General features: G+C 68.8%; 58 protein-coding genes and 1 riboswitch (1 of these 59 only partly in view). Of the genes, 41 read left to right on the plus strand and 17 right to left on the minus strand.

Annotation, left to right across the window (positions count from 1 at the left end):
• Positions 1 to 25: 25 nt before the first annotated feature.
• The 6 genes from FFS08_RS02530 (at position 26) to FFS08_RS02555 (ending at position 5414) form a co-directional block, all read left to right on the plus strand.
• Positions 26 to 775 (plus strand): sterol desaturase family protein, encoded by a 750-nt coding sequence (locus FFS08_RS02530; RefSeq protein ID WP_137861955.1) that lies wholly within the window; start codon positions 26 to 28, stop codon positions 773 to 775.
• A 72-nt stretch (positions 776 to 847) separates the two neighbouring features.
• A complete protein-coding gene (locus FFS08_RS02535) occupies positions 848 to 1705 on the plus strand; it encodes a MipA/OmpV family protein (protein ID WP_137861923.1) in 858 nt (285 codons plus the stop codon).
• A gap of 37 nt (positions 1706 to 1742) precedes the next feature.
• A riboswitch (TPP riboswitch) is annotated at positions 1743 to 1851 on the plus strand.
• A gap of 33 nt (positions 1852 to 1884) precedes the next feature.
• Positions 1885 to 3744 (plus strand): phosphomethylpyrimidine synthase ThiC, encoded by a 1860-nt coding sequence (thiC, locus tag FFS08_RS02540; RefSeq protein ID WP_137861922.1) that lies wholly within the window; start codon positions 1885 to 1887, stop codon positions 3742 to 3744.
• Positions 3745 to 3811: 67 nt separating this feature from the next.
• Entirely contained in the window at positions 3812 to 4288 is a 477-nt protein-coding gene (locus FFS08_RS02545; protein WP_137861921.1) for a DUF1579 domain-containing protein, read from the plus strand.
• A gap of 103 nt (positions 4289 to 4391) precedes the next feature.
• Positions 4392 to 4793, plus strand: coding sequence for a hypothetical protein (locus FFS08_RS02550; protein ID WP_137861920.1), 402 nt, complete (start codon positions 4392 to 4394; stop codon positions 4791 to 4793).
• Between the two features lie 111 nt (positions 4794 to 4904).
• Positions 4905 to 5414 (plus strand): Rid family hydrolase, encoded by a 510-nt coding sequence (locus tag FFS08_RS02555; RefSeq protein ID WP_137861919.1) that lies wholly within the window; start codon positions 4905 to 4907, stop codon positions 5412 to 5414.
• Between the two features lie 22 nt (positions 5415 to 5436).
• Here the strand turns inward: FFS08_RS02555 and FFS08_RS02560 are convergent, their stop codons facing one another.
• Together FFS08_RS02560 and FFS08_RS02565 are read right to left on the minus strand one after the other, a co-directional pair.
• Positions 5437 to 5760 carry a hypothetical protein gene (locus tag FFS08_RS02560; protein ID WP_137861918.1) on the minus strand — a complete coding sequence of 108 codons (324 nt, stop codon included), beginning with the start codon at positions 5758 to 5760 and terminating at the stop codon, positions 5437 to 5439.
• An 8-nt stretch (positions 5761 to 5768) separates the two neighbouring features.
• Positions 5769 to 6695 carry a hypothetical protein gene (locus tag FFS08_RS02565; protein WP_137861917.1) on the minus strand — a complete coding sequence of 309 codons (927 nt, stop codon included), beginning with the start codon at positions 6693 to 6695 and terminating at the stop codon, positions 5769 to 5771.
• A gap of 262 nt (positions 6696 to 6957) precedes the next feature.
• Here FFS08_RS02565 and FFS08_RS02570 point away from each other — a divergent pair, with 262 nt between their 5' ends.
• Positions 6958 to 7362 (plus strand): VOC family protein, encoded by a 405-nt coding sequence (locus FFS08_RS02570; RefSeq protein ID WP_137861916.1) that lies wholly within the window; start codon positions 6958 to 6960, stop codon positions 7360 to 7362.
• A 362-nt stretch (positions 7363 to 7724) separates the two neighbouring features.
• Here the strand turns inward: FFS08_RS02570 and FFS08_RS02575 are convergent, their stop codons facing one another.
• The 4 genes from FFS08_RS02575 to FFS08_RS02590 form a co-directional block, all read right to left on the minus strand.
• Entirely contained in the window at positions 7725 to 8375 is a 651-nt protein-coding gene (locus FFS08_RS02575) for a DUF6891 domain-containing protein (protein WP_137861915.1), read from the minus strand.
• A gap of 75 nt (positions 8376 to 8450) precedes the next feature.
• Positions 8451 to 9905, minus strand: a complete 1455-nt coding sequence (locus tag FFS08_RS02580) for a S41 family peptidase (protein WP_137861914.1) — start codon at positions 9903 to 9905, stop codon at positions 8451 to 8453.
• Positions 9906 to 9972: 67 nt separating this feature from the next.
• Positions 9973 to 10674 (minus strand): uracil-DNA glycosylase, encoded by a 702-nt coding sequence (gene ung / locus FFS08_RS02585; RefSeq protein ID WP_137861913.1) that lies wholly within the window; start codon positions 10672 to 10674, stop codon positions 9973 to 9975.
• A 30-nt stretch (positions 10675 to 10704) separates the two neighbouring features.
• Positions 10705 to 11409 (minus strand): endonuclease III domain-containing protein, encoded by a 705-nt coding sequence (locus FFS08_RS02590; protein WP_212741942.1) that lies wholly within the window; start codon positions 11407 to 11409, stop codon positions 10705 to 10707.
• A gap of 61 nt (positions 11410 to 11470) precedes the next feature.
• On the opposite strand from FFS08_RS02590, the gene FFS08_RS02595 reads away from it, so the two are divergent.
• The 4 genes from FFS08_RS02595 to FFS08_RS02610 all read left to right on the plus strand — a co-directional run bounded on the left by FFS08_RS02595 (position 11471) and on the right by FFS08_RS02610 (position 13158).
• Positions 11471 to 11818 carry a GFA family protein gene (locus FFS08_RS02595; protein WP_137861912.1) on the plus strand — a complete coding sequence of 116 codons (348 nt, stop codon included), beginning with the start codon at positions 11471 to 11473 and terminating at the stop codon, positions 11816 to 11818.
• Positions 11819 to 11857: 39 nt separating this feature from the next.
• Positions 11858 to 12229: a tRNA-binding protein gene (locus tag FFS08_RS02600; protein WP_137861911.1), complete on the plus strand. Its 372-nt coding sequence runs from the start codon at positions 11858 to 11860 to the stop codon at positions 12227 to 12229.
• Between the two features lie 79 nt (positions 12230 to 12308).
• Positions 12309 to 12878: a hypothetical protein gene (locus FFS08_RS02605; protein ID WP_137861910.1), complete on the plus strand. Its 570-nt coding sequence runs from the start codon at positions 12309 to 12311 to the stop codon at positions 12876 to 12878.
• A 67-nt stretch (positions 12879 to 12945) separates the two neighbouring features.
• A complete protein-coding gene (locus tag FFS08_RS02610) occupies positions 12946 to 13158 on the plus strand; it encodes a DUF4287 domain-containing protein (RefSeq protein ID WP_137861909.1) in 213 nt (70 codons plus the stop codon).
• Here the strand turns inward: FFS08_RS02610 and ubiG are convergent.
• Positions 13155 to 13886: a bifunctional 2-polyprenyl-6-hydroxyphenol methylase/3-demethylubiquinol 3-O-methyltransferase UbiG gene (gene ubiG / locus FFS08_RS02615; RefSeq protein ID WP_137861908.1), complete on the minus strand. Its 732-nt coding sequence runs from the start codon at positions 13884 to 13886 to the stop codon at positions 13155 to 13157. The genes FFS08_RS02610 and ubiG overlap by 4 nt on opposite strands.
• An 85-nt stretch (positions 13887 to 13971) precedes the next feature.
• On the opposite strand from ubiG, the gene FFS08_RS02620 reads away from it, so the two are divergent.
• The 3 genes from FFS08_RS02620 to FFS08_RS02630 all read left to right on the plus strand — a co-directional run bounded on the left by FFS08_RS02620 (position 13972) and on the right by FFS08_RS02630 (position 17226).
• Entirely contained in the window at positions 13972 to 15252 is a 1281-nt protein-coding gene (locus tag FFS08_RS02620; RefSeq protein WP_137861907.1) for an aspartate kinase, read from the plus strand.
• A gap of 115 nt (positions 15253 to 15367) precedes the next feature.
• Positions 15368 to 16156, plus strand: a complete 789-nt coding sequence (locus FFS08_RS02625) for a hypothetical protein (RefSeq protein WP_137861906.1) — start codon at positions 15368 to 15370, stop codon at positions 16154 to 16156.
• Between the two features lie 38 nt (positions 16157 to 16194).
• The gene (locus tag FFS08_RS02630) at positions 16195 to 17226 is read left to right on the plus strand and encodes an NAD(P)H-dependent flavin oxidoreductase (RefSeq protein ID WP_171012434.1); all 1032 of its coding nucleotides are present in this window, start codon (positions 16195 to 16197) and stop codon (positions 17224 to 17226) included.
• 3 nt (positions 17227 to 17229) lie between these two features.
• Here the strand turns inward: FFS08_RS02630 and FFS08_RS02635 are convergent, their stop codons facing one another.
• Entirely contained in the window at positions 17230 to 18189 is a 960-nt protein-coding gene (locus tag FFS08_RS02635; protein ID WP_137861905.1) for a hypothetical protein, read from the minus strand.
• Positions 18189 to 18530 (minus strand): PadR family transcriptional regulator, encoded by a 342-nt coding sequence (locus FFS08_RS02640; RefSeq protein ID WP_137861904.1) that lies wholly within the window; start codon positions 18528 to 18530, stop codon positions 18189 to 18191. The genes FFS08_RS02635 and FFS08_RS02640 overlap by 1 nt, the downstream gene beginning before the upstream one ends.
• 148 nt (positions 18531 to 18678) lie before the next feature.
• Between FFS08_RS02640 and ptsP the strand changes: the two genes are divergently transcribed.
• The 6 genes from ptsP to FFS08_RS02670 all read left to right on the plus strand — a co-directional run bounded on the left by ptsP (position 18679) and on the right by FFS08_RS02670 (position 26471).
• Entirely contained in the window at positions 18679 to 20958 is a 2280-nt protein-coding gene (gene ptsP / locus FFS08_RS02645) for a phosphoenolpyruvate--protein phosphotransferase (RefSeq protein ID WP_137861903.1), read from the plus strand.
• 109 nt (positions 20959 to 21067) lie between these two features.
• The gene (locus FFS08_RS02650; protein ID WP_137861902.1) at positions 21068 to 21997 is read left to right on the plus strand and encodes a helix-turn-helix domain-containing protein; all 930 of its coding nucleotides are present in this window, start codon (positions 21068 to 21070) and stop codon (positions 21995 to 21997) included.
• 77 nt (positions 21998 to 22074) lie between these two features.
• Positions 22075 to 23043 carry a tetratricopeptide repeat protein gene (locus FFS08_RS02655; RefSeq protein WP_137861901.1) on the plus strand — a complete coding sequence of 323 codons (969 nt, stop codon included), beginning with the start codon at positions 22075 to 22077 and terminating at the stop codon, positions 23041 to 23043.
• Positions 23021 to 24022, plus strand: coding sequence for a tRNA lysidine(34) synthetase TilS (gene tilS, locus FFS08_RS02660; RefSeq protein ID WP_137861900.1), 1002 nt, complete (start codon positions 23021 to 23023; stop codon positions 24020 to 24022). The genes FFS08_RS02655 and tilS overlap by 23 nt, the downstream gene beginning before the upstream one ends.
• Positions 24023 to 24089: 67 nt before the next feature.
• Complete coding sequence (gene ftsH / locus FFS08_RS02665) at positions 24090 to 26051, plus strand: ATP-dependent zinc metalloprotease FtsH (RefSeq protein WP_137861899.1); 1962 nt, start codon at positions 24090 to 24092, stop codon at positions 26049 to 26051.
• Positions 26052 to 26111: 60 nt separating this feature from the next.
• On the plus strand, positions 26112 to 26471 hold the full coding sequence (locus FFS08_RS02670) for a hypothetical protein (RefSeq protein WP_249341016.1): 360 nt from the start codon (positions 26112 to 26114) through the stop codon (positions 26469 to 26471).
• Positions 26472 to 26475: 4 nt separating this feature from the next.
• On the opposite strand, the gene FFS08_RS02675 is transcribed toward FFS08_RS02670, so the two are convergent.
• Positions 26476 to 27540, minus strand: a complete 1065-nt coding sequence (locus FFS08_RS02675) for a DUF3667 domain-containing protein (RefSeq protein WP_137861898.1) — start codon at positions 27538 to 27540, stop codon at positions 26476 to 26478.
• A 50-nt stretch (positions 27541 to 27590) separates the two neighbouring features.
• Here FFS08_RS02675 and FFS08_RS02680 point away from each other — a divergent pair, with 50 nt between their 5' ends.
• The 9 genes from FFS08_RS02680 (at position 27591) to FFS08_RS02725 (ending at position 34419) form a co-directional block, all read left to right on the plus strand.
• Positions 27591 to 28844 carry a glutamate-5-semialdehyde dehydrogenase gene (locus FFS08_RS02680; protein ID WP_137861897.1) on the plus strand — a complete coding sequence of 418 codons (1254 nt, stop codon included), beginning with the start codon at positions 27591 to 27593 and terminating at the stop codon, positions 28842 to 28844.
• On the plus strand, positions 28808 to 29509 hold the full coding sequence (locus tag FFS08_RS02685; protein WP_137861896.1) for a nicotinate-nucleotide adenylyltransferase: 702 nt from the start codon (positions 28808 to 28810) through the stop codon (positions 29507 to 29509). The genes FFS08_RS02680 and FFS08_RS02685 overlap by 37 nt, the downstream gene beginning before the upstream one ends.
• Positions 29510 to 29517: 8 nt before the next feature.
• Positions 29518 to 29898 carry a ribosome silencing factor gene (gene rsfS, locus FFS08_RS02690; RefSeq protein ID WP_502701994.1) on the plus strand — a complete coding sequence of 127 codons (381 nt, stop codon included), beginning with the start codon at positions 29518 to 29520 and terminating at the stop codon, positions 29896 to 29898.
• Positions 29899 to 29924: 26 nt separating this feature from the next.
• The gene (locus FFS08_RS02695) at positions 29925 to 30347 is read left to right on the plus strand and encodes a 23S rRNA (pseudouridine(1915)-N(3))-methyltransferase RlmH (RefSeq protein ID WP_137861895.1); all 423 of its coding nucleotides are present in this window, start codon (positions 29925 to 29927) and stop codon (positions 30345 to 30347) included.
• 4 nt (positions 30348 to 30351) lie between these two features.
• Entirely contained in the window at positions 30352 to 31524 is a 1173-nt protein-coding gene (locus tag FFS08_RS02700; RefSeq protein ID WP_137861894.1) for a murein hydrolase activator EnvC family protein, read from the plus strand.
• Between the two features lie 66 nt (positions 31525 to 31590).
• Complete coding sequence (locus FFS08_RS02705) at positions 31591 to 32943, plus strand: S41 family peptidase (protein WP_137861893.1); 1353 nt, start codon at positions 31591 to 31593, stop codon at positions 32941 to 32943.
• Between the two features lie 3 nt (positions 32944 to 32946).
• Complete coding sequence (locus FFS08_RS02710) at positions 32947 to 33429, plus strand: disulfide bond formation protein B (RefSeq protein ID WP_137861892.1); 483 nt, start codon at positions 32947 to 32949, stop codon at positions 33427 to 33429.
• The gene (locus FFS08_RS02715; protein WP_137861891.1) at positions 33426 to 33959 is read left to right on the plus strand and encodes a demethoxyubiquinone hydroxylase family protein; all 534 of its coding nucleotides are present in this window, start codon (positions 33426 to 33428) and stop codon (positions 33957 to 33959) included. The genes FFS08_RS02710 and FFS08_RS02715 overlap by 4 nt, the downstream gene beginning before the upstream one ends.
• 52 nt (positions 33960 to 34011) lie before the next feature.
• Positions 34012 to 34419, plus strand: a complete 408-nt coding sequence (locus tag FFS08_RS02725) for a hypothetical protein (RefSeq protein ID WP_137861889.1) — start codon at positions 34012 to 34014, stop codon at positions 34417 to 34419.
• Between the two features lie 5 nt (positions 34420 to 34424).
• On the opposite strand, the gene FFS08_RS02730 is transcribed toward FFS08_RS02725, so the two are convergent.
• Complete coding sequence (locus tag FFS08_RS02730) at positions 34425 to 35636, minus strand: glycosyltransferase family protein (protein WP_137861888.1); 1212 nt, start codon at positions 35634 to 35636, stop codon at positions 34425 to 34427.
• A gap of 113 nt (positions 35637 to 35749) precedes the next feature.
• On the opposite strand from FFS08_RS02730, the gene FFS08_RS02735 reads away from it, so the two are divergent.
• Positions 35750 to 36997 carry a putative DNA modification/repair radical SAM protein gene (locus FFS08_RS02735; RefSeq protein WP_137861887.1) on the plus strand — a complete coding sequence of 416 codons (1248 nt, stop codon included), beginning with the start codon at positions 35750 to 35752 and terminating at the stop codon, positions 36995 to 36997.
• Positions 36998 to 37048: 51 nt separating this feature from the next.
• Here the strand turns inward: FFS08_RS02735 and FFS08_RS02740 are convergent, their stop codons facing one another.
• Positions 37049 to 37522 carry an Lrp/AsnC family transcriptional regulator gene (locus FFS08_RS02740; RefSeq protein WP_137861886.1) on the minus strand — a complete coding sequence of 158 codons (474 nt, stop codon included), beginning with the start codon at positions 37520 to 37522 and terminating at the stop codon, positions 37049 to 37051.
• A 108-nt stretch (positions 37523 to 37630) separates the two neighbouring features.
• Between FFS08_RS02740 and FFS08_RS02745 the strand changes: the two genes are divergently transcribed.
• The 7 genes from FFS08_RS02745 (at position 37631) to FFS08_RS02775 (ending at position 45257) form a co-directional block, all read left to right on the plus strand.
• Complete coding sequence (locus FFS08_RS02745; protein WP_137861885.1) at positions 37631 to 37990, plus strand: VOC family protein; 360 nt, start codon at positions 37631 to 37633, stop codon at positions 37988 to 37990.
• A 63-nt stretch (positions 37991 to 38053) separates the two neighbouring features.
• Complete coding sequence (locus FFS08_RS02750; protein WP_137861884.1) at positions 38054 to 39247, plus strand: parallel beta-helix domain-containing protein; 1194 nt, start codon at positions 38054 to 38056, stop codon at positions 39245 to 39247.
• The gene (locus FFS08_RS02755) at positions 39244 to 40263 is read left to right on the plus strand and encodes an SO2930 family diheme c-type cytochrome (RefSeq protein ID WP_137861883.1); all 1020 of its coding nucleotides are present in this window, start codon (positions 39244 to 39246) and stop codon (positions 40261 to 40263) included. The genes FFS08_RS02750 and FFS08_RS02755 overlap by 4 nt, the downstream gene beginning before the upstream one ends.
• A 56-nt stretch (positions 40264 to 40319) precedes the next feature.
• Positions 40320 to 41723, plus strand: coding sequence for a UdgX family uracil-DNA binding protein (locus FFS08_RS02760; protein WP_137861950.1), 1404 nt, complete (start codon positions 40320 to 40322; stop codon positions 41721 to 41723).
• A gap of 42 nt (positions 41724 to 41765) precedes the next feature.
• The gene (locus tag FFS08_RS02765) at positions 41766 to 42389 is read left to right on the plus strand and encodes a CerR family C-terminal domain-containing protein (protein WP_137861882.1); all 624 of its coding nucleotides are present in this window, start codon (positions 41766 to 41768) and stop codon (positions 42387 to 42389) included.
• Positions 42386 to 43393, plus strand: a complete 1008-nt coding sequence (locus tag FFS08_RS02770) for an HlyD family secretion protein (protein ID WP_137861881.1) — start codon at positions 42386 to 42388, stop codon at positions 43391 to 43393. Before FFS08_RS02765 ends, FFS08_RS02770 begins: the two co-directional genes overlap by 4 nt.
• Before the next feature lie 136 nt (positions 43394 to 43529).
• Positions 43530 to 45257 (plus strand): ATP-binding cassette domain-containing protein, encoded by a 1728-nt coding sequence (locus FFS08_RS02775; protein WP_137861880.1) that lies wholly within the window; start codon positions 43530 to 43532, stop codon positions 45255 to 45257.
• A 5-nt stretch (positions 45258 to 45262) separates the two neighbouring features.
• Here FFS08_RS02775 and FFS08_RS02780 read toward each other — a convergent pair whose 3' ends face one another.
• Entirely contained in the window at positions 45263 to 45649 is a 387-nt protein-coding gene (locus FFS08_RS02780; protein ID WP_137861879.1) for a helix-turn-helix domain-containing protein, read from the minus strand.
• A gap of 18 nt (positions 45650 to 45667) precedes the next feature.
• The gene (locus tag FFS08_RS02785) at positions 45668 to 45922 is read right to left on the minus strand and encodes a type II toxin-antitoxin system RelE family toxin (protein ID WP_137861878.1); all 255 of its coding nucleotides are present in this window, start codon (positions 45920 to 45922) and stop codon (positions 45668 to 45670) included.
• Between the two features lie 41 nt (positions 45923 to 45963).
• Here FFS08_RS02785 and FFS08_RS02790 point away from each other — a divergent pair, with 41 nt between their 5' ends.
• The 3 genes from FFS08_RS02790 to FFS08_RS02800 are packed head-to-tail and all read left to right on the plus strand — an operon-like array spanning position 45964 to position 49657.
• Positions 45964 to 47118, plus strand: coding sequence for an ABC transporter permease (locus FFS08_RS02790; protein ID WP_212741943.1), 1155 nt, complete (start codon positions 45964 to 45966; stop codon positions 47116 to 47118).
• Positions 47118 to 48248: an ABC transporter permease gene (locus FFS08_RS02795; RefSeq protein WP_137861877.1), complete on the plus strand. Its 1131-nt coding sequence runs from the start codon at positions 47118 to 47120 to the stop codon at positions 48246 to 48248. Before FFS08_RS02790 ends, FFS08_RS02795 begins: the two co-directional genes overlap by 1 nt.
• A 5-nt stretch (positions 48249 to 48253) precedes the next feature.
• Positions 48254 to 49657 carry an efflux transporter outer membrane subunit gene (locus FFS08_RS02800; RefSeq protein WP_171012435.1) on the plus strand — a complete coding sequence of 468 codons (1404 nt, stop codon included), beginning with the start codon at positions 48254 to 48256 and terminating at the stop codon, positions 49655 to 49657.
• A 172-nt stretch (positions 49658 to 49829) separates the two neighbouring features.
• Here the strand turns inward: FFS08_RS02800 and FFS08_RS02805 are convergent, their stop codons facing one another.
• The 3 genes from FFS08_RS02805 to FFS08_RS02815 are packed head-to-tail and all read right to left on the minus strand — an operon-like array spanning position 49830 to position 53727.
• On the minus strand, positions 49830 to 51422 hold the full coding sequence (locus FFS08_RS02805; protein ID WP_249341015.1) for a sensor histidine kinase: 1593 nt from the start codon (positions 51420 to 51422) through the stop codon (positions 49830 to 49832).
• Positions 51407 to 52108, minus strand: coding sequence for a response regulator transcription factor (locus tag FFS08_RS02810; RefSeq protein ID WP_137861876.1), 702 nt, complete (start codon positions 52106 to 52108; stop codon positions 51407 to 51409). The genes FFS08_RS02805 and FFS08_RS02810 overlap by 16 nt, the downstream gene beginning before the upstream one ends.
• Before the next feature lie 11 nt (positions 52109 to 52119).
• On the minus strand, positions 52120 to 53727 hold the full coding sequence (locus tag FFS08_RS02815; protein WP_137861875.1) for a DUF4153 domain-containing protein: 1608 nt from the start codon (positions 53725 to 53727) through the stop codon (positions 52120 to 52122).
• A gap of 111 nt (positions 53728 to 53838) precedes the next feature.
• Here FFS08_RS02815 and FFS08_RS02820 point away from each other — a divergent pair, with 111 nt between their 5' ends.
• Positions 53839 to 54307, plus strand: the start of a protein-coding gene (locus FFS08_RS02820) for an Hsp70 family protein (RefSeq protein WP_137861874.1). It continues 821 nt past the right edge of the window; 469 of the gene's 1290 nt are visible here — the first part of the coding sequence; its start codon is at positions 53839 to 53841; the stop codon falls past the right edge of the window.

Genomic DNA, 54307 nt, shown 5'->3' on the forward strand with positions numbered 1-54307 from the left:
GTGCGAGATCGGCTATGGCGGCGCGGTGACGCTCGCCATCCTCCTCTCCGCGCTCGCGATGACGGCGATCGTCGGCGTCCGCTATCTGCTGGCGAGCGGGGGCTTCGCGCTGGCGACGCGGCTGCGGCATCCCGGCCTGTATCGCGGGCTTGACCGCCAGATCCGCCGCGAGATCGGCTGGAGCCTCGCCTCCGCGGCGATCTACGGCGTGCCGGCCGGCATTGTCGCCTGGGGCTGGGCCAATCGCGGCTGGACGCGGATCTACACCGATGTCCATGCCTTCCCGCTCTGGTATCTTCCCCTCTCGGTGCTGCTCTATCTGCTCGCGCATGACGCCTGGTTCTACTGGACGCATCGCTGGATGCACCGGCCCGTGCCGTTCCGCCGCATGCATGCCGTCCATCATGCCAGCCGGCCGCCCACCGCCTGGGCGGCGATGAGTTTCCACCCGCTCGAGGCAGTCACCGGCGCGGTGGTGATCCCCGGCCTCGTCTTTCTGATCCCCATTCATGCCGGCGCGCTGGCACTGGTGCTGGCGATCATGACGGTGATGGGCGTCACCAACCATATGGGCTGGGAGATCTGGCCGCGCTGGGTCTGGCGGGGACCGCTCGGCGCCTGGCTGATCACCGCCAGCCACCACCAGCGCCACCATGAACGCTATGCCAGCAATTTCGGCCTGTATTTCCGCCATTGGGACCGGCTGTGCGGCACCGATGCGGGGCTTGGCGGGTTCGCGCGGCCCGCGACGTCCAGGGGCCGCGACCGGGCCTGAGTGGCGACCGAGCGCAGGAACCGGCCTTGCACAGGCCGCGTTTCGCACCTGCAACATCGGGAAACCCAGTTCATGCGTACCCCCTGTATCGCGCTCTTCGCGGCGCTCTGTATCGTCGCCGTGCCTGCCTTCGCACAGGATGAGATCGCTCCCGTCGCGCGCGACAATCGCGACAATCGCGATTTCGCGATGATCGGCGTCGGTGCGGCGGTGCTGCCCGACTATGAAGGCTCGAACGACTATCGCTTCGCCCCCGTGCCGTTCGCCGTCGGCAAGCTTTCCGGGTTCGGCTTCGAGCTCGCGGGCACGCGGCTGAGCGTCGACCTGGTTCCCGATCGCTCGGCCAGTGGCCTCGATTTCCAGGCCGGCCCCACGGTCAACGTCAACTTCAACCGCACCAGCATCGGGGCCATCGAGGATCCGCGGATCCGGGCGCTGGGCAAGCTCGATGCGGCGATCGAAGTCGGCGGCTTCGTCGGCGTCGCCAAGACCGGCGTGTTCACCAGCGACTATGACCGGATCGCCTTTCGCGCTTCCTATCGCCACGACGTGGCCGGCGTGTCCAAGGCGGGGGTGTTCAACCCGTCGATCACCTACATGACTCCGCTCAGCCGCAAGGCGATGATGGGGCTGTTCCTTTCGGCGACGCGTGTCGAGAAAGGCTATGCCACCACTTATTTCGGCGTGACTGCCGCCGGTTCGGTCGCCAGCGGCCTGCCCGTATGGAACCCGAAGGGCGGCTGGAAGGACTGGACCGCGGGCCTGGGCGGTGCGGTCTCGCTCAACGGCGACCTCACGCACGGCCTCCAGCTCTTCGCCGGCGGCACCTATCGTCGGCTGCTCGGCGATTTCGGCGATTCGCCGATCGTGCGTACCGCCGGCGCGCGCGGTCAGTGGCTGGGCGCGGCCGGTCTTGCCTACAGCTTCTGAGCCGCTGGACCTTGCGCGCCCGAGCGCCTAAGAGTCCGGTCATCCCCGGGGGAGCGCTGATGCGCGCTTGAGAGGAAGGCAGCAGCCTTCGACCCGCTGAACCTGATCCGGTTGAGACCGGCGTAGGGAGGGAGCGGCCTTTACCCGAAGACCGTCCTCTCCCGTCATGGAGAAGACGAATGGCCGACATTCCCGCCAAGACCGAACTTGCCGTCACCACCGGCGCGATCCGTGGCTCGAAGAAGATCCATGTCGGCCCGCTCGGGGTCGCGATGCGCGAGATCCATCTCGAGCCCGGCTCGGGGGAGCCGCCGGTCCGCGTCTACGACACTTCGGGCCCCTATACCGATCCCGATGCCCGCATTGACATCATGGCCGGCCTGCCCGAGCTCCGCCGCGAATGGATCCGCGCCCGCGGCGATGTCGAGGAAGTGCCGCAGCGCGAAGTCCGTCCCGAGGACAACGGCCAGCTCGGCCCCGATCGCTCGGGCGGCGTCCAGCCTTTCCCGAACGTCCGCAAGAAGGTGCTGCGCGCGAAGCCCGGCGCCAACGTCTCGCAGATGCACTATGCCCGGCGCGGCATCGTCACGCCCGAGATGGAATATGTCGCCGAGCGCGAGAATCTCGGCCGCGCCCGCCTCGCCGAATATCAGCGCGACGGCCAGAGCTGGGGCGCCGCCATCCCCGACTATGTGACGCCCGAATTCGTCCGCGACGAAATCGCCCGTGGCCGCGCGATCATCCCCAACAACATCAACCACCCGGAATCGGAGCCGATGGCGATCGGCCGCAACTTCCTGGTCAAGATCAACGCCAATATCGGCAATTCCGCCGTCGCCTCGAACGTCGCGCAGGAAGTCGACAAGATGGTCTGGGCGATCCGCTGGGGCGCCGACACGATCATGGACCTGTCGACCGGGCGCAACATCCACGACACCCGCGAATGGATCCTGCGCAACGCGCCGGTGCCGGTGGGCACCGTGCCGATCTATCAGGCACTGGAAAAGGTCGGCGGCATTGCCGAGGATCTCACCTGGGAGATTTTCCGCGATACGCTGATCGAGCAGGCCGAGCAGGGCGTCGACTATTTCACCATCCATGCCGGCGTACGCCTGCCCTATGTGCCGCTCACCGCGAAGCGCGTCACCGGCATCGTCAGCCGTGGCGGCTCGATCATGGCGAAATGGTGCCTGGCGCACCACAAGGAGAGCTTCCTCTACGAGAAGTTCGACGAGATCACCGAGATCATGAAGGCCTATGACATCGCCTATTCGCTCGGCGACGGCCTGCGCCCCGGCTCGATCGCCGACGCCAATGACGAAGCCCAGTTCGCCGAACTCTACACTTTGGGCGAACTGACCAAGCGCGCCTGGGCGCAGGACGTGCAGGTGATGATCGAGGGCCCCGGCCATGTGCCGATGCACAAGATCAAGGAGAATATGGACAAGCAGCTGGAAGCGTGCGGCGAGGCGCCCTTCTACACGCTCGGGCCGCTGACCACCGACATCGCGCCGGGCTATGACCATATCACCAGCGGCATCGGCGCCGCGATGATCGGCTGGTACGGCACCGCGATGCTCTGCTACGTCACGCCCAAGGAGCATCTGGGCCTGCCCGACCGCGACGACGTCAAGGTCGGCGTGGTCACCTACAAGCTCGCCGCGCATGCCGCGGACCTTGCCAAGGGCCATCCGGCCGCCAAGGTCCGCGACGACGCGCTGTCCCGCGCCCGCTTCGAGTTCCGCTGGCGCGACCAGTTCAACTTGTCGCTCGATCCCGACACCGCCGAACAGTATCACGACCAGACACTGCCGGCCGAAGGCGCCAAGACTGCGCATTTCTGCTCGATGTGCGGCCCGAAATTCTGCTCGATGAAGATCACCCAGGAAGTGCGCGACTTCGCCGCGAAGCAGAACGCGCCGGTCGAGGGCTTCCTCGCGGCGGAAGATGCCGAGGCCGGCATGGCGGCGATGAGCCAGGTGTTCAAGGAAACCGGCAGCGAGCTCTACATGGGCGCGGGCGGCCGCGAGCACGACTGACCTGTTCCGCATCTGTTCCGACCTGCGGGAAAATGCTAGTCGGCATGTTCCCGCAGGAGGAGCGCCCGTGAACCGCAACGATCACTGCCCCGATTTCGATTTCCAGCAGGGGCGCTGGAACGTCCGGCATCGCCGGCTCAAGGCCCGGCTGGCGGGCTGCGCCGATTGGGAGGAATTCGCCGGCACCAGCGAGCAGCGCCCGCTGCTCGGCGGCAACGGCAATATCGAGGACAATCTCCTCCATTTGCCCGGCGGCGACTATCGCGCCGTGGCGCTGCGCTCCTTCGATCCGGCCACGGCCAGCTGGGCGATCTGGTGGCTCGACGGCCGCGCGCCTCATATGCTCGACGTGCCCGTGATCGGCCGGCTCGAGGGCGGTGTGGGCAGCTTCTACGCGGACGACCTGCTGGACGGCCGCTCGGTCCGCCTGCGGTTCCTCTGGCTCGGGGCCGACGGCGATGCCCCGCGCTGGGAACAAGCCCTGTCGCCGGACGGCGGGGCGAACTGGGAGACCAACTGGACGATGGACTTCACCCGGGCCTGATCCGGCTCCCGCCCGGGCGGAATCATCTCCGGAACGGACGAGCCTGTGTCCATTCCCGACGCGTTGCGCGCTATTTTCCCGCCATTCGCATCGAGGAGGGGGCATGACGCGCAGCGGGAAACGATGGGCGGGAGCATTGCTCCTCTTTGGCGGACTCGTCCCTGCCGCCGCCGCAGCGCAGGGGCGGATGGCGAGCGCTCCCGATTTCTCCGCGGTCACCAGCGATGCGGCGGCGCACCGGCTCGTGCGCGAGGGGAGGCTGGTGGCGATCCGCCCCTTTCCCGGCGGCCCGGACGATATCGGCTATCTCTCGCCCGCGGCGGAAGCAGCGCGGCGTCATGTCATCGGCATGCTCGGCCGTCTGCTCGAGCAGGACCTGATCGACAGCCTCGAGGTCCTGCCCGAATATCGGGGCGAGAGCATCGTTCCCGTCCGCCTCCGCTTCCGCGCCGACCATAGCCGGGGCGGAGGCGCGCCGTTCGAAGGCGTGGTCGAGATCTGGTGACCGCCCGCTCCGGTGAGGGGATCTGGCCTCCGCGTCCGTACCGGTGCAAGCTGCCGCCGGGCCGCGCCATGGGGCGAGGCACCGGACAAGGCATTGTGGAGGAGGCGGGCAATGGCATCGGGCGTGGTTCGGAACATCGGCGGAGCAGTGAAACTGCGGGGCGCGTGCCGTGCCATGGGCCTCGCCGCCGCGGCACTGGCCTGCCTGCCCGTCGCCGCCCAGGCCCAGCGCAGCGCGATGACGGTGATCATGCCGGAGGATCCCCGCGCAAGGGCGGCGCAGGAGGATTGGGGCTATGCCGAGGCAGTGGTGGCCGGCAACACCATCTATCTCTCGGGCATGGTGGTGGGGCTGCGCCCGGGTGAAACCGATCTCGACGCTGCGTTCGACCGGGTCTTTCGCAGAATCGAGGGGACGCTGAAGCGGGTCGGCGCCAGCTGGGACGACGTGGTGGACATTACCAGCTTCCACACCGACATCCTGCCTCAGATCGAGGCGATGAAGCGTGTCAAGGCCCGCTATGTCCGCGCGCCCTATCCGGCCTGGACCGCGATCGATGTCGATCGGCTGCTGCCCGATGCGGGGCTGACGGAGATCAAAATCGTGGCGGTGAAGCGATAGCCCTCCAGCGCTCCCCGGGGGGTCATTCCTCCGGGCGCAGCGAGGCTTCGATCATCGGCACCAACGCCGCCCAGTCGCCCGGAAGCCTCGTGACGAGGAAGCGCTCCACCTCCCGGCGGGGATCGGCGAGAGTTGCGTGCGGTGTGTGCACCGCGCCGTGATAGGCGCGGCAGGCGTCGGACCGGATCGCATACAGGAATCCGCGATAGCCAAGTGCGGGTGGTTCCTGCCAGTCGGCTCCCGCCGGCAGCGCATCGTGCAGCGCGAGCAGCGCCGCGGCGGCATGCGCGTCGAGCTGCCAGACCGGATTGGGCCGGCCGCTGAAGACATCGAGCTCGACGCGCATGGCCTCGTTCAGTTGATCACGACCGACTTCCCTGCATAGAAGAAGTCGCAGAAATTGGTGTAGGGTCCTCGTGCGCAGGTCTGCGGATCGGTGATCAGCACACCGTTGCTGTCATAGTTGCGCGCGGCCGTGCTGCCCGGCTTGTGGCCCCAGAAGCCGCCGCGCTGATGGCGATACCAGTGATAATCATAGCCCGGCGCGATCACCAGCGCCATCAGCCGACGCGGATATTCGCTTTGCGGCAGGCAGTTGCACCGCTTCTTGAGACCGTCGGCCATCGCCGCCGCGGTCACGGTGTTGCACGCCATGACCGAGGTGCCCGCGCCATGGGCGCGGCCCGGCTGCGCAAAGGTGTTGGTGCGCCAGTTCCGTGCGTAATTATAGCAATTATTGTAGGGCTGGGTCGCCGGATTGTTCCAGAAGGCAGGATTATACTGGCTGACTTCATATTGGCACTGGCTGCACTTGCTGTCGGATATGGTGGTGATCAGCGGATTGCTCGGCGGGGGCGGCGGGGGCGGCGGTCCGGGCGGCTTCCGCATCAGGCGCGCCGTCACCTCCATCCATTCCAGCGCAGTCTCGCGCAGCTTTGCGTCGAGCGGCGTCACGGCATGCTCGACCAACCGGACTTCGGAACGGAGCGGCATCGTCTCGATGAGCAGGCGCGCAAGCTCGCCCGCGGCATCCAGATTCTCCCTTGCGCTAGGCCCGACCGAGAATTTCTGCGGGAGCCCGCGCGGCGCCCGAACGTCGTCGAGGAGATTCTCGACGCGGACCTCGCGGAAGCCGAGCCCGTTATATCCTTCGCCCGACTTGGTTAGTGCGGCGCGCATTTCACGGGCTGCGCCGAGCAGCTTCTTGGCTGCCTCGTCCTCGGTGATCATCCAGACCGGATTTGGCCGGCCCGAAAACATGTCCACTTCAATGCGTAGCATGATCGATTCTCCCCAGTAGAAGAATTTGCGTCATGCGACCCAGCATTTATCGAAGAAATCTATTGGCAAACCCGAATTGCCACGCGGAGTTTCGTCCCAATTCATGGGCGACTCGATACGCAGGATTTCAAGATAACCACCATATTTCCGACGAGGCAATCGAATATACTGGAAGAATAGTCCATTTCGGGTATCGGCCTTCCCGGCGGGAGGCTCCGAAGGCGAGCGGGCTCGCCGCCGCCCGACAGGATCCGGAGAACAGGTGCCCCATCTCGCGCATATCGCCCTCATCGTCCGCGACTATGACGAGGCGCTTGCCTTCTACGTCGGCAAGCTGGGCTTCACGCTGGTCGAGGACAGCTACCAGCCCGAGCAGGACAAGCGCTGGGTCACCATCCGCCCGCCCGGCGCAGCGGAGGGCGCCACCACCATCCTGCTCGCCCGCGCCGCCACGCCGGAACAGGAAGCCGCGATCGGCAACCAGGCGGCGGGGCGCGTCTTCCTGTTCCTCGCCACCGACGATTTCGAGCGTGACCATGCCGCCTTCACCGAAGCCGGAGTCCGCTTCGTCCGGCCGCCCGCCCGGCAGCCCTATGGCACGGTCGCGGTGTTCGAGGATCTCTACGGCAATCGCTGGGACCTGATTGCGTTCGCCCCGCGATCCTGATGGATCCCGCGCGCCATGGGCGCCGGCAGACCATTCCATGCCGTTCGCAGAATAGGACTTCGCCTGCTCCATCCTGTCCGATGAGCAGGAAACGCGTCGCTGCCGCCTCACGCGCGGCTGTGCGTCGGGGCTGTGCGTCGGGAAGGTGGCTACAGGCCGCATCTCGATGATCCCCATGCGCTCGCGCCACGATGGCTGATCGCCCGAGAAGCAGGTCGCCTATATCGAGGCGCATAGGCCGAATGCGGCTGTGTCGACCATGCATGCCGGCGCGTCGGCATCAGCCATAATCGGCCTGTGCGCTGCGCAGGCGGATCGATGCGCAGCGCTTCCGCGTGACCCGGCACGCGGGGATCGGGGGCTCAGATGCTCCGGCGGCGCTTCCAGTCGAGCGCCACGCCGATGCGCTGGTCCCAGCTGCCGTCCCAGCGAGTCTCCAGTCCATGCGCCTCGAGCTCCGCGACGATGTCGCGCGCCACCGCCAGCGCCGCGTCCTCGCCTTCGTCGCAGGCGCCGTAATTGAGGTACAGCCCGCCGCCGTCCACCGCGCTCTCGGTGTCCTGCATGTGGTAAAACGCATAGCCGCGTGCCGCGGCCCCGGCGTCTTCCGCCGCACGCACTTCGTCCCAGATCTCGGTCGCGCCGCAATTGCCGCAGCAGCTGAAATTCTGGCGGGCGATCACGCCGCTTTCCTCCAGTGCGGCGAAGGCGGCGTCGAGCCGGTCGCAATCGGTCTCGTCGGGCCAGTGGCGCTCGGCGGCGCGCTGCTCGGCCAGTGCCTGGCGGAGCAGCTTCTGGGCGAGCGGGCGCAGTTCGTCGGGCGACATGTCGTCGGCAAAGGCGTCGGACGCGTTGGTCAGGATCGCGTCCTCGTCATAGAAGCCGCTCGCCACGTCGCGGCGGATCTGATCGCGTACCCATTCGGTCTTCTCGGCGAGCGGCGTCGCCGGGGGCGCCAGCGCCGCATCGGGCGCGGCGCGCTTGCCGAACAGGCGGCCGAACAGCGACTTCATTGCTTCCTCCATCGTCGGAAGGGGAAGATAGCAACCCCGGCGGCCCGCGCCTATGCCGCGTGCCGCAAAAACGGATCAGAACATGCCGGGCACATCGCGCTGCGGGACGCTCGGCCGGGCCGGCGCGAGCAGCTCGTGCGCCGCGGCGGCGCCTGTCTCGGTGGCATTCTTCGCCGCCGCCGTGGCGGTAACGGCGCTGATCGCGGTGCAGCTCTTGCCCTGGATGAAGTCCAGCGCGGCGCGGGTCGATGCCTCGCGCGAATCGCCCATGGGATAGGCGATGTCGTCCGATGCGCGGCAGCTCGCCTTCACCGTGCCGGCGAGCCCGGTGAAATAGGCGCCCTGATGGTCGCGATTCTCCAGCGCGAAGGCGATGATGCGGAACCGGTCGTCGCAGGCGGTCTTGTCGATCGCGATCTGGCCCACCGGCTTGCCATAGGTGTTGGTGCCGACCAGCGCGAGGCTGGTGCCGAGATAGGGGAGCATGCCGGCGACCACGAGCTCGCTGGCCGACGCGGTGCTGGAGGTGCCGATAAAGGCGATCCGGGTCGGGGCGATCGACTGGGTCTGGGACGCGAAATATGCCGTGCTGTTCTGTGCCGACTTGCTGGGACGGAAGGTCATATAGTCGAACACGTCCGCGGTCGTCCGGTTCGCGCCCATCAGGTTGCCCATCAGCTCGGCGATCGAGACGAGACCGCCGCCATTGTAGCGCACGTCAACGATCACTTCGGTCACGCCGGCGGCGCGGAACTGGGCGAAAGCGGCGCGCAGCGGCGAATCGGCGGTGTTGATGAAGGTGCGCAGATTGACGTAGCCGACCCGGTGGCCGCCATCGTCGATGATCTTGGCGCCGTAGCGCGACGAGACCGGGGTGAGCGTATAGTCGGTCTTGGAAATGGTCACCACGCGCGTGCCGGCGGCGGTGTCGTTGACGCGCATGGTGCGGCTGGTGCCCGCGGTGTTGGGGCCGAGCGCCTCGGTCAGCGCGGCGGTGCCGCCGCCGGCGAGGATGTCGCTCACGTTCCTGAGATTGGTGGAACTGGTGCCGATCGCCAGGATCTCGGTGCCGCGGTCGATCCCTGCGGTCAGCGCGCTGGTGCCCTCGAAGGTCTCGGCCGAGAAGAGCCGGTTGCCGTCCAGGTAGAGGCGGAAGCCGAAGCCCGCGCTCGAGCCCGAATTATAATAGGCATTCTCCTCGGCGATCGACGTGACATAGGTGAAATAGCGGTCGCGCCCCTGGGCCCGCGCTGTGGCGGTGAGCGCGTCGACATAGGCGCCGACGCTGGCATAGGGCGTGGGATCGAGGCTGGCGGGCAGCGTCTCGGGGAAGAGATACCATTCGTTGAGCTGCGCGGCGGCCCAGTCCTGGCGCTCGCGCAGCGTGCAACCCGCGGCAGTCGGTGTGGGCGTGGTCGGCGTGGGCGTCACGCTGCCGGTCGATCCGCTGCCGCCCGAGACGGATCCGCCGCCCCCGCCGCTGCAGGCGGAAAGGGAAAGCGCGATCAGGGCAGTCAGGGTACGGCGCATGCGAAGTCTCCTCGCGACCAGCCTAAGTCATGCGCGGAACCAAGTCATCCGGCTGTATTCGCGAAACTCAGTCCTGAAGCGGCGGCAATGCCCAATCGATCGGTTTCATGCCGCGGCTCTTCAGGAATTCATTGGCCTTCGAAAAGTGTCGGCTGCCGAAAAAGCCCGAATGGGCGGAGAGGGGGGAGGGATGCGGCGCCTTGAGCACGAGATGGCGGCCGCCCCGGTCGATCGAATCGACGAACGCCGCCTTCTTCTGGGCATGGCTGCCCCAGAGCAGGAAGACCACCGGCTCGGCGCGGGCGTTGACGAGGCGGATCACCGCGTCGGTGAACCGTTCCCAGCCGCGCCCCTGGTGCGATGCGGCCATGCCCATCTGCACGGTGAGCACGGCGTTGAGGAGGAGGACGCCCTGGTTCGCCCAATGTTCGAGAAAGCCGTGCCGCGCCGGGGGAACGCCGAGATCGGCCTCCATCTCCTTGTAGATATTGACCAGGCTCGGCGGGGTGCGGACGCCGGGCCGGACCGAGAAGCACAGCCCGTGCGCCTGGCCTTCGCCATGATAGGGATCCTGGCCGAGGATGACGACGCGGACGTCCTCGAGCGGGGTCAGGTCGAGGGCGCGGAACCATTCGCTGCCCGCCGGGAAGATGCGCTTGCCCGCCGTCTTCTCGGCGACAAGGAACTGGCGCAGCGCCGCCATGTACGGATCGGCGAACTCGCCCTGCAGCGGTTCGAGCCAGCTCGGATGGAGTTTCACCTCGGCCATGGCCTCCTGTCCGAGAGCCGCGCCGTCCTGTCAATTGCCTCGCGCGCGGCAATCGGTCCGCAACGGACAGCGCGCGCAATCGGCGGCGTCGAACCGGCACAGCGTCTGGCCGAGCTTCTTGGTTGCGATGTGGAAATCGAGGAAGTCGCCGCCCCGCCATTCGGGCATCGCGCGCGTCACCGCTTCGCTCGCGGCGCGGCCCTCGGCGCTTCGGCGGACGAACCCGGTGCGCCGGAGCACGCGCAGCACATGGCCGTCGACGATCAGCACCGGGCGGTCGAGCGTGCTGGCGTTGAGCGTGGCGGCGGCGACCTTGCGGCCGACGCCGGGCAGCCGCTCGAGCCAGGCCAGGGCGTCGTCGAGCGGGAGTTCGCCGAGGAAGCGGAGGTCGAAGCCCCGGCGCTCCGCCGCGATCCGCCCGAGCGCGCCGATCAGGTAGCGCGCCTTGTCCTCGGCATGGGTGACTGCGCCGATGCAGCGCAGCACTTCCGCCGGCCCGGCCGCGAGCAGGCGGGCCGGCGTGCCGAAGGCGGCGGCCAGCCGGTCATAAGCGGCGAGCGACACCGCATCCCGGGTCCGTCCGCTGATCATCGACTTGACCAGCGCGCCGATCGGCGCGCGCCGGGGTAGCGGTCCGGCCAAGGCGCGCATAGGCTCCAGCGCGCGCTGCCAGCGCTGGATGTCGTCGTGCCCATGGAAGCCGAAGCCAGATTGCATGGCGGCGAAGTAGAACATAATATGAACAAAGGCAATGGCGGTGCCCGCGCGTTGCCCGTGAGACAGGAGGAGAGAGCCGATGCCGTTCACCGGAAGCTGCCATTGCGGCGCGATCGCCTATACGGTTGCCGAGGATCCGCCCGGCCAGGCGATGCAATGCAATTGCTCGATCTGCCGCCGCAAGGCGCCGCTGCATCATTTCACCACGCCCGATCGGTTCACGCTCCACACCCCGCGCGAGGCCGTGGCGACCTATCGCTTCAACCATCATGTCATCGATCATCACTTCTGCCGGAATTGCGGCGTCGCGCCGTTCGCCGAGGGGCAGGGGCCGAACGGGCCGATGGTGGAGATCAACCTGCGTTGCGCCGACGGGGTCGACCTCGATGCCCTGAACGTGCAGCGCTATGACGGGGCGAGCCGTTGAGCGCTGGTCTCGGCGGCGCGGCGGTGGCAGAGGAGCGGCATGCACCTCTCCCACGATCCCGCCGCCCCGGCCGCCGAGAGCATCGGCTTCGACCAGTTCCTCGCCGTCGACATCCGCGTCGGCACGATCGTCGAGGCGGTGCCCTTCCCAGAGGCGCGCAAGCCCGCCTACAAGCTGCTCATCGATTTCGGCCCCACGATTGGCCGCAAGCGTTCCTCGGCGCAGATCACCGAGCATTATGCGCTCGAGGATCTGCCTGGGCGCCAGGTCGCCGCAGTGGTGAACTTCCCGCCGCGCCAGATCGGCAAGTTCATGTCCGAGGTACTGACACTCGGCTTCCCCGACGCGGCCGGCAAGGTGGTGCTGTTCCACCCCTCCGCGCCGGTGCCCGACGGCGGCCGGCTCTTCTGATCGGTAGCGTTAACATTTCCCGTTGAAACGTTCCGGACACAGGCATAGCCTCGCCGCAAAATAACGAGGGGAGGCAAATATGACCAAGCGACTGGCGCTCGCCGCCATGGCTCTGTCGATTCCGGCGGGGGCATCCGCTCCGCTCGCCGCGCAGGAAGCGGCGCCGGCGGCGGAGCCCGAAGTGCTCAACAACGCCAATCCGGACAGCTTCCAGGTCTATGGCCTGCCGGGCGGTGCCAAGCCGATGTCGATCAAGGATGCCAAGGTCCAGTTCGGCAAGGCGATCCGCGTCGAGACGCCGGGGGGCGGCAATGTGTGGAGCGTCGGAGTCAATGCGCCGCTCCAGGCGGGCGTGAAGAAGGGCGACAAGCTGCTCATCGCCTTCTACGCCCGGGTGGAGAAGCCGGCCGAAGGCGCCACCACCGCGACGATCGCCTCGGCCCAGCTCCAGCTCGCCGCGGCACCCTATACCAAGCTGTTCGGCGAAGGCGTCACCATCGGGTCCGAATGGAAGCTCTACAAGGTCACGGGCCATGCCGATCGCGACTATGCGAAGGGAGAGCTCGCCGCGGCGCTGCACATCAACACCGCCAGGCAGACGCTCGACCTTGGCGCGATGGCGGTGCTGGATTTCGGGCAGAAACCCTGAGCCGCAGTTGCGCCGCGGTCATTGATGGGCCAGTCCTTCCCGACCATGAACATCCGGAGAGCATCGTGTGGCTGACGAACCCGTCAAGGGACCGGCTTCCTATTTCCCGTCCATCGAGCAGAAATATGGGCGCCCCATCGCCGAATGGCAGGAACTGGTGCGCAAGGCCCTGCCGGCGAAGCACATGGAACTGGTCGCCATGCTGAAGAACGAGCATGGCATGGGCCATGGGCATGCCAATGCAGTGGTGGCGCATGTGCTGGCGGCGGACAAGGGCTAGGCGCGCACCACCGTCACGAGATAATTCAGCGCCTCGCCCGTGCCGGTCACGAAGCCGCGCGCGGGCGAGAAGCCCAGGCCGGTGCGGTCAATCACCTTGAGCCCGGCGGCATGCAGCAGGTCCTCCAGTTCCTCGGGGCGGAGGAACTTGCGCCAGTCGTGCGTTCCCGGCGGAATCGCGCCCGTGCCTTCGGCCAGCGTAATCATCGCCAGATGCGAGGCGAGCGTGCGGTTGGGGGTGGAGAGGACCATCAGCCCGCCCTCGGCCAGCGCCCCCGCCAGAGCGGCGACGAACGCCGCCGGATCGGTGACGTGCTCGATCACTTCCATCGACGTCACGAGATCGAAGGCCCGTCCCGGCAGATCCTCGATCCCGCCGGCGACATATTCGACGGCCAGCCCGGTGGCGGCGGCATGCGCGCGGGCGGCGCCGACATTCTCGGGCGCAGCGTCGATGCCGGTCACTCTCGCGCCCAGTCGGGCGAGCGGCTCGGCGAGCAGGCCGGCGCCGCAGCCGACGTCGATTGCCGTCTTGCCGGCCAGCGGCGCGAAGCTCGAGGAGTCGCCGCCCCAATGCGCGTCGATCGCGGCGCGGACATAGCCCAGCCGTGCCGGGTTGAGCCGGTGGAGCATCGCCGACGAACCCCTGGGGTTCCACCAGTCCGCGGCCAGCTTGCCGAAATGCTCAGCTTCACGCGGGTCAATAGTAGCTTTGGTTGCGCTTGCCATGCGCCGCTCCTATCAGGGCGCCCCATTATCGTCATCCCCGCACGGGCGGGGACCCGACGCCCGCAAAGCAGACAGGCTCCTTTCCATGGCGCGTATCGTGATGAAGTTCGGCGGCACCTCGATGGCTGGCATCGAGCGCATCCGGAGCGTCGCGGCACGAGTCAAACGCGAATGGGAAGCCGGCAACCAGGTCGCGGTGGTCGTCTCGGCCATGGCCGGCGAGACTGATCGGCTGGTGAATTTCTGCCGCGAGGCGAGCTCGCTCTACGATCCGCGCGAATATGACGTGGTCGTATCGAGCGGCGAGCAGATCACGTCGGGGCTGCTTGCAGTCGCGCTCCAGGCGATCGGCGTGCCGGCGCGTTCCTGGCTGGGCTCGCAGGTGGCGATCCACACCGATGCCGCCCATGCCAAGGCGCGCATCCGGTCGATCGACGCCGCCGGCCTGGAAGAGGGCTGGTCGCGCGGCGAGGTCGCGGTGATCCCCGGTTTCCAGGGCATCGCCAATGACGGCAGCAACCGCGTCACCACGCTCGGCCGTGGCGGCTCGGACACCTCGGCGGTGGCAGTGGCGGCTGCGGTCAACGCGGATCGCTGCGACATCTACACCGATGTGGACGGTGTCTACACCACCGATCCGCGCATCGTGCCCAGGGCCCGCAAGCTCAGGAAGGTGACGTACGAGGAGATGCTGGAGCTTGCCAGCGTCGGGGCCAAGGTGCTCCAGACGCGCTCGGTGGGCCTGGCGATGAAGGAACAGGTCCGCGTCCAGGTGCTGTCGTCGTTCACCGGCGACGACGCTCCGATGGCGGACACGCTGCCCGGAACGATGATCGTGGGCGAAGAGGAGATTCAGGACGTGGAAAGCCAGCTCATCACCGGCATCGCGCACGACAAGAACGAAGCGAAGATCACCTTGACCGCAGTGCCGGACAAGCCCGGCGCAGTGGCGACGATCTTCAATCCGCTGGCCGAGGCCAACATCAACGTCGACATGATCATCCAGAACATCGCGCATCAGAGCACGGGTTCGGCGAGCGCGACCGACGTGACCTTCACCGTGCCGGCCGCCGATCTGGCGCGCTCGATCGAGGCGCTCAACCAGGCCAAGGGCTCGATCGGCTTTGCGGACCTGCTGCAGGATACGCGCGTTGCCAAGATCTCGGTGGTGGGCGTGGGCATGCGCAGCCATGCGGGCGTGGCGGCGACGATGTTCAAGACGCTGGGCGAGCGCGGGATCAACATCCAGGCGATCACCACCTCGGAGATCAAGGTCAGCGTCCTGATCAACGAGGACGAGACCGAGCTGGCGGTGCGCATTCTCCACACCGCCTATGGCCTCGACGCGGCCGACGAAGCGGCGTGAGCCTCGCCTGACCCGTGTCCTGCACCGCGGCTGCAACGTGCCGTAACATGCGGCGCGATGCTGCCATGTTTCGGTCGCGGTGCCGCCGCGCCGCCATGGTTGGGGCGAAATCGTGATGATGTGGCTGCGCTCCCGTCTCTTCGCCGATTCGGGACTGCTTCGCAGGCGCGGCGCCGCGTTGCTGCTCGCGCTCGTCATCGAGCTGCTGCTCGTGCTGCTCCTGCTGTTCTTCGTGCCGCCGCTGCCGGGGCGGAAGCAGGCCGGGCCGACCAATGTGTTCGGGATCGAAGCGTCGAAGGGCGAGGACAGCCCTGACAAGAAGCCGGCCGAGAAGCAGCAGCGAAAGGCCGCGAAGGCGCAGCGTCCCCAGGCCCAGGCCCGGACCCAGCCGCCGCCGCCGGTGCCCGTGCCGATCGAGACGCCGGTGCCGGTCGGACCGCCGACCTTTCTCAAGCTGAGCCGCAACGACTACCGCGAGGGCGACATCGCCAAGGTGCCCAGCCATGCCGCCACGACGGACGGCGCGGACAGCGACACCGCCGATTCGGGCGGCGGGGGTGGAGCGGGCGACACGCCGACCGCCGGCCGCAAGGGACGGAACGGCGAGACGCTCTACGTCGCCGAATGGGTGCGCGAGCCGACCAACGCGGAGCTCAATCCCTATATCAACGGGAATCGCGCGCGTTTCCCGGGCTATGGCCTGGTCGCCTGCCGCACGGTGGCGCGCAACCGGGTCGAGGATTGCTATGAGCTGGAGGAGACGCGCGGCACGGGCTTTGCCGGATCGGTTCGCCAGGCCGCGTTCCAGTTCCTCGTCCGGCCGCCGCGGGTGGGCAAGAAGCTGATGGTCGGCGAATGGGTGATGATCCGCATTGATTATCGCCGGACGGTGCGCGAACCCTGACCCTTGCCGGGTAGCATGCTGCGCGGCTAGGCGGGGGGATGACCAATGCATCTTCCATCGGCGCCGAGCGCCTGGCCCGCCGCATGGCGCGCGGCTGCGCTTTCCTGGGTTCCGAAGTCGCCATCCTCGGCGGCGCCATGTCCTGGGTGTCCGAGCGCAACCTCGTCGCCGCCATCTCCAATGCCGGCGGTTTCGGCGTGATCGCCTGTGGCGCGATGACGCCCGCGCTGCTCGATGCCGAGATCGCGGGGACCAAGGCGCTCACCGCGAAGCCCTTCGGCGTCAACCTGATAACCATGCACCCCCAGCTCTTCGAGCTGATCGAGATCTGCAACAGGCACGGCGTCGGCCATGTCGTCCTCGCGGGCGGGCTGCCGCCGGCCGGTTCGCTCGATGCGATCAAGGCCAATGGCGCCAGGCTGATCTGCTTCGCACCCGCGCTCAGCTTGGCCAAGAAGCTGATCCGCAGCGGCGTCGATGCGCTGGTGGTCGAGGGCATGGAGGCCGGCGGCCATATCGGCCCGGTCTCGACCAGCGTGCTCGCGCAGGAAATCCTTCCCGAGGTGGCCGAGCAGGTGCCGGTCTTCGTCGCGGGCGGCATCGGCCGGGGCGAGGCGATCGCCGGCTATCTCGACATGGGCGCCGCCGGCGTCCAGCTCGGGACTCGCTTCGTCTGCGCGACCGAGAGCATCGCGCATGCGAACTTCAAGAAGGCGTTCATCCGTGCCTCGGCGCGCGACGCGATCGCCAGCGTGCAGATCGATCCCCGCCTGCCGGTGATCCCCGTGCGCGCGCTCAAGAATGCCGGCGGCGAGCTGTTCACCGCCAAGCAGCGCGAAGTCGCGCAGCTGCTCGACGAGGGCAAGGTCGCGATGGCCGAGGCGCAGCTCCAGATCGAGCATTACTGGGCCGGCGCGCTGCGGCGCGCAGTGATCGATGGCGATATCGAGCATGGCAGCGTGATGGCGGGCCAGTCGGTCGGCATGGTCACGAAGGAAGAGCCGGTCGCGGATGTCATCGCGACGCTGATGGCCGAGGCGGCCCATGCGCTGGAGAAGCGCGCGGCCTGAGCCTCAGCGGCGCTCCTTGTAGAGCTGGTAGAGCTCCTTCACGCATTGCCAGGCGGAGATCGCCGCGACCACCACGACGGCGATCTCGAGGCTCTTGTCGAGGCTCTGCTGGATCTTCGCGACCTTGTCTGCATCGGGGCCGGCGACGATCACGATCTGCCCCGCCGCGCGCAGTGCCGCGGCGATGGCGAGCGTGCCCGCGGTGCTGCCGAGGATCAGCGCGGCGCGCAGCGGCTTCCAGGCCGGTCGCAGGAACCCGATCAGGCTCAGCAGGATCCGCGCCCAGACCAGCACCACCACCGGCCAGTAGAGCGTGGCCCAGACCGGCGCGGCGGCGACCTTCACGCCGTCGTCGTGCGGGAAGAAGGGGATGGTGAAGCCGCCCGCCCACCAGATGAGGAAGCCGATGCCGAAGGCGATCTCGAACGCCGGCTCCCAGCGCTTGCGCAGCGGCAGCTCGAGGCGAAGCTTGCCGAGGTCGGGCAGTTCCTCGGGCTTCCAGCGGGCGAGATAGGTATCGAGCCAGCCCGTCCGCTCGATGGCGGCGAAGGCCAGGGTGATCAGCGCGCCGATGGTGAGCAGCGTATTCGCGGCGTCGCCTAGCCCGTGGGAAATAGCCTGGAAGAAGGGCTGGCTGCCCACTGCGATTCGCCCGGCGATCTTCACCGTCTCGATCACCGCGAAGACTGCCAGCATGATCCGCAGCGCGAACCAGTAGAAGGGGAACAGCTCGGCGCCGATCAGCACCTGCTGGCCATGATACTGGCCGGCGACGGCGAGCGGATGGCCGAATTCCCTAAGGATCTGGCTGACTTCGCTCTTGTCGAGCGGCCGGCCCAGCATCTCCTCGCGATCCTCGATGCGGGCAGCGATCAGGTCTGCCAGCTCGGCGACGATGTCGTCGGCCTTGGCCGAGGGCAGGTTCCAGCGCACCGCGCCGAGATAGCGTTCGATGAGGTCCATCACTTTTCTCCCTCGGTGAGGCGCAGGATCGATTCCGAAATCGCGTTCCATTCGGCGAGCAGCTGGCCGAGCACGTGCAGGCCGTTCGGCGTCAGGCGGTAGAAGCGCTTGTTCCGCTTGGCCTCCTCGCGCCATTCGCTGGTGAGCAGCCCCTGCGCTTCCAGCCGGCGGAGCAGGGGATAGAGCGCGCCTTCGTCGATCGGCAGCCCCGCCGCTTCCAGGCTGGTGCGCAGCGTGTAGCCGTAACGCTCCTCGCGCAGCGCTCCGAGCACGGCCAGCACCAGTGATCCGCGCCGCAGCTCGACGCGCAGTTTCTCGAACAGGTCTTCCTCGACCGGCATCGCCCTGTGCCTCATATCGTGTATGACGCATACTATGTAGCGCACAGTATCATGCGCCGCAAGCGGCGACCGACGGCCGCGGATGCGCGCCTCCGACTTGTTTCGCCTGCGCATGGCGCATGCGAACACAATCTGTTAGCGCGCATCCATGCCCGTTTCCGCAGCCGCCTCGGCCCGTGAGATACTGACGCGCCTCCACGATGTGATGGCGTCGCGCAACCCGGCGCAATCGAAGCTCAATTCGGTGGTCAACATCATCGGCGAGGCGCTCTCGAGCGAGGTCTGCTCCATCTATCTGCTGCGCGAGGGGCTGCTCGAGCTGTTCGCCACGCGCGGCCTAGCGCAGGAGGCGGTGCACGTCACCAAGCTGGCGCCGGGCGAGGGCCTGGTCGGCACCATCGCGCAGAATGTCGAGACGCTGAACCTCGACGAGGCCGAGCTGCATCCTGCCTTCGCCTATCGCCCGGAAACGGGGGAAGAGGCGTTCCACAGCTTCGCCGGCGTGCCGATCATCCGGCGCGAGCGGGCGGTGGGGGTGCTCGCCGTGCAGCATGCCGAATCGCGTCGCTACGAGAGCGAGGAGATCGAGGCGCTGCAGACCGTGGCGATGGTGCTCAGCGAGCTGATCGCCAATGCCGATCTGATCGATCCCGCCAGCGGCGGCGGCTCCACCCGGCTCCAGTCGACTGCGCCCGAGCTCGGGCACGGCTTCAAGCTGGTCGACGGCATGGCTGCCGGTGTCGCGGTCTTCCACCAGCCGCGCATCGTGATCGAGCACACGGTCGCCGAGGATACCGAGGCGGAGCGCCACCGCGTCTATGCCGCGTTCGACAAGATGCGCGAACAGATCGACCGCATGGCCAGCCAGGCCGAGTTCGGCGGCGGCGGCGAGCAGGACGAGATCCTCGCGACCTACAAGATGTTCGCCTATGACGAAGGCTGGTCGCGCCGGATCAACGAGGCGATCGATTCCGGCCTCACCGCGGAGGCGGCGATCGAGCGCGTCCAGCAGCGCACGCGTCAGCGCATGCGCGAGATCGACGATCCGCTGCTGCGCGACCGGATGCACGATCTGGAGGATCTGTCCAACCGGCTGCTCCGCATCGTCTCGGGCCAGCTCGGCACCGCGGCGCAGATGGGGCTGCGGCAGGATTCGATCCTGATCGCCAAGAATCTCGGCCCGGCCGAGCTGCTCGAATATGATCGCCGGCGCCTGAAGGGCGTGGTGCTGGAGGAAGGCTCGCTCACCGCGCACGTCACCATCGTCGCGCGCGCCATGGGCGTGCCGGTGCTGGGGCGCGTCCGCAACATCCGCCAGATGATCGCCGAGGGCGACATGCTGCTGCTCGACACCAGCGAGGAGAGCCTGTTCGTCCGCCCCACCCAGGCGATGCAGGAAGCGTTCGAGACCAAGCTCGAGCTGAGCCAGAAGCGCCGCGCCGCCTTTGCCCGGATGCGCGGCGTCGCCCCGGTGACGACTGACGGGCACCGCGTGACGGTGATGGTCAATGCCGGCCTGCGCGACGATATGGCGGCGCTGGACCTCACCGGCGCCGACGGCATCGGCCTGTTCCGCACCGAATTCCAGTTCCTCGTCTCGGCCACGCTCCCCCAGCGCGAAATGCAGCGCCGCCTCTACAAGGACGTGCTCGACGCCGCCGGCGACAGGTCCGTCACCTTCCGTACCGTCGATATCGGCGGCGACAAGGCGCTGCCCTATCTCAACCATGACGAGGATGGCGAGGAAGAGAATCCCGCGATGGGCTGGCGGGCGCTGCGGCTCGCGCTCGATCGCGACGGGCTGATGAAGGCGCAGGCGCGCGCGCTGATCGAGGCGGGCGCCGGCCGCACGCTCAACATCATGTTCCCGATGGTCTCCGAGCCCTGGGAGTTCGACGCGGCGCGCGACCTGTTCGAGGCCCAGCGCACCTGGCTCGCCGCGCGCGGGCGCAAGATGCCGGCCGAGATCCGCTACGGCGCGATGCTCGAGGTGCCGGCGCTGGCGGAAGTGCTCGACCTGTTGCTGCCGCGGCTCGACTTCCTCTCGATCGGCACCAATGACCTCACGCAGTTCCTCTTCGCCGCCGACCGCGCGCATCCCAAGCTGGCGCTGCGCTACGATTGGCTGAGCCCGTCGATTCTGCGCTTCCTCAAGCGCGTGGCGGATCAGTGCCGGGCGGGCGGCGTGCCGGTGGGCGTGTGCGGCGAGATGGGCGGACGGCCGCTGGAAGCGCTGGCATTGCTCGGGCTCGGCATTGATCGCCTGTCGATCACGCCGGCCGCGGTCGGGCCGATCAAGGCGATGGTGCGCTCGATCGATCGGGCCGAGCTGATGGCGGCGATGGCGCGGATGCTGGCCGATCCGGGCGGCTCGCTGCGCGACCAGCTGGAGGCCTGGGCGAGCGAACATTCCGTCGAACTGGCCTGATCCACCGGCAAAATCACCCCGGCCGGCGTTGACAGGCGCGGCTTGGTGAACGACAGCTTCAGCCGTCGGCGGGAGCAACGGGCGCAACCCTTCCGCCCGGAGAGTATGGATGGAAGGCGAAGCCGCCGAAGACCCGACCCTGTTTCCCGCCAGCGTGGGCGAGAAGCTGCGTGCCGCGCGCGAGGCGCAGGGACTCGACCTTCCCGAGATCGCCGCGCGCACCCGCATTCCGCAGCGCCATCTCGAGGCGATCGAGAAGGGCAATTATGCCGGGCTGCCGTCGATCACCTATGCGCTCGGCTTCGCCAAGGCCTATGCCCGCGCGGTCGGCGCCGACGAAGTGATGATCGCGCGCGAGCTGCGCACCGAGCTGCATCGCAATCCCGAGCGCGCCGCGCCCGTGCCCGCCTATGAGACCAGCGACCCGGCGCGCGTGCCGCCGCGCGGGATCGTCATTTTCGGCGTCGTCCTGGCGCTGCTGCTCGTGGTGGGCGGGATACTCTATTACGGCACCGACCTGTTCCGCGGCAGCGCGCCCGCGCCCGAGACGCTGGCGACCGAGGAGCCGCAGGCGAATCTGGCCGACAATGCGAGCGTCGCCAATGTCGCCACGCCGGTGGCGGCCGGCGGCGGCCAGGTCTCGCTGATCGCGCTCGACACCGTCTGGATCCGCGTCACCGATGCCAAGGGCACCAGGCTGGTCGAGAAGGAGCTCGCGCCCGGCGAGCGCTACGACGTGCCGGCCGATGCCGATCATCCGCGTATCCGCACCGGGGGCCCGGAAAAGATCCAGGTGACGCTGAACGGCTCGAACGTGGATCCGCTCGGCCGCGCCGGCACGACGGTGGACGTCGAGGTGAGCGCCGATGCGCTGCGCGCCCGCGGCCAGCCGGGCGCGTCGCCGACGCCGGCGGCCGCCGTGCCGGCCGCCGCGGCACCGGCCGCGCGTCGCGAGCGTCCGGCAGCACGCCTCTCGGCGACGCCGGCGCTGGCGCCCGTCGAGCCGGCTGCGACGAGCACTGGCAACAGCACGCCGTAAGGACTGGCGAGGCATATCGCCTCCCGGCTATAGCGGACGAATTCTCCATGTCTGACCTGCACCGGGGGGTGTGATCGATGCGTTTTCTTCTTGCCGCCACCGCAATGGCCGTCGTCTTCGGCGCCGGCACCGCCCAGGCCCAGGATTCCGCCCTGTCCGGCCGCGTCGATCGGCTGGAGCGCGAGATGCGCGCCGTGCAGCGCAAGGTGTTCCCGGGCGGCGCCGGCCAGACGGTGGAGCCGCAGATCACGCCGGAGACCAGCACCAACGTGCCCGGCACTCCTTCGAGCGCGCCGATCATCGACCTGACTCAGCGCGTCACCGCGATGGAGGAGCAGCTGCGCACGCTCACCGGCCAGGTCGAGCAGGGCCAGTATCGCGTGCGCCAGCTTGAGGATGCCTTCGCTGCCTATAAGCGGGGCACCGATGCGCGCATCAAGGGCATCGAGGACCGCGCGACCGCCAATGCGGCGCTGGGCGGCGAGGATACGACGGTGCCGGCCGATACCGCCGGCGCGACGATCCGTCCTCCGGCAACGGGCACGCGCCCGGCCACGCCGGCCCCGGCGGCGAGCGGTACGACGCCCGCCACGCCCAGGCCCGGCGGCACGCGCGCCCAGCAGGTCGCGGCGATCGAGAAGCCCAATTCGGGGGATCCCGCCGAGGACGGCTATGCCTATGGCTTCCGCCTGTGGCAGGCGAAGCTCTATCCCGAGGCTCGCCGCGAGCTCGAGGCGGTGGCGACGAAATATCCGACGCACCGCCGTGCCAGCTATGCGCAGAACCTGCTCGGCCGCGCCTATCTCGACAGCGGCGCGCCCAGCCTGGCCGCGGTGGCCTTCTACGAGAACTACAAGAAGAATCCCAAGGGCGAGCGCGCGCCCGACAGCCTCTATTATCTGGCCCAGGCGCTCATCAAGCTGAAGAAGCCGGCCGCCGAGGTTTGCAAGGTCTATACCGAGCTCGACCAGCTCTATGGCGACAAGCTCTCGGCCGAGATGAAGACGGGCGTGGCGGAGGGCCGTGCAAGCCAGAAGTGCAAGTGAGCGGCTGACGCTCGACCGGGAAAGGGTCGAGCGCTTCCGCCGCGATTGCGAGGCGCTCGCCGGCGCCGCTCCGGACGGCGAGCACAGGCTGGCACTTGCCGTCTCGGGCGGGCCGGACAGCCTTGCCTTGCTCCTCCTCGCCGATGCGGCGTTTCCGGGCGCGGTGATCGCCGCGACCGTCGATCACGGCCTGCGGCCCGAGGCGGCCGAGGAAGCGGCTCTCGTCCGGCGGCTGTGCGACCGGATCGGCGTCCCGCACGAGACGCTTGCCGGGAACGTGCCCGCCGCCGGTAATCTCCAGCAGGGCGCGCGGGCGCTGCGCTATGCGCTGCTCGCGGATTGGGCGGCGGGCCGCGCCGCCTGGCTCGCCACCGCGCACCAGCAGGACGACCTTGCCGAGACGTTGCTGATGCGCGTGCGCCGCGGCGCGGGGGTGGGCGGGCTTGCCGCGATGGCGGCGGCGCGGCCGCTCGGCGCCGTCACGCTGATCCGTCCGCTGCTCCACTGGACCCGCGCGGAGCTGGAGGCGATCGTCGCGGAGGCGGGGATCGCGCCGGTGCGCGATCCCTCCAACGCCGATCCGCGTTTCGATCGGGCTCGCATCCGCGGCTTGCTGGCGGAGACCGGGGAACTCCCCGCCGGGCGCCTCGCCGCCGCCGCGCGCAACCTGCGCGATGCCGAGGATGCGCTGGCCTGGGTTGCCGATCGCGAGTGGCTGGCGCGCGCGGCGGTCGAAGGCGGTTCGGTCTCGCTCGATCCCGCCGGCCTGCCGCGCGAACTCCGCCGCCGCCTCGTCGAGCGCGCGGTGGCGACGGTCCGTGCCGCGCACGGCCTGAGCCCCGATTGGCGGGAGACGGGGCTCGAGCCGCTGCTCGCCGCGCTCGATGCCGGCGGCTCCGGTACGATTGCGGAAGTGCTGGCGCGCACCAGGGCCGCTATCTGGCATTTCGCGCTGGCGCCGCCGCGTCGATCACACTGATCGACGCTGTTCCATTGCCATTAACTCGGCCGTGCCTATCTTGGCAGCGGAAAGGTACCGAATCCGCATGAGCGACAACGACAAGCAGCAGGGCCCCGACAATGGGGGCAGCAACCCCTGGATGAAGAGCCTGCTGATCTGGGTGGGCATTCTGGCGGCGCTCGCCCTGTTCGTGACGATCTTCGACAACCGCAACGCCGCCGCGCCGGGCGATGCCATGGCCTATTCCGATTTCATGGCCAAGGTGAACAATGGCGAGGTGAAGTCGGTCAACATATCGCGGGCCACCGGCGTGGTCAGCGGCGAGCTCTCGAACGGGGGCAAGTTCCGCACCAATGCGCCCGAGGATCCCTCGATGACCGGGACGTTGCTCGCGAAGAATGTGAAGGTCTCGGTTCGCGCCGAGGAAGGTCCGAACATCTGGATCTATCTCCTCTACCAGTCGCTGCCGTTCCTGCTGATGCTCGGCATCGCCTTTTTCGTGATCCGCCAGATGCAGAAGGGCTCGGGCTCGGGCGCGATGGGCTTTGGCAAGTCGCGCGCGCGCCTGCTTACCCAGAAGGAAGGCAAGGTCACCTTCGACGACGTGGCGGGCATCGACGAGGCGCGCGAGGAGCTGCAGGAGATCGTCGAGTTCCTGAAGGACCCGACCAAGTTCGCTCGCCTGGGCGGCAAGATTCCCAAGGGGGCGCTGCTGGTCGGCTCGCCGGGCACCGGCAAGACGCTGCTCGCCCGCGCGATCGCGGGCGAGGCGGGCGTGCCCTTCTTCACCATCTCGGGCTCGGACTTCGTCGAGATGTTCGTCGGCGTCGGCGCCAGCCGTGTGCGCGACATGTTCGAGCAGGCCAAGAAATCGGCCCCCTGCATCGTCTTCATCGACGAGATCGACGCAGTCGGCCGCTCGCGCGGCGCGGGCCTGGGCAACCAGAATGACGAGCGCGAGCAGACGCTCAACCAGCTGCTCGTCGAGATGGACGGCTTCGAGGCGAACGAGGGCATCATCATCATCGCGGCGACCAACCGCCCCGACGTGCTCGATCCCGCCCTGCTGCGCCCGGGCCGCTTCGATCGCCAGGTCCAGGTGCCGCGTCCGGACATCGAGGGCCGGGTGAAGATCCTCCAGGTCCATATGAAGAAGGTGCCGCTGGCGCCCGACGTCGAGCCGCGGGTGATCGCGCGCGGCACGCCGGGCTTCTCGGGCGCCGATCTCGCCAATCTGGTCAACGAAGCGGCGCTGCTCGCCGCCCGCCGCGGCAAGCGGCTGGTCGCGGCGCAGGAATTCGACGATGCGCGCGACAAGGTGCTGATGGGCGCCGAGCGCCGCTCGATGGTGATGACCGACGACGAGAAGCGGATGACCGCCTATCACGAGGCCGGCCACGCCCTGGTCTTCGCCCATGAGCCGACCGCGGACCCGATCCACAAGGCGACGATCATTCCGCGCGGCTTCGCGCTGGGCATGGTCCAGCCGCTGCCGGAACGGGACAGCTATTCCTATCACCGCGACAAGATGCACGCCGACATCGCCGTGGCGTTCGGCGGCCGCATCGCCGAGGAGCTGATCTTCGGCTATGACAAGGTCTCGTCGGGCGCCTCGAACGACATCATGCAGGCGACGCGCCTCGCCCGCGCGATGGTGACGAAATGGGGCCTGTCGGACGAAGTCGGCCCGCTCGATTTCTCCGAGAATGACGAGAGCTACGGCTATGCGATCGCGCGCGCCAAGCCGATGTCGGACGAGACGGCGCGGCTGATCGACATGGAAGTGAAGCGCTTCGTCGAGCGCGGCCTCGGCCGTGCCCGCCAGCTGCTCACCGATCATATCGACCAGCTCCACACCATCGCCCAGGCGCTGCTCGAATATGAGACGCTCACCGGCGAGGAGATCAAGCGGCTGATCGCGGGCGAGGATCTCGGCCGCGAGGATCCGGGCGCTGCCGCGCGCCCGGCGGCGGTGGCGGGGACTTCGATCCCCAAGATCCGCAAGCCCAAGGGACCGTTCGGCCAGCCGACGCCGCAGGGCGCCTGAGTTCCGCCATCATCGGCTGTGAAAAGCCCTCCCACGAGCCATCGCGGGAGGGTTTTTTACATGCTGCATCCGTTTCTCTTGCTGCTCCTTGCGGCGGGCGCGGCGCCGATGACCGTGGCCGAGTTCCTCGCCAAGGCGGACTCGCTCAAGGCGAAGGGAATGCTCGCCGCCTTCTCGCCCGACTACAGGCTGCTGCGCGAGGAGATGGAGCAGGTGGCCAATGGCTGGCGCGCCGAGCTGGCCGCGCAGCAGGCGGCCGGGCGCAAGCCGCACAGCTGCCCGCCGCCGAAAGGGCAGGTCAGGATGGGCGGCCCGGAGCTGCTTGCCGAATTCCAGAAGATCCCGGCGGCCCAGCGCAACGTCAGCGTGAAGACTGCCTTCTACGCGATCATGCAGCGTCGCTATCCCTGTTCCGGCTGAGCGCTCAGCCGAACAACCCGAGCGCGACCAGGACCAGCACGAACAGCACCAGGATCCAGGTGATGAAGAAGGTCAGCACCCAGGCGCGCATGAAGGCCGAGAACCAGCCGATGTCATAGGCCTGTTTCAGCTGGCGGGTGATGTGGATGAAGGGCACCAGCAGCGCCGCGAACCCCAGCCAGCCGCCGCCGAGCCCGATCGCGGCGGCGATCGTCACCACGATGTAGAAGAGCGACATGAACGCGATCGAATAGGTGATGAAGATCGTGTGGTCGTAGAGCTTGTACTGCCGCTTCCAGAAGAACAGCACCCATAGGAAGGGGAGCGAGAGCGGAATCAGCAGCCAGGAGAATTTGTAGCTCGCCGACTGGAGCTTGTAGAGCATCAGCGAGGGGTTCTTCTGCCATTTCTCGATGCCGTGATCGAGCGCGGGCCAGCCGGTGTGCGCGGCCGTCGATTCCACCGACACATTGCCGCGGCCCAGCGCGTTGGCCGCCTTGTCGAGCCCGGCAAGGTCGCTCTGCGCGTCGGCGATCCGCTCGCGATATTCCTCGCGTTCGCTGTCGTCCTCGGCCCTGGCGAGCTTGGTCTGCGCCTTTTCCAGTTTCCTCTGGGTATTTTTCTTCGCCGCGTCGATCGCGGCGACGGGCTTCAGCGATCCGATATCGAGGTCAGTCGGCGTGGAGATGCCTGTCCAGGAGAAGACCGCGAACATCGCGAAGACCGAGAAGAGGAAGATCGCCATCGGCGAGACGAAGCGCGCGCGCTCGCCGTCGATATAGCGCCGCGTCAGTTCGCCGGGCCGCCAGGCGAGCATCGGCAGGGTCCGCCACAACTTGCCTTCGAAATGGAAGACGCCGTGCAGGATATCGTGCCCGATCGCCGAAAGCGAACGGTGGACATGCCCCGCCTGTCCGCAATTATGGCAATGCGATCCGACCAGCGCGGTCCCGCAATTGAGGCAGAGCCCATGGCTGTCGCCATGGCCTTCTCCTGCACTCGGCTCCATGGCGCGGCCAAGCAGCGCCCCCGTTGCCAGTTCCCCGGCCGCTTCGATTTCCCCCGACATGGCGGCGGACCTATCAGCTTGATGTTGCGCGTGCTAGGCGCAAGCGCAGCATGACCGACACCGCAGCCTTGATCGCCGAAATGGCCGCCCGCGCCCGCCTCGCCTCGACGAAGCTCGCCGCGATGCCGACCCCGGCCAAGGCGGCTGCGCTGCGTGCCGCCGCCGCCGCGATCCGCGCCGATTCCGCGGCGATCCAGGCCGCCAATGCCGAAGACATGGCCGCCGCCGAAGCAAATGGCCTGTCCGGCGCGCTGCTCGACCGGCTGAAGCTCGATGCGGGCCGGATCGAGGCCATGGCCGCCGGGGTGGCGGCAGTGGCGGCGCTCGCCGATCCCGTCGGCGAGATGATCGACCGGGTCGAGCGGCCCAACGGCCTGGTGCTCACACGGGTGCGCGTGCCGATCGGGGTGATCGGCATCATCTATGAGAGCCGGCCCAATGTCACGGCCGATGCCGGGGCGCTCTGTGCAATGGCGGGCAATGCCGCGATCCTGCGCGGCGGCTCGGAGGCGATCCGCTCGAACCGTGCCATCCACGCCGCGCTCGCCCGCGGGCTGGCGGAAGGGGGCATGCCCGGGGATGCGGTGCAGCTTGTCCCCGTCACCGATCGTGCCGCGGTCGGCGCGATGCTCGCTGCGGAGGGGGCGATCGACATGATCGTGCCGCGTGGCGGCAAAGGCCTTGTCGCCCGCGTTCAGGCGGAGGCGCGCGTCCCCGTGCTCGCCCATCTCGACGGGCTCAACCACACTTATATCGACGCCGCCGCCGATCCGGCGATGGCACGCGATCTCGCGCGCAATGCCAAGATGCGCCGCACCGGCATCTGCGGCGCCACCGAGACATTGCTGATCGACCGCGGCTTCGCCGATCCGAAGCCGGTGCTGGCCGAGCTGGCCGATGCCGGCTGCGAGCTGCGCGGCGACGCCGAGATCCGGGCGCTCGAGCCGCGCGCGGTCGCCGCCGATGCCGAGGATTGGGATACCGAGTATCTCGATTCGATCCTGTCGGTGAAGCTGGTCGATGGCGTCGATGCGGCGATGGCGCACATCGCCGCGCACGGCTCGCATCACACCGACGCGATCGTCACGGCCGACGAAGCCACGGCCGAACGGTTCCTGGCGCAGGTCGACAGCGCGATCGTGATGTGGAACGCCTCCACGCAGTTCGCCGACGGCGGCGAGTTCGGGCTGGGCGCCGAGATCGGCATCTCGACCGGCCGTCTCCATGCCCGCGGCCCGGTCGCGCTCGAAGGGCTGACGACGTACAAATGGGTGGTGCGGGGCACGGGGCAGGCGCGGCCTTGAAGCGCATCGGCCTGCTCGGCGGCTCGTTCAATCCGGCGCACCTCGGACATCGCAAGCTCTCGCTCCACGCCATCCGGGCGCTGGGGCTCGACGAGGTGTGGTGGCTCGTCTCGCCGGGCAATCCGCTGAAGGACAAGGCCGGCATGGCGCCGTTCAAGGCGCGGATGGCCTCGGCCGGGCGGATGGCGCGGCATGCGCCGATCCGCGTGTCGGACATCGAGAAGCGGATCAAGACGCGCTACACCGCCGATACGATCCGCAAGTTGCCGCGGCTCTTCCCGCGCCATCGCTTCATCTGGCTGATGGGAGCGGACAATCTGGCCCAGTTCCACAAATGGGAGCGCTGGCGTGAGATTGCCGAGCAGGTTCCGATTGCGGTGATCGCCCGTCCGGGGTATGATCGCGACGCCCATGCAAGTCCTGCAATGGGTTGGCTGCGGCGCGCTGTGCGGCCCGCAGGCCAGGCGAAGAACTGGACGCGTTGGAGATTGCCGGCCCTCGTGCTGTTGCGCTTCCGCCCCGATCCGACTTCGGCGACGAGCCTTCGGGCCGCCGATCCCGCCTGGCACCGGCGTTATGCGGGTGCCCGTCAAAGTGTCACTTTGATGGGAGAAGCTACCGCGTCGTCTCCACAACAATTTCGCACAGACAAGTTGCAACCCTAGGAGGCCCCTTGGCCACATCGCCCAATGTTCTGCGTTCGCCCGATGCCGCTGGTGGCACCGAGGCGCTGCATCAGCTCGTGATGGCGTCGCTCGACGACGATCAGGCGGTCGAGACGGTCTCGATCCCGCTCGCCGGCAAGAGCAGCATCGCCGACTATATGGTCGTGGCATCCGGCCGCTCGACGCGCCAGGTCGCGTCGATGGCGGTGAAGCTCGCTGACAAGATCAAGGCCGAGTTCGGCCGCACGCCGCGCGTGGAGGGCCTGCCCACCGCCGATTGGGTGCTGATCGATGCGGGCGACGTGATCGTCCACCTGTTCCGGCCCGAGGTGCGCAGCTTCTATAATCTCGAGCGGATGTGGTCGTTCGGCGAAGCCGGCCAGGCGTGATCCGCTAGAAGGGAGCGGCGCGGGCAATGCAGCTCCATATCGTCGCGCGCGGCAAGATCGGGCGCAGCCCCGAGGCGGAGCTGGTCGATCGCTATCTGAAGCGCATCCAATGGCCGACGCGGGTGACCGAGCTGCCTGATACCGGCGGCCGGACGCCCGAACCCGCTCCCGCCACCAAGATCGTCCTGCTCGACGAGACCGGCGAGAACCTGCCCTCGCGGGTGCTCGCCGAGCGGCTGGGCGCCTGGCGCGACGACGGGGTGCGCGAGGCGCGGTTCCTGATCGGTGCGGCGGACGGGTTCGGCGACGCCGAGCGCGCCCAGGCCGATCTGCTGCTCAGCTTTGGCCGCGCCACCTGGCCGCACATGATGGCGCGGGTGATGCTCGCCGAGCAGCTGTGGCGCGCCACGTCGATCCTTGCCAACCACCCCTATCATCGCGAAGGCTGAGCGCATGCTCCGCCCGCTGATCCTCGGCGCCAGCCTGCTGGCGATCCTCGCCACCGGCAGCCTGGCCGGGGCGCAGGCGCCCAGCCTCGCCGAGCAGCAGGGCCGGCTGCGCGATGCCAACGCCCAGTCACGGGCGGCGCAGGCCCGCAGCGCCCAGCTCGAGCGCCAGGCGGCGTCCGAGCGCGACCAGGCGCTCCAGGCCCGCGCCCGCGAAGCCGCCGCGGCCGAACGGATCAAGGCGGCGGAAGCGGACATCGCCGCCGCGCGCGCCCGCATCTCGATCGTCGATCGCCAGCTGGCGGACCAGCGCACTCGGGTGGCCGAGCGCCAGGGCCCGATCCTCCGCCTGATCGCCGCACTCCAGTCGATGGCTCGCCGGCCGGCGGTGCTCGGCCTGGTCCAGCCCGGCTCGACCAGCGACATGGTCCATGTCCGCGCCGTGCTCGGCACCGTCATGCCGGTGGTCGAGGCGCGCACCCGCGACGTGCGGGCCGAGCTCGGCCGCATCCGCGCGCTGCGCGCCGATGCGCTTGCCGCCGTCCGCAGCTTCCGCGACGCGCGTCAGCGGATCGAGGACGAGCGGACCGCGCTCGTCAAGCTCGAGGCGGATCACCGCGCCCGCTCGCGCGCGCTTGCCTCCAGCGCGCTGGTCGAATCGGATCGCGCCATCGCCCTGGGCGAGCGCGCCCGCGAAATCGTCGACCAGATGGAGACGGCGGGCGCGGCCGCCGAGATCCAGGCCGATCTCGCCACGCTTCCCGGCCCGCTGCCTCGCCCCGGCAGCGCCGTCGCCCCGTCCCCGCACAAGGGCGGGGCGCCCTATCTGCTTCCGGTCGCCGGTGCGGTCGTCACCGGCATGGGCGAGCTTTCCGCCACCGGCGTGCGTGCCCGCGGCGTCACGCTCGCCTGCGCGGCCAATGCCGATGCCGTCGCGCCAGCGCCCGGCCGCATCCTGTTCGCCGGCCCGTTCCGCGACTATGGCGGCGTGGTGATCATCGATCATGGCAATGGCTGGACCAGCTCGGTCACCGGGCTCGGCACCACCACCGCCCGCGTCGGCGAGCGGGTGGCGCAGGGCGCGCCGATCGGCCGGGCGCCGGGCGGCCCCGCGCCGCGCGTCACGGTCGAGCTCCGGCGCCGCGGCGAGCCCATGGATCTTGCGCGCCTGCTCGGCTGATTGTGCCGTGCAATTGCCGCGATCCCGTCCTAGATTGATCCTCGAACGCGTTTCCGGAAAGTAACTATGCTTCGTTCGTTCCTTCAGGTCACCGCCGCGGTCGGCGCGCTGGCGCTCGTCCCCGTTGCTTCCGGCGCCATGGCCGGCGTGGATACTGCGAGCTTCAAGGAGCTCGATACCTTCATGGAAGTCTACAGCCAGGTGAAGGCGAACTATGTCGACAAGGTCGACGACAAGACGCTGATGAAGGGCGCGATCCAGGGCATGCTCGCGGCGCTCGATCCGCATTCCAGCTATGCCGACGGGCTCGATTTCGACAATCTGAAGATCCAGACCGACGGCAATTATGGCGGCCTCGGCCTGACGGTCACCCAGGAAGACGGCGCAGTGAAGGTGGTCGCCCCCACCGAAGACACGCCGGCGGCGCGCGCGGGCATGAAGTCGGGCGACTTCATCACGCATATCGACGGCAAGTTCATCGTCGGCGGCGGCCTCGACGACGCGATCCAGGCGATGCGCGGCAAGCCGGGCACCAGCGTGACGCTCACCGTCATCCGCCCGGGCGCCGACAAGCCGCTCACCTTCACCATGAAGCGCGAGATCATCGTGCAGCGGCCGGTGAAGTGGGACGTCAAGGACGGCGTCGGCATCATCAACATCAACACCTTCACGGCCCAGACCGGGGCCGACACGATCAAGGCGATCCAGGAGATCGACAAGAAGCTCGGCCACAAGCCGCTCGGCTACATCGTCGATCTGCGCGAGAATGGCGGCGGGCTGCTCAGCCAGGCGATCGAAGTGTCCGACATATTCCTGTCGCACGGCGAGATCGTCTCGCAGCGCGGCCGCGAGAAGACCGACATCGAGCGCTGGTATGCCGATGTGAGCGAACCGGGCATCGTCTCGGTCCCGGGCGACCTGGCCAAGGGCCTGCCGGTGGTCGTGCTGATCGATGCGGGCACTGCCTCGGCGTCCGAGATCGTCGCCGGTGCGCTGCAGGATCATCACCGCGCGCTCGTGATGGGCGTGCGTAGCTTCGGCAAGGGGTCGGTCCAGTCGATCCTGCCGATGGGCCCGCGCGCCGCGCTGCGCCTCACCACCGCGCGCTATTACACGCCTTCGGGCCGTTCGGTGCAGGAAGGCGGTATCAAGCCCGACCTGCTCGTGCCGCAGCTTTCCGATCCCGACTACAAGGTCCGGCCCTCGATCCGCGAGGCGGACCTGCGCGCGCACCTGATCAACAACGACAAGGTCGATGATTCGGTGCTCGAGGACGATCAGCGGACCGATCCGCGATTCGCCAAGACGGCGGAGCAGCTGAAGAAGGAGGGGATCGACGACTTCCAGCTCTATTATGCGCTGCAGACTCTCTCGCGCCTCGGGCCCAGGACCCAGGTTGCCGCAACACGGAGCAAATAAGCCATGCGCAACGACGGCCTTCGCATCGCGCGCTGGATCGCGCTCCTCCTTCCGCTGGCGCTGGTCGGCGGCGCCCATCTCTCCGAATTCTTCGGGCTGGTGCCGTGCGAGATGTGCTGGTGGCAGCGCTGGCCGCATTACGCCGCGATACTCGTCGCGCTCTCGGCCTTTTTCGTCCGGAATGGCCCGGCGCAGCGGACGATCGTGCTGCTCGCCGCCACGCTGATCGCAGTGAGCGGCGGCATCGGCGTCTTCCATGCCGGCGTCGAATATAAGTGGTGGGAGGGCATCACGGCCTGCACCGCTCAGGTGCATGGCGACAATCCGATGGACATGCTGAACGACGCGCTGCGCCGCCCGCTGATCCGCTGCGACGTGCCGCAATGGACGCTGTTCGGGATCAGCCTTGCCGGCTTCAACGCGATCCTCTCGCTGGGCGGGGCGGCGGTGATCTGCCTGCTCGCCGTGCGGCGGGGCCGGGCATGAGCTGGAAGCCCGGCGATCGGCGCGAGGGGCTGGCCTCGATGGTCCGCGTCGATCAGGCGGGCGAATATGGCGCGACGCGCATCTATGCCGGCCAGCTCGCGGTGATGGGCGATCGCACGCCGATGGCGCGGATGATCGCCGGCATGGCAAGCCAGGAAGAGCGGCACCGCGCCTTTTTCGATGCGATGATCGCGCGCCGCGGCGTGCGCCCGACTGCGCTCCAGCCCTTCTGGAACGTCGCCGGCTTCGCGCTGGGGGCCGTCACCGCGGCGATGGGCCCGGAGGCGGCGATGGCCTGCACCGCCGCGATCGAGACCGAGATCGATCTGCATTACCAGCATCAGCTCGAGGAGATCGGCGACAGCGACCCCGAGCTTGCCGAAGCCGTGGCGAAGTTCCGCGACGAGGAGCTCGAGCATCGCGATACCGCGCTGGCGCACGGCGCCGAACATGCGCCCGCCTATCCGCTGCTGTCCGGATTGATCCGTGCCGGCTGCCGCGCTGCCATTGCGATATCGAAACGGATATAAAGGCCCCATTCAGCCGTTTTGGACCAGGCACGGCACATACAGGAGTAAGCCGATGTTGAACCGGATCATGATCGCAGCCGCGCTCGCCGCCATCCCGATGCTGCTGCCCGCCGCCGCGCATGCCCAGAATGCGGCGCAGAACGGCGTGCTGGTGATCTACGGCAAGGACAAGTGCCCGACCAATTCGAACGGCGAGGAGATCGTGGTCTGCAAGCGCCTCGACGAGCGCGAGCGCTATCGCATCCCCTCGAACCTGCGCGAGGAGGCCGGTCCGCCGCAAAAGACCGAGAGCTGGGCGGTGCGTTCGCAGGACGCGCTCACCTCGGGCAATTTCGGCACCGGCAGCTGCTCGACCACTGGCGCGGGTGGCGGCACCGGCTGCTTCGTCCGCCAGGCGACGATCGCGCGCGCCGAGGCACGGGCGCGCAAGAAGGCCGAAGAGAATCTGCCGCTGCCCTGATCGCTTCAGTCGTGCGCCGGCCAGCGCCCCACCCATTCGGGCGGCGGGCGGCGCACGCAATCGACGATGATCCACAGCATCACCATCGCGCGCGCCGCCGCGGCGCAGGCGATGTCGACGCTGCTTGCCGCCGGCCAGGCGCCGTCCATCCCGGCGAAGAACCAGAATTCGGCGAAATAGGCGAAGACCCCGGTCGCGGCGAACAGCGCCACCGGCCATAGCCGCGGCGCGGTCATCACCAGCATCGGCCACAGCCACAGGTCGAACTGGGGCGAATAGACCTTGTTGGTCAGCATGAACCAGGCGAGCAGCGGCGTGAACAGCAGCCACAGCCGCGCATGGTGGCGCCGCCAGCCGAAGCCGATGATTGCCGCGCCGCCCAGCGCGAAGGCGAGCGCGGCGTAGAGATTCTTCTCCGGCGTGCCGAGCTGCAGGATGCCGAGCGCGCCGAGCACGTCCCAGGTTGCCGCCGCCGTGCCGTTGCGCGACTGCGAGAACAGATAGAATTCGCTCCAGTTGTGCGGCGCGAGCAGCGCGATCGGCAGGTTCACCGCGAGCCAGGCGCCGATCGCGGCGAGCTTCACCCAGCCGGTGCGCACCACGCGCTGCCACCAGCTGCGGCCATGCTCCAGAAAAGCCGAGAGGACCAGCAGCGGCAGCATCACGATCGGGAAGAGCTTGGCGGCGACGCCCAGCCCCGCGGCGGCGGCGGCGCCGATCAGCCGGTTCTCGCGCGCCAGCAGCATCGCCCACACCGCCAGCGTGACGGCGATCATGTCCCAATTATGCCCGACATAGAGGATGAGCGGCGGCGCCGCCGCCCACCACCAGAGCCGCCGCCCATCCATGCCGGCGCGCCGGAACATCCAGAGGATCAGAAAGGCCAGGGCGATGTTCACCGCCGTCACCACGCCCAGGAACGTCGCGTCATTGGCATGGCGGCCGAAGATCAGGTGCGTGGCAGCGCCTTCGATCCAGATCGCCGCGCCGGTCAGAACCGGATATTCGATCGGCGTCTGGAGATAGGGGATCCTGCCCTTGTCAACTTCGCGCGCGGTCCAGAAGGGCACCGCGTCGCTGTAGCAGCCGGTGACATATTGCTCGGAACCGGTCCAGCCGCCCGGCATGCAATGCTGCTTGAAGCCGAAGCCGAGCATGCAGGTGACCGCCAGCACGATCAGCAGCGCGCGAAAATGCCGGTCGATCTTCAGCTGCATCGCCGCCCCCGCAAATTCCCGCCCCGGCCTGTCTCGGGGAGGATCCGATCTCTTCCGCCAGCCTCTCTCACAAGCTGCTGGACACCGCAATATCTGGAACATAGAGTGAACATATGTCCCGGCTCGATCTTCGCGCAAAGCTCGCCATCCTTGCCGATGCCGCCAAGTATGACGCCAGCTGCGCCTCCTCGGGCACGACCCGGCGCAATTCGGCGGGCGGCAAGGGGCTCGGCTCGACCGAGGGCATGGGCATCTGCCACGCCTATGCGCCGGACGGGCGCTGCATCTCGCTGCTCAAGATCCTGCTGACCAACAGCTGCATCTTCGACTGTCACTATTGCATCAACCGCAGGAGCTCGAACGTCCGCCGTGCGCGCTTCACGCCCGAGGAAGTCGTCGATCTCACGCTCAGCTTCTATCGGCGCAACTATATCGAGGGGCTGTTCCTGTCCTCGGGCATCATCCGTTCGCCCGACTATACGATGGAGCAGATCGTCCGCGTCGCGCGCCTACTGCGCGAGGGCCATGATTTTCGCGGCTATATCCATCTGAAGGCGATTCCCGATGCCGATCCCGAGCTGGTGCGCCAGGCGGGGCTGCATGCCGATCGCGTCTCGATCAACGTCGAGCTGCCGACGGCGGCGGGGCTGACCCGGCTGGCGCCGGAGAAATCGGCGCCCCGGATCGAAGGCGCGATGCGCGACGTCCGCGCGGCGATCGACGATGGTGCCGATGCGGGCCGGCGCTACCGGTCGGCGCCCAAATTCGCGCCCGCCGGCCAGTCGACTCAGATGATCGTCGGCGCCGATGCCGCCACCGACGGCGACATCATCGGCCGCGCCGCCGGGCTCTACGACCGTTTCCAGCTGCGCCGCGTCTATTATTCGGCGTTCAGCCCGATTCCCGACGCCAGTGCCGTGCTGCCGCTGCGGCGTCCGCCGCTGATGCGCGAGCACCGGCTCTACCAGTCCGACTGGCTGATGCGCTTCTATGGCTATGCGCCGGGCGAAGTGGCCGCGGCGGCCGATTCGGCAACCGGCATGCTCCCGCTCGACATCGATCCCAAGCTCGCCTGGGCACTGAAGTTCCGCGAGCGCTTCCCGGTCGACGTGAACAACGCCCCGCGCGAAGCCCTGCTCCGCGTGCCGGGGCTCGGCGTCAAGGCGATCGACGCGATCCTCGCCGCCCGCGGCTGGCGCCGCCTTTGCCTGGCCGACATTGCCCGGCTCACGGCCTCGATCGCCAGGGTGCGTCCTTTTCTGATCGCGGAGGACTGGCGCCCGGTCGCGCTCGCCGACCGGGCCGATCTGCGCGCGCTGGTCGCGCCGAAGCAGGAGCAGCTCGAACTGTTCGCGGCCTGAGCGGTCGTGATGGCGGCGGAAGGGGTTCGGGAAGCGACGCGTGCGAATAGGCTAGTCGGCGATCGGCACGAACAGCCCGCGCTTGCCCACGCCCAGCGCGACATTGGTGGTGAAGCGGCGCACGTTCGGATTGTCCGCCATCAGCCGGCTCATCAGCGCGTCATAGGCCCCGACATCGGGCGCGACGACGACCAGCACGAAATCGGCGGTGCCGGTGACGTAATAGACCTGCTGGACCTGCTCCTCCGCCGCCAGCCATTGGCGCAGCCGGGCGACCAGCTCGGGCCGTTCGCGCTCGATCTCCAGCGCCGCCAGGAAGAAACTGGGCCTCCCCACCTTGAGCGGATCGACCATCGCGATCTCGCCCAGGATCACCCCCGTCTCGCGCAGCCGCTTGAGGCGCCGCTGCACCGCCGATGCCGAGAGTCCGATCCGTTCGGCCAGCGCCTCGGCAGTCTGCGCCGCGTCGCGCTGGACGAGGGCGAGGAGCCTGCGGTCGAAGCGGTCGAGATCGGATCGGGCCATTGGCCGCATCCTAGCGCGCATATGCACCGAAATCCCCCGATTCGATCCTCTGTTTCGCGGAAATACCGCGCAGCCGGGCCGCTATCTCCCGCCGCGAAGGAGACTGTCATGATCGACCATATCGAGATCCGCACCGCCCGCCTGGCCGAGAGCCTGGTCTTCTATGCCGACGCCCTGGCGCCGCTCGGCTATACCCAGAAGGTCGACGGCCCGGCCAAGGGCTTCGGCAACGATACCGCGCTCGACCTGTTCCTGGTCGAGGGCGAGACGCCGTCCGACCTCCACTTCGCCTTTGCGGCACCCGATCGCGCCACGGTCGACCGGGTCTACGCCGCCGGCCGCGACGCCGGCCATGTCCTCGACCGCGCGCCCGCGCTCGCCCCGCACATCCATCCGAACTATTATGCCGGATATCTTCGCGATCCCGATGGCCGGCTGGTCGAATTCGTCTGCCACGGGTCTAATTGACAGGCCTGTCAATTTCTCCCGATCGGCGTATCATCTTCAAAAATACGCAAGAGGGAGAGAGGGATGCTTCGATTCTGTGCGCTTGCCGCGACGCTGCTCGCCGCAACTCCGGCGATGGCGAGGGACCTGGTCGTCGAAGCGGGCCCCAATGCCCAGGAAAGGCTCCAGTCCGCCCTGCTCGACGCGAAACCCGGCGACACCGTCCGCATCGGCGCGGGCCGCTTCGAGCTGACCGACGGGCTCAGCCTCGACGTGAACGGCGTCACGGTGCGCGGCGCGGGCGCGGACCGGACGGTGCTCAGCTTCAAGGGGCAGCTGGGCGCGGGCGAGGGGCTGCTGGTCACGTCCGACGACGTGGTGCTGCGCGACTTCGCGGTGGAGGATTCCAAGGGCGACGGCATCAAGTCCAAGGGCGCGGACCGGATCGTCTACAAGAATGTCCGCGTCGAATGGACCGGCGGGCCCAAGGCGAGCAACGGCGCATATGGCGTCTATCCTGTCGAGAGCGAGGACGTGCTGATCGACGGCGTCACCGTGAAGGGCGCGTCGGACGCCGGCATCTATGTCGGCCAGTCGAACCGGATCGTCGTCCGCAACTCGACGGCGATGTACAATGTCGCCGGGATCGAGATCGAGAATAGCGGCCATGCGGAAGTGACGAACAACCTCGCCACCCACAATACCGGCGGCATCCTGGTGTTCGACCTGCCGGCGCTGCCCCGGCGCGGCGCGGGCTTCGTGACGGTCAGCGGCAACCGCGCGATCGACAACGACACGCCCAATTTCGCGCCCAAGGGCAACACCGTCGCTTCGGTCCCCACCGGCACCGGCGTGCTGATCATGGCCGAGAACGACGTCACTGTCCGGGACAACGAACTCTCCGGCAACGGCACCGCCAACATCATGGTGGTCGCCTATCGCCAGCCCTTCGAGGACAAGGGCTATGATCCCTATCCGCGCAACATCCACCTTGCCGGCAACAGGCATGGCCGCGCCGGCTTCGCCCCCGCCATGCCGGGCGGCGCCGAGCTGGCCAAGGCGCTGGGCGGCACGCTGCCGCCGATCTTCTGGGACGGCACCGGCGGGGACAAGGTGAAGCTCACCGGCGCCGACGCCGAGCCCATGCTCACGCTCGGCCTCGCGCTCGGCGCGGGGATCGAGACGGCGAAGCCGCAGCTGGTCAGGCTCGCCTCGGGCGGCCCGGCGCCCTGGCCCGCCGTCAAGCTCCCCGCCGCGATGGAGGCGGCGGCCAAATGAAGATGCTGCTCGGCGCGGCCGCCCTGTTCGCCGCCGCGCTGATCGGCCGCCCCGGCGGCGTGAACGACGCGGCGATCACCGGGGAAGGCTGGCCCGCGCACCTTTCGGACTATGGCTTCTTCGCCGATCTCGCCGCCCGCACGCCCGCCCGGCGGCTGGCGCGCTACGATCTGGAGACGCCGCTCTTCTCGGACTATGCCGAGAAGGAACGCTATATCTATCTGCCCCAGGGCGCCCGGGCGAAATATGATCCGGACGGGCCGCTCGACCTCCCGGTCGGCGCCGCGCTGGTCAAGACCTTCGGCTACCGCGCGAACGGGGTGTTCAAGCCGCTCGAGACGCGGGTGCTGCTCCACCGCGCGAGCGGCTGGGTGCCGATCCCCTATGTCTGGAACGCCGCGGGCACCGATGCCGATATCCGGCGCGCCGGCATGCGCATTCCGGTCCGCTTCACCGATCCTTCGGGCGAGGCGCATGCCATCAGCTATGCCGTGCCCAACCAGAACCAGTGCAAGGATTGCCACGGCCTGGCCGGCCAGGTCACGCCGATCGGCATCAAGGCGCGCTATCTCAACCATGGCGGCCAGCTGGAGAAGCTGCTGGCCGCCGGCATGCTCGACCGGCTGCCGCCCGATGCGCCGCGGGTCGCGCGCTGGGACGACCCGGCCGCGCCGCTCGACGCGCGCGCCCGCGCCTGGCTCGAGATCAATTGCGCGCATTGCCACAATCCCCGGGGCGCGGCGTCCAATTCGGGCCTGTTCCTCGATCTCGCCCGCACCGACCCCGAACAGCGGGGCGTCTTCAAGCGCCCCACCGCCGCCGGCCGCGGCGCGGGCACCCGCGATTTCGACATCGTGCCCGGCGCGCCCGACGCCTCGATCCTGCTCTATCGGATGGAATCGACCGATCCCGGCATCGCCATGCCCGAGCTCGGCCGCGCCACCGTCCACAAGGAAGGCGTGGCGCTGGTCCGCCAATGGATCGAATCGATGCCGAAATCCGCTTCCGCGCGTTAGACCGCCTTTATCATCGTCCCCGTTCGGGCGGGGACGACGGGCTTGGAGAGATGAAGCTGCGCGTCGTTGCCCTGGCGAGTGAAGATGATTTCGACGGCTGGCGCGACGCTGCGCGCGGGCTCGCCCAGGCCGGCGTCCCCGCCTCCGACATCCTCTGGCAGATCGGCGATGCCCCGGCCGACCTGTTCGCCGATGCAGCGATGCCCGCTCCGGCGGGCCAACGCCCGCTCAAGGTCCCGCGCGCGTTCCTCGATCTCGCCCAGTCGGCGATCCTGCACAGCGATCCCGAGCGCTTCGCCCTGCTCTACGCGCTGCTGGCGGACGATCCGCACCGCGTCGCCGACCGGGCCGATCCGCGCGTCCGCCGGCTGGAGGCGATGGCGCGCGAAGTCCGCCGCGACATCCACAAGATGCGCGCCTTTGTCCGCTTCCGCGAAGTCCGGGACGCGCTGCCCTTCCCCGGCACCGGCGCGCCGGACACCCGCTATGTCGCCTGGTTCGAGCCCGGCCACCACATCGTCCGCGCCAATGCCCGCTTCTTCGTCGAGCGCTTCGCCAATATGCGCTGGTCGATCCTCACCCCCGCGCTTTCGCTCCACTGGGACACCGAAACCCTGTCGGAAGGCCCGGGCGCCGTGCGTGCCGACGCGCCCGGCGAGGATCCGGTCGAGGACATCTGGAAGACCTATTACGCCTCGATCTTCAACCCGGCTCGCCTGAAGACCGGGGCGATGCGCAGGGAGATGCCGCGCAAATATTGGAAAGACATGCCCGAAACCGCGTTGGTGCGGGAACTGGTCGCCGGTGCGCGCCAGCGGGAGACGGCGATGATGGCGACGGCACGGGCCCGGCCCGGCGGCAATGTCGAGGCGGCATGGCGCGCGCTGCGCGAAGAGGCCGCCGCCTGTACCCGCTGCGATCTCCATCGCCACGCGACCCAAATGGTGTTCGGCGAGGGGCCGGCCGATGCCCGGATGATGATCGTCGGCGAGCAGCCCGGCGATCGGGAGGACCTTGCCGGCCGGCCCTTTGTCGGCCCGGCGGGGGAGATGTTCGATCAGGCGATGGCCGCGGCCGGCATCGACCGCGGCGGCGTATACCTCACCAACGCGGTCAAGCACTTCAAGTTCGAGCGCCGCGGCACCCGCCGCATCCATTCGAAGCCCGATGCCGGCGAGATCCAGGCTTGTCGCTGGTGGTACGAGCAGGAACGCTTGCTGGTGCAGCCCGGGATCACCGTCGCGCTGGGCGTGACGGCTGCCCGCCAATTGCTCGGCAAGCCCGTGACGATAGCCGCAATGCGCGGCCGGCCGATCGAGCTGGCCGAAGGCGGGCTCGGCTGGGTGACGATCCATCCCAGCTTCCTGCTGCGCCTGCCGGACCGCGGGCGGGCGGAGGATGCATTCGCCGCCTTTGTCGAGGATCTGCAGGGCGCCGCGCGAGCGCTTGCCGAATCGTGAAGCTTTCGCTATAAGTTCGTTCGAACGAACAAGGTCGGTGTGATGACCAGCCAGACGCTCATCGAAACGGCGATCGACCAGTTCGGCCGCCACGGCTTCGAAGGCGCGAGCACGCGGGAGATCGCGCGCGCCTCGGGCACGGCGATGTCCTCGATCACTTATCATTTCGGCGGCAAGCAGGGGCTGTATCTGGCCGCCGCCGATCACATCGCCGCCTGTGTCCGCGAGATTCAGGGGCCCGCGCTTGCGCTGGCCCGCGACGTCGCCGGAACGGGCACGCGCGAGCAGGCGACCGAAGCGCTGCTGGCGCTGCTCGATGGCTTCGCGATGATGATGATCCGCCCCGAATCCGAAGCCTGGGCACTGTTCATCACGCGCGAGCAGCAGGCCCCGACCGAGGCCTTTGACCGGCTGTACGCCGGCGTGATGCAGGACGTGGTCGCCGTCTTCGTCGCCCTCCTCGGCCGTATCCGCACCGATCTGCCCGAGCGTGAAGTGCTCGCGCTCGGGCTGATGCTGTTCGGCCAGACTCTGGTGCTGCGCGTCTGCCGTGCCGCCGTCACGCGGATCCTCGCGGTCGATACGATCGACGAGGATACGCGGGCGCTGCTCCGCGCGCGGTTGCGCGCCAATGCCCTCTGCATCCTGTCGGAGAAGCCCGCATGAACCGTCGCCGCATCGCGATCCTCGCCGTCGTCGCCGCGCTCGTGATCGCCGCGATCGCCACCAGCGGCTTCGGCCTGTTCAAGGCGCGGGGCGACGGTGCGCTCAAGCTGAACGGTAATGTCGACATCCGCGAAGTCGATCTCGGCTTCCGGGTGAGCGGGCGTATCTCCGGGATCGCCGTGGAGGAAGGCGCGCGCGTGAAGCAGGGCGAGCTGCTCGCCACGCTCGACGCGGCGACGCTGGACAGCCGCATTGCCCAGGCGGATGCGAAGGTCGCCCAGGCCGAGGCGCAGCTCGCCAAGCTCCGCAACGGCAACCGCGCGCAGGACGTCGCCCAGGCGCGTGCGCGGGTGGATGCCGCTGCCGCGGTCGCCCAGGATGCCGAGCGCGACTATGCCCGGCGCCAGCCGCTGGTCGAGCCCGGCGCGATCAGCCGGGACGTGTGGGAGCAGACGGTGGCGACGCGCGACAAGGCGCGTGCCGATCTGCAACAGGCCCGGCAGGCGCTGTCGCTGATGCAGGCGGGCAGCCGCGGCGAAGACGTGGCGGCGGCGGCGGCCGATGTCCGCTCGGCGGTCGCCGCGCGCCAGGGCGCCGCGACCGATCTCGGCGATGCCCGGCTGCTCGCCTCGACGGACGGCACCGTCGTAACGCGCGCGCGTGAGCCCGGTGCGATCGTCCAGCCCGGCGAGACGGTGCTGACGCTGGCGATCCTGCGGCCGCTGCGGGTGCGCGCCTATGTCGCGGAGAGCGATCTCTCGCGGATCGGCCCGGGGATGAAGGTGGTGGTCAGCGCCGACGGCAACCCGAAGAGCTATCACGGCACGATCGGCTATATCTCGCCCCGCGCCGAGTTCACGCCCAAGACGGTCGAGACCGAGAATCTGCGCACCGACCTCGTCTATCAGCTGCGCATCATCGTCGACGATCCCGACGATGCGCTGCGCCAGGGCCAGCCGGTCAGCGTCGCGGTGCCCGGCGCCCGGCCGAAGCACAAGGATTGAGGGGCGTGGCGGCCCCCACTCCCCTCGCATCGTCATCCCCGTGCAGGCGGGGATCCAGAGTCGCGAAGGACATCGCTTTGTTGCCCTGGATCCCCGCCTTCGCGGGGATGACGAACAAGGAGCAGGAGAGGGGGGAATGACCGAACCTCTCGCCCGCACCACCGACCTGGTGAAATGCTTCGGCGACAATCGCGCGCTCGACGGCGTCGCGATGGCGATCGCGCCGGGGCGGATCACCGGGCTGGTCGGGCCCGACGGCGCGGGCAAGACCACGCTGATCCGCATCCTCGCCGGGCTGATGGCGCCAAGTTCGGGGACTGTGGAGATGCTTGGCGGCAAGCCCGGGGAAAGGCTCGACGATCTCGGCTACATGCCCCAGCGCTTCGGCCTTTACGAAGACCTGTCGGTCATCGAGAATCTCCGGCTGTACGCCGAAGTTCGCGGCCTGCCGCGCGGCGAGCAGCGGGCGAGCTTCGACCGGCTGCTGGCGTTCACCGATCTGGCCCGTTTCCAGGATCGGCTGGCGGGCAAGCTCTCGGGCGGCATGAAGCAGAAGCTGGGGCTGGCCTGCGCGCTGGTGAAGACGCCCAGGGTGCTGCTGCTCGACGAGCCCGGCGTCGGCGTCGATCCGATCAGCCGGCGCGAGCTCTGGAGCATGGTGGGGGATCTGACCGGGCAGGGCATCGGCGTGCTCTGGTCCACCGCCTATCTCGACGAAGCGGAGAAGTGCGACACCGTCTATCTGCTCAACGAGGGGCAGCTGCTGTTCGACGGGCCACCGGCGGAACTGACCGGGCGGGTGCGGGACCGGGTGATCCGCGTCACCGGTTTCGCGGAGCGTCGCCGCGCCTTCCTCACCCATGCGCTCGACCGTGACGACGTGATCGACGGCACGATCCAGGGCCGCTCGGTGCGGCTGCTGGTGCGCGACGGCAAGCCGATCCCGAACGCCGCGGCGCTGGCCGCCGGTCCGGACGCTGAAGTTCACGCCGCCGATCCGCGCTTCGAGGACGGGTTCATCGAGCGGCTGGGCGGCGGGCCCAAGGGCAGCTCCGCGCTGGCGGAACGCTATCGCGCCATCCCCGAGACCGATGCCTGGGCGATCGAGGCCAACGGGCTCACCAAGGTGTTCGGCGAATTCACTGCGGCCCAGGATATGAACTTCCGCATCCCGAGGGGACAGATATTCGGACTCCTCGGCCCCAACGGCGCCGGCAAGTCGACTACCTTCAAGATGCTTTGCGGGCTGCTTTCGCCAAGCTCGGGGACTGGATCGGTAGCGGGCAAGTCGCTGCGCCACAGCCGTGCCGATGCCCGCGCCCAGCTGGGCTATATGGCCCAGAAATTCTCCCTGTATGGCGACCTCTCGGTCCGCCAGAATCTCGATTTCTTCGCAGGGGCTTACGACCTGCCGCGCGATCGGGCGCGGCGGGCGATCGCGGCGATGACCGAGATTTTCGAGCTGCAGGACAAGCTCGACGTCAACGCCGGCACCCTGCCGCTCGGCTTCAAGCAGCGCCTGGCGCTGGCCTGTGCGGTGATGCACGAGCCGCCGGTCCTGTTCCTCGACGAGCCGACCTCGGGCGTCGATCCAGTCACGCGCCGGGAATTCTGGATGCACATCAACGGCTTGGTCGAGAAGGGCGTGACCGTGCTGGTCACCACCCATTTCATGGACGAAGCCGAATATTGCGATCGCGCGACGCTGATCTACCGCGCCGAGCAGATCGCCACCGGCACGCCGGACGAGCTCAAGGCCGAGGCCGCGCGCCGCACCGGGGCGGAGGACCCGACGATGGAGGACGCCTTCATCGCCCTGATCGAGGCGTTCGACCGCAAGCGCGAAGCGAAGGAGGCGGCATGATGGAGCTAGTCGTCCAGCGGATCGAGCGCCGACACCGGCACATCGAGAGCTCGGGCGAGCGCTTGCCGCGTAGCGGGGCGGCCCAGGCGTTTGCCGCCTTCGATTTTGTTGAGCGCCGTCGCGCTCACGCCCGATATGCGCGCCAGATCGGCCTGGCTGATTCCGCGATATTCGCGCCAAGCCCGCACAGGAGCCGTGCCCGTGAGAATCGCATCTGCGATCGGTGCCGGATACCGCGCTTCGTCGCCGGCGAGCGCGCGGTCGGCCATATAGATGTCGCGCGCATCCTCATCCCATGCCGCTGCGGCCACGAGTCTGTCATAATCAACCGCCCGAAGGATCACCATTTCGGTGCCGTCCGGAGCAAGAATCCGCTGGGGCTGATACGTCATGTTCCAACCTCGTCTTCTCTAATCGTAGATCGATCCGCGCGGGCCCACCGCCACGATCAGCAATATCGTTCCGTCTGGAAGCATGATCACCCTATAGTCGCCGACCCGCAGCCGGATATAGTCCGAGCCGGTGAGCTTGGTGACGTTGTTCGCCAGGCTTTCCGGGGCAGCCGCATATTGATCGATCTTCTCTCTAACCCTCGTGGCATCGGTCGCCGGCATGCGCTTGATTGCTTTCAAGGCCGCCTTGGTGAACTGCACTGTGAAGGCCATGGCACCAGCATAGCAGCGAGCAAGTCCAAGGCAATGCCGAAATGGCATGGCCAAATCGGACATTCTTCGTGATGCGCTTCGACCTCAGGCGCCTGGCGGCGCTGGTCCGCAAGGAGGGGGCGCAGATCCTGCGCGATCCCTCGACTTTCCTGATCGCCTTCGTGCTGCCGATGATCCTGCTCTTCCTGTTCGGCTATGCCGTCTCGCTGGACAGCACCCGCACGCGGGTGGGGCTGGTGATCCAGGACAGCAGCGCCCCGGCGCTCCGCCTGGCCCAGGCCTATCGCAGCTCGCGCTATTTCGAAGTCACCGAGGCGCGCAGCGTGGCCGAGGTGCGCGACAAGCTGGTCGATGGCGAACTGCGCGCGCTGATCGTCATCCCCCAGGATTTCGGCCGGGGCGTCAAGCGTGGCCGGGTGCCGCCGATCCAGATCGTCACCGATGGTTCGCAGCCCAATACCGCCAATTTCGCAGCGGCTTACGGGGAAGGCGTCCGCGCGACCTGGGCGGCGGCGGAGGGGCTGGAACGCGACCCCGGCGCCCGCGCGGCGCCGGTCGCCGTCTCGGCGCGCTACTGGTACAATCCCGAGCTCAAGAGCCGGTTCTTTCTCGTCCCCGGCTCGATCGCCAACGTGATGACGATGGTCGGCACCCTGCTCACCGCGCTCGTCGTCGCCCGCGAATGGGAGCGAGGGACGATGGAGGCGATGATGGCCACGCCGATCTCGATGGCCGAGTTCATCGCCAGCAAGGTCATCCCCTATTTCATCCTCGCCCAGGCCTCGATGGCGCTCTGCGCGGTGATCGGCGTGTGGATATTCGGGGTGCCGTTCCGGGGCTCGATCCTTGCCCTGTTCGCCATCTCTTCGGCCTTTCTGATGCCGGCGCTCGGCCTCGGCCTGTTCATCTCGGCGGCGACCAAGAACCAGTTCGTGGCGAGCCAGGTGGCCTTGCTCTCGGCCTTTCTGCCCACTTTCCTGCTCTCCGGCTTCATCTTCGAGATCGGCTCGATGCCGTGGCCGATCCAGGCGCTGACCTATATCGTCCCCGCGCGCTACCTGATCCCCAGCCTCGAGACGGTGTTCCTCGCCGGCGACCAATGGGGGCTGATCCTCCCCAATATCGGCATCATGCTGGTCTTCGGCATGGTATTCTTCACGCTTTCCTTCCGCGTCACCCGCCGGAGCCTCGACTGATGCGCCGGCTGCTCGAAGGGTCCGGCTTGCGCCGGCTGGCTGCCATGATCGTCAAGGAGATGTGGGCGGTGCTGCGCGATCCGCAGGCTCGGCTGGTGCTGTTCGTACCGCCGCTGATGCAGCTGTTCATCTTCACCTATGCGACCACGCTCGACGTGAAGAATGTCGATATCGGCATCCTCGACCGCAGTTCGGGCGCGCATTCGGTCGAGCTGGTCCAGCGCATCGCCGGCAGCCCCAATTTCCGCCGGATCGAGCGGCTGGCGACGCCGGCCGCGCTCAAGTCGGCGATCGACAACCAGAAGGTGATCGCCGCCCTGGTGATCGACGAGGATTTCGACCGCAAGCTCGCCCGGGGCGAGAGCGCCACCATCGGGCTGGTGCTCGACGGCCGCCGCTCCAACGCGGCGCAGATCGTGGCGGGCTATGTCACCAACATCGCCGGCACCATGGGCGCCGAGCTCGCGCCCGCGCAGGTTCGCGGCGCGGCGGGCGGCAGCGTGGTGACCAACTGGTACAATCCGGCGCTCGACTATATCTGGTTCACGCTCCCCTCGCTGGTGGCGATCATCACCTCGGTGGCGGGCCTCGCCATCACTTCGCAATCGGTGGCGCGCGAGCGCGAGCTGGGGACGTTCGACCAGCTGATGGTCTCGCCCCTGCGCGTCCATGAGATACTGATCGGCAAGATGGTGCCGCCCTTCGTGATCGGCATGATCAACGGCAGCGTCTATCTGGTGGTGGCGCCACTGGTCTTCGGCGTGCCCTTCACCGGATCGCTGCTGCTCTTCTGGCTGTCGCTGGGCATGTACCTGCTCGCGCTGATCGGCATGGGCATGCTGGTCTCCGCCGCCTCGCAGACCCAGCAACAGGCATTTCTCGGTGTGTTTCTCGTCACCACGCCGCTGATCCTGCTCTCGGGCTATGCCAGCCCGATCGACAACATGCCCGACTGGCTGCAGACGATCACCTATCTCGATCCCGCCCGCTATTTCCTCGTCATCGTCCAGGGACTGTTCCTCAAGGCGATGCCGGCGGCGGCGGTGTTCCACCAGCTCTGGCCGCTCGCGCTGATCGCGTGCGTCACGCTCTCCGCCTCGGCCTGGCTCTTCCGCGCGCGCATGGAGTGATCCCGATGATCCGCTCGCTTTCCCTGGTCCTGCCGTCGCTACTGCTGGCTTCCGCCTGCACGGTCGGGCCGGATTATCACGCGCCCGAGACCAGGGCGGCCCCCGAATGGCTGGAGGCGGGCGCGCCGGGCCAGGTGGATCTGCAATGGTGGGACCGGTTCGGCGATGCGCAGCTCTCCGGGCTGGTGCGGCGCGCGGTGGCGTCCAGCCCTGACCTCAAGGAAGCCCGGGGCCGGCTGGCCGAGGCGCGGGCCAATCGCGAGGCGACCGCGGGCGGGCGGCTGCCCAGCGTCACCGCCACCGGCTCCGCGACCGAGAATGTGCTGAGCAACAACGGCCAGCTGCCGCTCGGCAGCATCCCCTTTCCCGGCTTTTCGCGCGATTTCCCGCTCTTCGACCTGGGCTTCGACGCGAGCTGGGAGGTCGATCTGTGGGGCCGCCGCACCCGCCAGATGCAGGGCGCGGCGGCCCGCGAGCAGAGCGCGGAATTCGCCCGGCGCGACGTGATGCTGACGCTGATCGCCGAAGTGGTGCGCAGCTATATGGACTTGCGCGCCGCCCAGGCCGATGCCGCCACCGCCGGGCAGCAGTCCGATTCCAATGCCGAGCTCGCCCGCCTCACGCGCCTGCGCTTCGATGCCGGCGAGGCGTCGCGCCTCGATCTCGACCGCGCCGATGCGGCGGCCCGGGCAAGCGCGGCGGCGGTGCCCAATGCCCGCGCGCAGGCGGGTGCCGCGGCCTATCGCATCGCCACGCTGGTGGGCGTGCCGCCCGAACAGCTGGTGCCCGAGCTGCAGGCGCCGGCGGCGTTGCCGGCGAGCCCCGATGCGATCCTGGTGGGGCTGCGCTCCGAACTGCTCGAGCGCCGTCCCGACGTGCGCCGCGCCGAGCGCGACCTGGCGGCGGCGACTGCGGACATCGGCGTCGCCACGGCGGATCTGTTTCCGCGCTTCAGCCTGTTCGGCAGCATCGGCCAGCAGGCGCGCAAGCCCGGCGACCTCTTCTCCGGCGATTCCACGCGCCTCCAGATCGGGCCCAGCTTCTCCTGGCCGATCTTCCAGGGCGGCACGATCCGCGCGCAGATCCGCGCCGCCGATGCGCGCGCCGATCAGGCTGCGGCGCGCTACGAGAAGGCGGTGATCGGCGCGCTTTCCGACAGCGAGGCGGCGATCAACCGCTTCCTCAACGCCCGCGCCGCCGCGGACGAGGCAGCGGCATCGCTGGAAGGCGAGCAGCGCGCCTTCGCGCTCGCGCAGAAGCGCGCGGATCGCGGCGAGGACGACCGGCTGGCGCTCGAGCGCGCGCGCCAATCCCTGCTCTCGGCCCAGCAGCGCGACCAGCAGGCACGCGCGGCCAAGGCGCAGGCGGCGACGGCACTCTACAAGGCGCTGGGCGGAGGCTGGAGCTGAGCGAGGCGGCGCACTCGCCGGAACCTTGCGATGCAGGGCTTCGCCTGCTCCATGCTGGCGGATGCAAGCCTGGTGCCCCGATCGCGCCGGCTGCGTTCGCCATCCGGCCCCGCGGGTGGGGAAGGCGGCCCCCTGGTCCGAGCTTCCTGAACTTCCGCACCGGGCCGGATCGTCAGGCGGCCGGCACGCGGATCTCGAAGCAGGTCCCGCGTTCGGCCGCCGCCAGCGCGATCGTGCCGCCATGCGAGGCAAGCAGCGAGCGGGCGATCGGCAGGCCCAGTCCCGTGCCGCCGGCGCTGCGGCGGCTGGTGAAGAACGGCTCGAAGATCCGGGCGCGATCGGCCTCCGGAATGCCGGGGCCGTCATCGGCGACGGTCAGCACGATCCGGCCGGCCGCCTCCGTCGCAGCCATCCGCACCCGGTCCGCGCCGGCCTGGCGGCTGTTCTCGACCAGGCTTCCGACGATTGCCTCCAGCATCGGCCCGGGCATGGCGGCATGGGGCAGCGCGTCGGGCACGTCGATGGCGATGGCAAGCCCGCGATCCGTCCAGGCATCGGCGATCCGGTGCAGCGCCAGCGCGATGTCGGCGGCGGCGCTTGCGTCGCTCTCGGCCATGTCGGCGCGGGCGAGTTCGAGCAGGCGGCTGACGAGCTGGGCGAGCCGATCGGCATCGGCGCCGGCGTTGGCGAGGAACCGGCGGCGATCCGCCTCGTGCATCCCGGCATGATGGTCCTCGAGTATCTCGATCGCGCCGCGAATGCCCGCCAGGGGCGTCTTGAATTCGTGGCTCACGGCATGGGCGAAGTCGCGCAGATAGCGTGAGCGCCGCTCGATCGCGCCCGCCATGGTAGCGAAATCGGCATAGAGCGCCTGGATCTCGATGGCGGCGGTGGGCGGTACCTCGGGCACGGTGCCGCCGCCGCGCGCGACGTCGCGGGTCGCCTGGCTCAGCGCCTCGATCGGCCGGGCGATCCCGCGCGAGAGCAGGCCGCTCAGCACCACCAGCGTCGCGAAGATCGCGCCGATGCCGAACAGGATCTTGCCGCGATCCTCATAGAGCCCGCGGAACAGCGCGCGCGGCGAGCGCGAGAGCAGCAGCACCGCGACGACCCTGCCGTTCGCCAGCACGGGGCGGGCATGATGGATGCGCAGGCCCGATGCGCGGCTCAGCCATTCAAAGGCATATTCGGGACGATAGTCGCCGCGGCGGCGCAGCACGGTTTCGGGCCGCCCGCGCGCCGCCGCAGCGAGTTCGGGCAAGCCGGCCAGGCGCTTCCCGGCGTCCTTGCCGATCAGGATGCGGCCGTCGGGGGCGAGCAGCAGGATCGAGGCGAGCGTCGCGTCCGCCGTTGCGTTCACCAGCGGGGCGAGCCGGCCGGCGGCGGCCCGGGCATCGGGCGCGGGGCTTCCCGGCTGGGCGACCGGCGCCGGCCGCTCGGGCAGCGGCCTGGTGCCGAGATCGATGGTCGAGAGCGGCCCGCCGGCGATCCCGTTCCCGCCGCGCGGGGGCTCGCGGACCAGCTGGGGTCCGGTCGAGCCCGGCCATTCGGCACTGGCGATCGCGGCGAGGGCGGTGCCCTGCGCGATCAGCTCGGCTTCGGTCTGGCGGACCAGCGTGTTCTCGTAGACGCGCAGGAACAGCGCGCCGACGCCGGGCAGCGCCGCCACGAACACCAAGGTGACGAGCAGGATCGTCCGCAGCCGCAGCCGGGGCCAATGGCGCCGGATCGGCGCCTTGAGCGCTTCGGTCAGCCTTCCGAGCACGGGCCGATGCGATATCCGATGCCCGGCCGCGTCTCGATCAGGTCCTGCGCGCCCGCCTGGGCGAATTTGGCGCGCAGGTTGCGGACATGGCTGTCGATCGTCCGGTCGGTGAGCGCGAAGCCGGGGCCGCGCAGCCGGTCGATCAGCGCGTCGCGGCTGAACACCTTGGACGGCATGCTCGCCAGCGTGCGCAATATGCCGAACTCGGTGACGGTCAGCGGTACCGGCGCGCCGGCCCAGTTCGCGTCCCAGCTTTCGGGATCGAGGGCGAGCCTGCCGTGACGGATTGCGCCGGCGGCGCGATCGACCGCGGGCGGGTGCGCGGCGGTGCGGCGCAGCACCGCCATTACGCGCGCCACCACTTCGCGCGGCGAAAAGGGCTTGGTGACATAGTCGTCCGCGCCCAGCTCGATGCCGAGGATCCGGTCGATCTCGTCGTCGCGCGAGGATAGGAACAGGATCGGCATCCCGCCCTCGGCGCGCAGCCGCCGGCACACTTCCAGCCCGTCCATGCGCGGCATGTTGATGTCCAGCACGATCAGATCGGGCTGGCGGCTCCCGGCGATCTTCAGCGCTTCCTCGCCGTCCGCCGCCTCGATCGTCTCCAGGCCCGCCTTGGCGAGCGCGAAGACGAGCAATTGCCGGATGTGCGGATCGTCATCGGCGACGAGGATGGTGCGGGGCATGGGGCATTGGATCATCGCGAAGGGGCTCCGGTCAACGGTGGAGTGGAGCTGGCGATGGCATTGGCGACGGCGTCGGCCGCTGGCGCGGAAGCCGGGCTCGCCGCGAGGCTGGGCGGTTCGGCGGCGATGGGACGGAGCGCTCCGTCGCAATTCCGTTCCACGCCCGGCGGTGCCGGCGCCGCGGCGGGGGGATTGCGGCCGAGCAGGCGCCGGGCCGTCTCCAGCCGATACTGTCCGCGCCAGGTCCAGCTCCGCCAGTCGGACTGGCGCCGGACGAGATCGTCCATCACTTGTCCGCGGACATGCCGCACCCGGTCGCGCAACTGGGGCGGCAACGGCCGGCGCTCGAGCGAGGCCAGGGCAAGCAGCGAGGAGGGGCCGGTATCCGCGAGATAGCAGAGGTCGAGCCCCACGCCGCGTCCGCCCACTTCGCGGGCATGGCGCACATTCCAGGCGGCGGCGCTCGCGTCGAGATCGGCCAGGCTCGCGGTGCCCAGCACCAGGGCAGCCATCAGCGCATTGGCGTTGATCAGCCAGGCGGCGCTTCTGCCCGCGAGCATCCGCCAGCAGATCAATGCCAGCCCGATCGCCACCAGCCCCATCCAGGCGAGCGCCGCGATCCGGAAGCTGGTGAGCGAATAGGCCGCGACATAATCGAGCGTGCGCAGGATCGAGGAAGCGACGAGCAGCAGGTTCTGCGCCACCCACAGCACCACCAGCCGGCGGATCGTCGGGTCGGCGGCGCTGGGCGAGCCGGGCCTCAGCGCCACCAGTACGAACAGCCCGGCGAGCAGGGCGGTGGCGATCAGCGGATAGGCGCCGCGATGGGCATAGTCGGCCAGCGTCACGCCCTGGGGCAGCGCCGCGCCGCTCCACAGAAAGGCGAGGTCGAGCCCGTTCTGGATCGCGAACACGATGTTGAACGACAGGAGGGAGAGCAGCAGCGTGGGAACCGGGATGCCGGGCAGGGCGATGTCGGCGCGCGGCAGCAGGGCCGCCGCGCGGGTGGCCCAGCGGGTGGGGCGCAGGCTCGGCCAGAGCAGGACCAGCAGCATCGCCCAGAACAGGAGTTCGGTGAAGGCGGGCAGGCGGAGCCTGGCGAGCGCCTGGGCGATGACCGGGTTGGCGCTGGCGAACAGCGCGACGAACAAGGCGGTCATCGCCAGCGGCAAGGCGAGCAGGACGGCAAGCCCCGAGGCGCTGCGCCCGCCGTGCCGCGGGCGCAGCCGCGCGAGGCGGACCAGGTCGAGCACCGGTGCGAGCGGCCCGCTCAGCCCGTGCGCGGTCAGGCGCAGGCTCCAGCGCCAGGCATCGTCGAAGCCGCCCGCGCGCGGCATCAGCGCGGCGATCGACAGCGCGCTCCAGAACAGCACCCATCCAAGCCCGCCCGGCTCCCACGCCAGCACGACGGCGAAGCCCGCCGCGATCGCCAGCGCCGCCAGGCTCGGCCGCCGGCGGAGCGCCGGGCGCGTGACCAGCAGCGCGCCGATCCAGGCAAGGGCGAAGCCGCCGATCCAGGATCCCGCCCCTCCCTCGAGGAACAGCCTGTCCATCGCGGCGATGATGGCGATCGCGGCGAGGATCTTGTGCAGGAAGCTGAAGCGTGCGGTGCGGGCCATATGGGTCTCCCAGGTTCGGGAGCGACGATGCGCCCGCGCCGTCCAGCCGAAGCGCGGAAGGCCAAGGAGAGGTTGTGCAGGATCGGTGCAGGGCGATAGAGGCGCCCGACCATGACTGCGCTCCCTGCTCTCGGCTTCGATTTCGGCACCACCAATTCGGTCGCCGCCCTGGCGGGCGACACGGGCTCCACGCTCGTCGAACTGGCGGGGCCGGCGCGCGCCGATCCCGTTTTCCGATCGGCGCTCTGCTTCTGGCAGGACGAGGCGGAGCGCGGCGGGCTGGGCGTCGCCGCCGGTCCGTGGGCGATCGCCGAATATCTCGAATTTCCCGAAGGGAGCCGCTTCCTCCAGTCGTTCAAATCGGTCGCCGCGAGCGCCAGCTTCGAGCATGCCATCGTCTTCGAGCGGCGGCTGCGCTTCGAGGAACTCGGCCGCACCTTCCTGGCGCTGATGGCGGCGCGGGCGGGCGGCGCCCTGGATGGCGGCGCGCGGCGCGTGGTGGTGGGCCGCCCGGTCGAATATGCCGGCAGCAGGCCCGACGAAGCGCTCGCCCGGCAGCGCTATGACGCGATGTTCGCCG

Source organism: Sphingomonas sp. 1F27F7B, assembly GCF_005503355.1.
Lineage (GTDB): Bacteria > Pseudomonadota > Alphaproteobacteria > Sphingomonadales > Sphingomonadaceae > Sphingomonas.

Coding starts and splice junctions, on each gene's coding strand:
- ptsP (WP_137861903.1), top strand. CDS start 18,679: ATGCCCGTTTCCGCAGCCGCCTCGGCCCGTGAGATACTGACGCGCCTC.
- FFS08_RS02635 (WP_137861905.1), bottom strand. CDS start 18,189: ATGGACCTCATCGAACGCTATCTCGGCGCGGTGCGCTGGAACCTGCCC.
- FFS08_RS02550 (WP_137861920.1), top strand. CDS start 4,392: ATGACGCGCAGCGGGAAACGATGGGCGGGAGCATTGCTCCTCTTTGGC.
- FFS08_RS02745 (WP_137861885.1), top strand. CDS start 37,631: ATGATCGACCATATCGAGATCCGCACCGCCCGCCTGGCCGAGAGCCTG.
- ung (WP_137861913.1), bottom strand. CDS start 10,674: ATGGCCGAGGTGAAACTCCATCCGAGCTGGCTCGAACCGCTGCAGGGC.
- FFS08_RS02640 (WP_137861904.1), bottom strand. CDS start 18,530: ATGCCGGTCGAGGAAGACCTGTTCGAGAAACTGCGCGTCGAGCTGCGG.
- FFS08_RS02580 (WP_137861914.1), bottom strand. CDS start 9,905: ATGCGCCGTACCCTGACTGCCCTGATCGCGCTTTCCCTTTCCGCCTGC.
- FFS08_RS02675 (WP_137861898.1), bottom strand. CDS start 27,540: ATGTCGGGGGAAATCGAAGCGGCCGGGGAACTGGCAACGGGGGCGCTG.
- FFS08_RS02705 (WP_137861893.1), top strand. CDS start 31,591: ATGCTTCGTTCGTTCCTTCAGGTCACCGCCGCGGTCGGCGCGCTGGCG.
- FFS08_RS02795 (WP_137861877.1), top strand. CDS start 47,118: ATGCGCCGGCTGCTCGAAGGGTCCGGCTTGCGCCGGCTGGCTGCCATG.
- FFS08_RS02625 (WP_137861906.1), top strand. CDS start 15,368: ATGATGTGGCTGCGCTCCCGTCTCTTCGCCGATTCGGGACTGCTTCGC.
- FFS08_RS02565 (WP_137861917.1), bottom strand. CDS start 6,695: ATGCTACGCATTGAAGTGGACATGTTTTCGGGCCGGCCAAATCCGGTC.
- FFS08_RS02680 (WP_137861897.1), top strand. CDS start 27,591: ATGACCGACACCGCAGCCTTGATCGCCGAAATGGCCGCCCGCGCCCGC.
- FFS08_RS02595 (WP_137861912.1), top strand. CDS start 11,471: ATGCCGTTCACCGGAAGCTGCCATTGCGGCGCGATCGCCTATACGGTT.
- FFS08_RS02815 (WP_137861875.1), bottom strand. CDS start 53,727: ATGGCCCGCACCGCACGCTTCAGCTTCCTGCACAAGATCCTCGCCGCG.
- ftsH (WP_137861899.1), top strand. CDS start 24,090: ATGAGCGACAACGACAAGCAGCAGGGCCCCGACAATGGGGGCAGCAAC.
- FFS08_RS02770 (WP_137861881.1), top strand. CDS start 42,386: ATGAACCGTCGCCGCATCGCGATCCTCGCCGTCGTCGCCGCGCTCGTG.
- FFS08_RS02590 (WP_212741942.1), bottom strand. CDS start 11,409: ATGTTCTACTTCGCCGCCATGCAATCTGGCTTCGGCTTCCATGGGCAC.
- FFS08_RS02800 (WP_171012435.1), top strand. CDS start 48,254: ATGATCCGCTCGCTTTCCCTGGTCCTGCCGTCGCTACTGCTGGCTTCC.
- FFS08_RS02555 (WP_137861919.1), top strand. CDS start 4,905: ATGGCATCGGGCGTGGTTCGGAACATCGGCGGAGCAGTGAAACTGCGG.
- FFS08_RS02735 (WP_137861887.1), top strand. CDS start 35,750: ATGTCCCGGCTCGATCTTCGCGCAAAGCTCGCCATCCTTGCCGATGCC.
- thiC (WP_137861922.1), top strand. CDS start 1,885: ATGGCCGACATTCCCGCCAAGACCGAACTTGCCGTCACCACCGGCGCG.
- FFS08_RS02785 (WP_137861878.1), bottom strand. CDS start 45,922: ATGGCCTTCACAGTGCAGTTCACCAAGGCGGCCTTGAAAGCAATCAAG.
- FFS08_RS02605 (WP_137861910.1), top strand. CDS start 12,309: ATGACCAAGCGACTGGCGCTCGCCGCCATGGCTCTGTCGATTCCGGCG.
- FFS08_RS02765 (WP_137861882.1), top strand. CDS start 41,766: ATGACCAGCCAGACGCTCATCGAAACGGCGATCGACCAGTTCGGCCGC.
- FFS08_RS02775 (WP_137861880.1), top strand. CDS start 43,530: ATGACCGAACCTCTCGCCCGCACCACCGACCTGGTGAAATGCTTCGGC.
- FFS08_RS02575 (WP_137861915.1), bottom strand. CDS start 8,375: ATGAAGTCGCTGTTCGGCCGCCTGTTCGGCAAGCGCGCCGCGCCCGAT.
- FFS08_RS02535 (WP_137861923.1), top strand. CDS start 848: ATGCGTACCCCCTGTATCGCGCTCTTCGCGGCGCTCTGTATCGTCGCC.
- FFS08_RS02780 (WP_137861879.1), bottom strand. CDS start 45,649: ATGACGTATCAGCCCCAGCGGATTCTTGCTCCGGACGGCACCGAAATG.
- FFS08_RS02650 (WP_137861902.1), top strand. CDS start 21,068: ATGGAAGGCGAAGCCGCCGAAGACCCGACCCTGTTTCCCGCCAGCGTG.
- FFS08_RS02685 (WP_137861896.1), top strand. CDS start 28,808: ATGGGTGGTGCGGGGCACGGGGCAGGCGCGGCCTTGAAGCGCATCGGC.
- FFS08_RS02725 (WP_137861889.1), top strand. CDS start 34,012: ATGTTGAACCGGATCATGATCGCAGCCGCGCTCGCCGCCATCCCGATG.
- FFS08_RS02560 (WP_137861918.1), bottom strand. CDS start 5,760: ATGCGCGTCGAGCTCGATGTCTTCAGCGGCCGGCCCAATCCGGTCTGG.
- FFS08_RS02670 (WP_249341016.1), top strand. CDS start 26,112: ATGCTGCATCCGTTTCTCTTGCTGCTCCTTGCGGCGGGCGCGGCGCCG.
- FFS08_RS02695 (WP_137861895.1), top strand. CDS start 29,925: ATGCAGCTCCATATCGTCGCGCGCGGCAAGATCGGGCGCAGCCCCGAG.
- FFS08_RS02710 (WP_137861892.1), top strand. CDS start 32,947: ATGCGCAACGACGGCCTTCGCATCGCGCGCTGGATCGCGCTCCTCCTT.
- FFS08_RS02715 (WP_137861891.1), top strand. CDS start 33,426: ATGAGCTGGAAGCCCGGCGATCGGCGCGAGGGGCTGGCCTCGATGGTC.
- FFS08_RS02620 (WP_137861907.1), top strand. CDS start 13,972: ATGGCGCGTATCGTGATGAAGTTCGGCGGCACCTCGATGGCTGGCATC.
- ubiG (WP_137861908.1), bottom strand. CDS start 13,886: ATGGCAAGCGCAACCAAAGCTACTATTGACCCGCGTGAAGCTGAGCAT.
- FFS08_RS02700 (WP_137861894.1), top strand. CDS start 30,352: ATGCTCCGCCCGCTGATCCTCGGCGCCAGCCTGCTGGCGATCCTCGCC.
- FFS08_RS02730 (WP_137861888.1), bottom strand. CDS start 35,636: ATGCAGCTGAAGATCGACCGGCATTTTCGCGCGCTGCTGATCGTGCTG.
- FFS08_RS02655 (WP_137861901.1), top strand. CDS start 22,075: ATGCGTTTTCTTCTTGCCGCCACCGCAATGGCCGTCGTCTTCGGCGCC.
- FFS08_RS02740 (WP_137861886.1), bottom strand. CDS start 37,522: ATGGCCCGATCCGATCTCGACCGCTTCGACCGCAGGCTCCTCGCCCTC.
- FFS08_RS02790 (WP_212741943.1), top strand. CDS start 45,964: ATGGCATGGCCAAATCGGACATTCTTCGTGATGCGCTTCGACCTCAGG.
- FFS08_RS02810 (WP_137861876.1), bottom strand. CDS start 52,108: ATGCCCCGCACCATCCTCGTCGCCGATGACGATCCGCACATCCGGCAA.
- FFS08_RS02750 (WP_137861884.1), top strand. CDS start 38,054: ATGCTTCGATTCTGTGCGCTTGCCGCGACGCTGCTCGCCGCAACTCCG.
- FFS08_RS02600 (WP_137861911.1), top strand. CDS start 11,858: ATGCACCTCTCCCACGATCCCGCCGCCCCGGCCGCCGAGAGCATCGGC.
- FFS08_RS02630 (WP_171012434.1), top strand. CDS start 16,195: ATGACCAATGCATCTTCCATCGGCGCCGAGCGCCTGGCCCGCCGCATG.
- FFS08_RS02755 (WP_137861883.1), top strand. CDS start 39,244: ATGAAGATGCTGCTCGGCGCGGCCGCCCTGTTCGCCGCCGCGCTGATC.